This is a genomic window from Candidatus Devosia phytovorans, from assembly GCA_029202405.1.
GTDB classification, from domain to species: domain Bacteria; phylum Pseudomonadota; class Alphaproteobacteria; order Rhizobiales; family Devosiaceae; genus Devosia; species Devosia phytovorans.
Map to the genome: position 1 here is coordinate 2097715 of CP119312.1, position 57671 is coordinate 2155385.

Genomic DNA, 57671 nt, shown 5'->3' on the forward strand with positions numbered 1-57671 from the left:
GCGGTTTTGGCATTGGAAGAGATTGGCAAACACCATTTTCTGACGCTCAACCGAATGGCCGACCTATCGGATGGATCAATCGAGCCGTTCAGCGACAAACAGCATACCGACCACCAGAAGAAGCTTTTTTGGTGCTTCTTTGGCGGGATGCTGACGGCCCAATCGGTTGATCCCGCTGCAATCAGGGACGCCGAAAAGCTGGCGGAGACATTACACAGCAAACGCGTGGCAGGTCTTTACGTGGACGTGACCGCCAAAGCCGTTAGCGTCCCCAGCGACAACGTGTCTGCCGATGACGCTCAAGGACTCTTGGACTTGGCAAGAGCCCGGCAGGCGCTCGCCCGATCTCAGACTTTGCGGGAGCATTTCGAAGATTCGGAAGCGGAGCTACTTACTTGGTTCTTGAGGGCGAGCGGTAGGGCTGAGACCAGAGCGTTCATTTTCTCCAAGTCATCATTGGCCAAGCTTATCGAGCTCGATGACGTTCCAATCTGGACCGCTTGGCTGAAATCAGAGCTCGATGAACGAAAGCGGTCAGAGCATGAAGCCATAGCGCTAGAGCTAGCCAGAGTGTTGCCTAAGAAGGGTGAGAAACCGAAATGGAGAATTCGGTTCCGACTTTATTCGGTGACGCATTCAATAAGACCTGGGCCTCTGAAAACGTGGAACTCTGCGATGCAGGCGATCCAGCTTTCGCCAGTGGCGAAAAAGCCCGAGCTGATAGTCGATCTGACACTCCACGATAACGTGCCGGTAGCGGCTGTCTATGATTTCGGCTGGGCGCTGGCACGCCACTTCACGGTCGCTCTCAATCTCGCCACCCTTGGAACTTGGTGGTGGCGGTTCGCGGAAGATACGACCAAATGGTATGAAAGGATCGATGATCTGCAGAACCCCGCAATGCAGGTAGTTCTCGAAAAAGGCGAGGAGCCGTTGGATTGGGGCAAGGATAGGAAAGCGCTCAATGAAGACGATATGGCGCGGCTCATGGCAGTGTTAACCGCGCTTCCAATGCCAGCGTTTGGCCCAAGACCTGCTATGTTCTTTGACTATTATGCTGCAGGTCTAGAGGCGCTGGCCTCCAGCAGTGTTCATATGCCCAGAGCTGGGGATGCGCTGATTCACTTTGCTGCCGCAATGCGCATGCTTATGGGACAGCGAGGCGACTTGAAGCCTAACGATCCACTAGAGCCAGCTTTCACCAAATTTGTGGCAGCTCGAATGGGATCATTCGATGAACAGCCGGACATGACCGAAATTCTTCGCGCTTTGGATGCTGCGCAGAACGGCGGCGCACCGGTCAATGGTCCGATGCCCAAAATGACGTTTGCTGGGCTCATGAAAGCATTTGTCGACTGGTATTACATGGTCGCGATCCACCCGATTTCCTACAAGGATGTGAAGGATAAGTTCGCTCGACCGGACGCTTGAAATGACTTAATTGCCCAACAAGTAAACCCTGACTTATCTTTTTCCCGCTGAGGGCCGGGCGCGGTTGGGTGAACAAAGCGCAACATAAATCAGCGCTTACAGACAAAAATCTCAAAAGAAAAACCCACGCTAAGGGGAAATGGCATGGGTTTGTTCTCGAATATACCGGTTGACCTATAACCGTCTTCGAATCCGGATACGAGAACCCCATCAAATCGGAGAGCTTCCAATGAACATCCAGTCGACCGCCGCCGTCCTGTTGAGCCTGCTGGTCTGTGGTTCGGCTCAGGCCAAGAGTAAAGCCGTTGATGCGGCGTTCGAGCGGACGGAGCCGGCTGCTGCGGTCATGACATTGACCGAAGAGGGCGAGGACTGGCGGGTTACTTTCCGGGCTGGCGGCATTCCCAATGGGGACGCGACGGCGGCGGATTGCGAGCTGGAGGCCGTCGGGTCGCAGGACCTGGATGACGTCATTGCGGCAAGCGTGGTGCCGTTCGAGGGTGAGCTCTATACGATCACTGCCGATGACATTGGCGCTGAAGCGCTGGTCATCGAGGTGCGTGTTGGTCCTGAAGGTGCCTTCGTCAGCGATAGCGGTGCCGCAGCCCGCTTCTGTGGCCTCGGATCAGACATCGATGGCTTCTATCAGCGCACCGAATTGCCAATGTAGGGGCTTAAGGGGTTCCTCCCCAAGCAGTCGATGCACTATCCCCGGTGAATATCCCGTCTTTTAAATTCGACTCCCGCACTTAATACTGCTTAGACTTGCGTATTGTCAGTCGTGGGGGCGCGGGATGTCACCGGTTACTGCCATTCGCCTGATCTTCTTTCTCGACGGATTGATCATCGCCAAGTGGTTGCCGCATCTGCCGGACATCCAGGCGGATCTGGACCTCGATGTCGGGCAGCTCGGGCTGGCGCTGGCCGCCCTGCCGCTCGGCATCATGTCGTCGCTGCCGCTGGTCGGCACGCTGGTCATCGCGCACTTTTCCGAGCGGACCGCCATCCGCATCAGCTTTTTCTGGCTGGCCCTGACGTCCATTCTTCCCGGCCTCGCCTGGGACCTGCCGAGCTTTGCGGTGGCTCTGTTCTTTTACGGGTCGGGCATTGCCGGGGTGGAAGTGGCCATGAACGCCACCGCCGATGCCGTCGAAAGCCGCGTCGGCCGGCGGATCATGTCGAGCTGTCATGGGCTGTGGAGCGTGGGCAATCTCACCGGTGCGGCGCTGGGCAGCCTGGCGCTGGCGCTGCAGCTCGATGCCAGTATCACCCTCACCGCAACGGCCCCCCTCCTGCTGGTGCTGGCCTATGTCTCGACTGCAAATCTTGGCCAGAGTCCTATATCTTCGGCGCCGGGGCCGGCCTTGGCCCTGCCCGATGTGCCGCTGCTGGTGCTGTGCCTGCTGCCCTTCTGCGCCTGCGTGCTGGAAGGCGCCATGGCAGACTGGGCCGCAGTCTATCTGCGCAGCGAGCATGGCGCCAAGGCGGCGCTGACAGGCGCGGGTTTCGGTGTCTTTGCCGCCATCATGGCGGCAACGCGGCTGGCTGGCGACCGGCTGGTCGATCGTCTGGGACCGGTCTTTATCGCACGCTGCTGCGGCATTTCGGGCGTGCTGGGCCTATTGATGCTCTGGCTCGCCCCCGGCGTCTGGGCGGCCCTGCTCGGATTTGCGCTGATGGGCCTTGCCGCCTCGCTGATCTTCCCGATTTCGGTAACGGCCGCGGCGCATCAGCCCGGCCGCTCCGCCGCCATGAACATCGCATCGCTGTCGCTGATCTGCTTTTCCGGCTATGTCATCGGCCCGCCGGTCGTCGGCTTCATTGCCGACCAGGTCGGGCTGCGCGACGCGCTCGCCTGCCTTGTCCCCTTTGCCCTCGGCGTCGTCCTGCTCGCGCCCCGGCTGCAGTCCAGGACCAGTGCCACTGTAGCCTGATGGCTGCGCGGACTTCCCCACATCTCCCCCAAACGGGCTTGCCACGTCCGAGCAGATTTGTCAGACATATGTCATTTGGAGAGCAGAGGGGTCTGTTTTCCGAAGCGCCGGGCAAACCACGGCAAGAGCAAGACGTCGGGGGCGGCCATGGCCGGCGCCGGCATGCAGGGAATGTCATCGCTCGTTTTGATGGAGGGAAATCTATGAACTTCGTGCATCGCATGGTTGGACCGCTGGCGCTGGCCACGGCACTGACGCTTCCGGTCGTGGCGCAGACCACGATCGTGGCACCGACCGGTTCGACCGCCGGCACCTATATGGACTATATGAAGACGGTCTATGATCGCGGCACCGGGTCCGAACTGCTGCAGGTGCCGATCGCCACCTTCGACAAGGAATTCGAGCTGACGCCGATGGCGGCCGAGAGCTGGTCGCAGTCCGAAGATGGCCTGACCTGGACCTTCAAGCTGCGCGAGGGCCTGGTCTGGTCCGATGGCGAGCCGCTGACCGCCGAAGACTATGTCTTTGCCCTGCAGCGCGCTGCCACCAGCGGCTATGACTTTGCCTGGTACTGGGATTTCGCCGGCGGCATCAAAGGCTGGAAGGAAGTCACCGAAGGCACGGCAGAGGCCGATACGCTGGGCCTTGTGGCCGTGGATGATCTGACCATCGAAGTCACCACCAATGCGCCAAAACCCTATTTCCCCTCGGTCACCAGCCTCTGGTACCCCGTGCCCAAGCACAAGGTGGACGAGCTGGGCGACGATTGGGCGCTCAATGTCGAGTCGATCGTCTCCTCCGGCCCGTTCTCGATCGAGAGCTGGGAAAAATCCAACAACTCGGTGGTCCTGACCAAGTCGGAAACCTATACCGGCCCCTGGCAGCCAATGGTCGATCGTCTCGAGCTCGACCCGACGCTCAACGCCCCTGAAGTCGGTCTCCCGGCCTTCCTTGCCGGCGATGCCGACTATTCCTTCCTCAACACCGGCCAGGTGCCAGTCGCAACGCAGCGCTTCCCTGATGGTATCCGCCAGAATGCGGTGTTTGCCACCTCCTACATCGCCTATGACCTCGACGCGCCGCCGTTCAACGACGTCAATGTGCGCCGCGCCTTCTACTATGCCGTGGATCGCGCCGAGCTGACCTCGACCGTCCTCAAGGACATTGCCATCCCGGCCGGCTCGATCCTGCCACCGGGCTATCCTGGCTACAATGAAGAGATCGCGGCGGAAGCCGTGTTCGATCCGGACAAGGCCAAGCAGTTCCTGGCCGATGCCGGCTACCCCAATGGCGAGGGCTTCCCGGCGATCGAAGTCTGGATCCGCGAGGAAGGCGGCTATAACTCCGCCATCGTCCCGCCCATGGCGCAGTATCTGCAGGCCGAGTTCAAGGAAGTGCTCGGGATCGACATGGCCATCCGCATCCTGCCCGGGCCGGAGTGGATGGACGGCATGCGCGGCAAGAAGAACAACATCTTCATCGCCCCCTATGAATACGACTATCTCGATGCGTCCAACTTCTACGGCATCTTCTACAATGGCGGGCGCCACAATTACTTCGTGCCCGAATATGACGAGCTGGTCGCCAAGGCCGACTCCGAATCCGATCCCGAGGTGCGCAAGGATCTTTATGGGCAGGCCGAGCAGGTCATGATCGACCAGGGCCTGATCGTGCCGCTGGTGCATCCGATCACCACTGCAGTGATCTCCGATGCGCTGGGTGGCGACGCCTCGACGCCCAATGCGCTGGGCTTCACCCCGCTCGACCGGCTGGGCCACTACTTCTTCACCCACCTGACGAAGAACTGATCCAGCGTTTCATCTGTGCCTCCCGGTTCGCCGGGAGGCATTTCAGGGGCCAGACTATATGCCACTTGTCGAGATCGAAGACCTCAAGGTCACCTTCCGCCATTATGGCGGGTCCGTCGAGGCCGTTCGCAGCATCAGCTTCAGCCTCGAGGAGGGGGAAAGCCTCGGCATCGTCGGCGAAAGCGGCTCCGGTAAATCGGTCAGCTGCAGCGCCCTGCTCCGCCTGCTGCCGGCCACGGCGGAAGTTCAGGCCAAGGCCATGCGGCTCGATGGTGTGGATGTGCTGAAGGCTAACAAGGAAGACCTGGCTCGGCTGCGCGGCCGGGCCGCGGCGATGATCTTCCAGGATCCGATGACGGCCTTTGATCCGGTCTTCACCATAGGCCACCAGATTGTCGAAACCATTCAGGCGCATCGCAAGCTTTCCAAAAAGGACGCTCGGATCGAGGCCGAGCAATTGCTGCTGCGCGTCGAGATCAAGAATGCGCGCGACGTGCTCGACTATTATCCGCATCAGCTGTCCGGAGGCATGCTGCAGCGGGCGATGATCGCCATGGCGCTGTCCTGCCGGCCCAAGGTGCTGATTGCCGACGAGCCCACCACGGCGCTCGATGTCACCATCCAGGCGCAGATCCTCCAGCTCATCAAAAAGGTGCAGGCCGAATTCGGCATGGCGCTGATCATGATCACCCATGACCTCGGCGTCATAGCCGAAACCGTCGATCGCGTGCTGGTCATGTATCAGGGTGCAGTGATGGAACAGGGCCCGGTGCAGCAGATCTTCGATGCGCCGCAGCATGCCTATACCAAGCAGTTGCTCGCGAGCCTGCACGCCAGTTTCGAACCGTCGCGCGGCGACGACGAGGCAACACCGGCGCTGGAACTGCGTGGGCTGGCCAAGGCCTATCGCATTCGTCGCCGGCGCGGCTTTCGCACCGACTATTCCGATTTCCATGCGGTGCGCGAGGTCAATATCGCCCTGCCCCGTAACCGGATCGTTGCCATTGTCGGCGAGAGCGGTTCGGGCAAGACGACCACGGGCATGATGGCCATGCGCCTGACCGACGCCAGCCGCGGGCAGATCCTGCTGCATGGCACCGATATTTCCGAGCTTTCGCCCGAAGCGCTGAAGCCCTGGCGCAAGCAGATGCAGATCATCTTTCAGGACAGCTATTCGGCGCTCGATCCGATGATGACCCTGGTGCAGATCATCGCCGAGCCACTGCATATCCACAAGATCGGCACGCCCAGGGAGCAAGAGGCCAAGGCGCTCGACTGGCTCACCCGGGTCGGCCTCAATGCCAGCTTTGCCAGCCGCTATCCGCATGAATTGTCGGGCGGCCAGCGCCAGCGCGTCGCCATCGCCCGTGCCCTCGTGCTCGAGCCCAGCGTCCTCGTCGCCGACGAACCCACCTCGGCCCTCGACGTGACCGTCAAGGCGCAGATCATCGGCCTGCTGAAAAAACTCCAGGCGGAACTGGGCCTCTCCATGCTGTTCATCAGCCATGACCTGTCGACCGTCAAATCGCTGACCGACAGCGTCGTCGTCATGTATCGCGGCCGCGTGGTCGAGGAGGCGCCGACCGCGCGCATCTTTGCCGAGCCGCAGCATCCCTATACCCGAGCCCTGCTCGATGCCGTTCCTGCCACCAACCCACGCGACAAGCGCGCGCGCACTTTCCTCACCGGCGAGGAGATCGACGCCGCGACGCCCCGTTTCACCGTGATCCAGACCGGATCGGCACCGCATGCCGAACCGAGACTGGTCACCATCGCCCCCGGCCATCGCGTCGAAGCCATCGTCACGACCTGAGGAGAAACGGATGCTCGGTTACATCATTCGCCGCCTGCTCTCGGTCGCCGTGACCTTTATCGTGGTCTCGCTGATCATCTTCTTTGTCATGCATGCCATTCCCGGCGGGCCGTTCGACGCCAATGAAATGCCGGTGTCACAGGCCGTGCGCGACAAGATGATGGCCCAGCTCGGCCTCGATCAGCCGGTCTATGTGCAATATCTCAACTACATGGCTGGCGTGCTGCGCCTCGATTTCGGCGTGCCTTATCAGAGCCCCGGGGAAACCGTGCTCGGCCTGCTCTCCCGGGCCTGGGTGCCAAGCCTCGTCCTTGGTGGCCTGGGCGTGCTGATCGGCGCGCCACTTGGCATTCTGCTGGGCATGGCGGCGGCGCTCAACCGCAACAGCTGGATCGACTATGTCGCCTCGGCGCTGTCGACCATCGGGCTGACCATTCCCGTCTTCATCACCTCCATGCTCTTGATCCTGGTGTTTGCCGTCTGGCTCAACTGGCTGCCCGCCAGCGGCTGGGGCAAGCCCGAGCGCTGGATCCTGCCCATCGTCTGCTATGCGCTGATCCCGCTGGCGACCTATGCCCGCTACACGCGTTCGGCCATGCTCGACACGATGAGCCGGCAATTCGTCACCGTGCTGCGCGCCAAGGGCCTAAGCGAGCGCCGCATCATCTTCCAGCATGTGCTGCGCAATTCAGCCATTCCGCTGGTCACGGTCTTCCTGCCCATGTTCATCGGGACGGCGACCGGCTCGATCTTCGTCGAAGCCATGTTCCGCATTCCGGGCCTCGGCTCCTATTTCGTCTCCTCCATCCAGCAGCGCGACTATCCGCTCGAAATGGCGCTGATGCTGATGATCACCTTCATGTATTGCATCGCCTATCTGCTCGCCGACGTCGTCTACGCCCTGATCAATCCCCGTATCCGCGTCGGAGGCGCCGAATGACCGATATAGCCGCCGCACCCCCGATCATCCGCCAGCGCAGCCCGCTCTGGTTCGCCTGGCAGCGCTTCCTCGGCAACAAGGCCGCCGTCGGCGGAGGTCTCGTCCTCGGCATCCTGATCCTGATGGCAATCCTGGCGCCGCTGATCACCCGCCACCCGCCCGAAGCCCAGTTGTTCCTTACGGAGGCTTTGGCCTTCCCGTCGGAGCAGCACTGGTTCGGCATCGACAATCTCGGACGCGATTTCTTCAGCCGCATCGTTTACGGCGCGCAGATTTCGCTCTCCATCGGCTTCATCGCCGCCGGCTTCTCGGTGCTGATCGGCATTCCGCTCGGTGCGCTGGCCGGCTATTTCGGCGGCAGGACCGACTGGTTCATCATGCGGGTGATCGAACTTTTCTCGGTCGTCCCGCCGCTGCTGGCGGCCCTACTGCTCGGCTCGATGACTCGTGGCGGCTATGTGATGATCGTCCTGATCGCCGCGCTCTTCGGCTGGGTTCAGGTGTGTCTTTTGGTGCGCGCGCAGGTGAAGGCCTTCCGCGAGAAGGAATTTGTCCGTGCGGCGCAGGCGCTGGGTGCCTCGCCCTGGTATATCATCCGCCGCCACCTCATTCCCAATTCGATCAGCCCGATCATCGTCGGCTTCGTGCTGGCCATTCCGCTGGCCATGATGCTCGAAGCCAGCCTCAGCTTCCTCGGTGTCGGCGTGCCACCGCCGACCCCAACCTGGGGCCAGATGGTGAATGAGGGCATCGACTTCATGTTCTTCTACTGGCATCTGGCCGTCTTTCCGACTGCTGCCCTCGCCATCACCGTTCTTGCCACATCCCTCTTCGGCGACGGGCTGCGCGATGCCCTCGATCCGACCCTGAAAGGCCGTTGACGTGTCCGACAATCTTGCCCGGCAATTCCTCCTTCGCGAGGATGTCGTCTTCCTCAACCATGGCTCGTTCGGCGCCTGCCCCAGCCCGGTGTTCGACGCCTATCAGGGCTTCCAGCGCGAACTCGAGAGCGAGCCGGTAGAATTCCTCGGCCGCCGCCTGACCGAAATGATGGCCGCGCCGCGCGTGGCACTGGCCGCCGAACTGGGCACGGCACAGGACAATATCGCCGCCGTCATCAATGCCACCAGCGGGCTCAACATTGTGGCGCGCTCGCTGCCGCTGAAGCCGGGCGATCAGATCCTCACTACCGATCACGAATATTCGGCGCTGGAAAAGACCTGGGCCTTCGTCTGCCGCCAGACCGGGGCCGAGGTGGTCGTCGTCAAGGTGCCCATGCCACTGACTTCGGAAGCCGCCTTCACCGAAGCGCTGGTCAATGGCATGACCGACCGCACGAAGGTGCTGTTCCTCAGCCACATCACCTCGCCCACGGCCCTGCTCTTCCCCATTGCTCCCGCCATTGCCGAGGCCCGTCGCCGTGGCATCTGGTCGGTGATCGATGGTGCGCATACGCCTGGCCATATCCCCTTGGCGCTGGACGAGCTGGGCGCCGATTTCTACTCGGGTAATTGCCATAAGTGGCTGATGACGCCCAAGGGCTCGGCCTTCCTCTACGCCCGGCCCGAGATGCAGGGCATGATCGACCCGCTGGTCATCAGCCACGGCTGGACCGCCGAGAGCAAGCAGCCCGACGCCAAGGGCGCCTTCGGCAATTCGCCCTTCATCGACGAGATTGAGGTGCAGGGCACGCGCGATCCATCTGCCTGGCTGGCCGTGCCAGAAGCCCTGCGCTTCCGTCGTGACAATGACTGGACCTCCGTCATCTCCCATTGCACCCAGCTGGCGCAGGATACGGCTCGCCGCCTTGGCGAGTTGACCGGCCTCGCGCCGCTGTCATCACCGGGGTTTTGCGCGCCACAGATGGTCGCCATGCCAATCCCGGAATGCGACACGGCGGAAATCCACAAGCTGCTGTTTGATCGCTATCGCATCGAGATCCCGGTGTTCAAATGGCAGGACCATTGCATCGCCCGGGTGTCGGTGCAGGGCTACAACTCCCGGCCGCAGATGGACCGGCTGATCGAAGCATTGAGCGAATTGCTGGAACTGGGTGCGCCGCAACGCGCACATGGCTGACAGCGAGGCCAGGATGTGGTGATTGGCGGCAGCCAATCGCCTGGAGGATGAGCATCGTGAGTCGGCAAGCCGCGCTGCGCTATCTTGAACCTTTGGAAAACCGCTCGCGCAATGTGGCGGTGCTGGATGCACTTGCCGAAATGGTAGAGCGGGCGGGCCTGCAGATCGGCGACCGCCTGCCGCCAGAAGTTTCGCTGGCAGAAACGCTGGGCGTCGGCCGCTCGACCATTCGCGAGGCGCTCAACCGCTGGGAGGGCCTGGGCATCATTCGCCGCCGGCGTGGCGATGGCACCTATCTTTCCGCCCGGGTGCAAACCTCGCGCGGCCTGGTCCCGACCATGGTGCGGATGGAAGGCGAGGCCCTGCTGCGCCTCATGGAGATCCGCCGGACGCTGGAAAATGACGTGGTGCGCAAGGCGGCAACCAAGGCGACGCGGGAGCAGCGCGCGGAAATAGCCCGTCTTTGCACCCTGCTTCTCATCGAGGTCGACGCGGGCCGTCCCTGGCGCAAAACCGACCATGCTTTCCACGGCGCCATCTACGACGCCTCGGGCAATCCCATGTATGGCCAGCTGCTGCGCAATCTCGACAATGCGCTGGAGCGCGGCGGCGCCTCGCCCTTTGCTGCCGACAATTTCGGCCTCGGCTCCTTCCCGATGCATCGCGACCTGGCCGACGCCATCCTGGCGGAAGACGTCGACGGGGCTGTGGCCGCGATCAATGCCATTCTCGACTCGGTGGAAACCGAGGTTCGCAACATCATCGCCGGCCGCGGCAAGGCCTGAACCTTCCCGCGGCTGGATGAGGGATCTAGTTCTCGGGCACGCCGGCCTCTGAGGCCAGTTGCCCCAGCTTGACCTGCACCAGCAGGCTCAGCTCGTCATAGACATTCCATTCGTCGACGATCTTGCCGCCCTTCCAGTGATAGTGGCTCATGCCCATCACCTGCACGCGCTTGCCGGTCGGATCGCCCAGTTCGCCCAGGATACCATAGCCGAGGTGATGGCCTTCCATCACCCAGCGCACGGCGACCTTGATGCCGCCCTCTTCGCAGGGGTTGGAAGCGACATGCTGGATTTCGTAGCTCGCATCGGGCAGCGAACCGATCAGGCCCAGATGCTGGTGGATGATGGCAGCGACGCCATAGAGCTCCTTCATCAGCGGACCATGGTACTGCGCGGTCGGTGCATAGTCCTGGGCGATGCGGCCGAACATGCGCTTGACGAAAACCTCGTGCAGCATCTCGATGGTCTGCGCTTCGATATCGTTATGCGCGAGGCTGAGGTCCGCCTTTTCGTTCGGGCGGGTCTGACCCAGGAAGCGGCGGTTCTCGCCGATATCGAGCGAGGTCAGCCCTGCGTCGAACTTCTGCCTGGCGGTGCGGGCGGCAAAATGGTTGGGATCAAGGCCGAGCTGCTTGATGATCGCCATCTGGTCGGCCACCACCCACTCGCGATAGATCATGTTGCGATGGATCATGCAGTCGGCAATGGTCCGCGACACGAAGGGTTTGCCGGTCGGCTGGCCGAGATGGCCATATTGGGTATGGCGGCCCGAGCCGGTCACCAGATGGCTGGTATAGAAGCCGTCCTTGTCATTGCCGTTCCAGATCACCTGCGTGCCCATGCCGCGACGCTCGGGGAAGCTCACGAGACGCTGGATCGTGTCGCGCACGACATCCTCGCGATTGTAGATCGTGCCGGTGGTGCCATAGAGCACGCAGTTATGCGTGTAATGGGTATAGATCAGCCCGATGTCGCGCTCGTCCCAGATCTTGTGGGTGCAGCGGATGATGTAGTCGACAATGTCGGTATAGATGTCGTCGAAGCCGTCGAGCGACTGGCTGCGCGGACGGTCGGTCGGGGCCAGATCAGGATAGTCGCGGCGCTCCACCTGAAGCACGCTTTCCTCCAATGCCACGGCGGAACTGCCCTTGGCCTTGGGATTGCTGGTGGTCTCGCTCATGATCGCTCCTCGTTGGTCTGCCGGAATGGCATCGGTTTGCTCCAGCCAGGCGCGCACATGACGCGCCACTGCGGCCGGATTTTCAAGCGGGGCGAAGTGTCCCGCCTTTGGAATGGTAAAAAATCGGGCGCCGGGGATGGCTTGCGCCACTTCCTCATGCGCCTCCAGCGGGCAGACCTGCTCGGCCTCCCCTGCCAGGATCAGTGTCGGCACGGCGATGGCGCCCAGTCGCGGCCGGCCGTCGGCGCGGTGGATCGCCACTTCCGACTGGCTTGCCAGCACATCCGGCCCGGCATCGCGCGCCATGGCCGTGATCAGCTCGCGTAGTGTCGCGTCACCAAGATTCTCCGGTGCCACGAGCTTTTCCCAGGCATCGCCAATATAGCCGTCCATGCCTTCAGTCCGCGCCTTGTCGACCGAAGCGCGGCGCTTGATGGCATTGGCGGCGGGATCAGGCCGCGGTGTCGTGTCGACCAGGGCGAGACGAGAAATCCGCCCGGGTGCCTGTGCCATCATTTCCAGCGCCACAATGCCGCCCAGCGAAAAACCCAGGAGCGCAAACCGCTCCGGTGCAGCCGCCAGGATGCGTTCGGCAAGCTCCGCCGTGGACCCCGCCCCTGTCATGTCGCCAACCAGTGTCACCGCCACGTCGAGCGCGTCCAACAGCGGCGCGAAGAGGCGTGCGTCGCAGGCCGTGCCGGGCAAGAGCAGCAGCGGCAGGGGCGCCGTTGCGGCACCCTCCTGAACTTTGGCAGCGGGGATCGTTTCGTTCATCAACCCAAGTCCGCCCCGACCATCGGGGCAGGCCTCGACCAATGGCCAAGACCGATTTCGTCAAAAAATTCTGGCAAAATTTGAATACGTATGCAAGATCAAAAACGACCCATTGGTGACGCTCGATGCTAGCAGTCTGCTAACGTATGGGCGCCATCTGCTACGCTCTCGGAGTGATCTGCGAATGACCCAGTCTGCCAATTCCCCCTTTCCCGGCGTCACCTATGTGAAGGCGCCCGAGCGTTCCTCTATCAGTGATAATGCGCCGGTCGAGACCCTGGTCAGCGAGATCATTGCCAATGTGCGCAAGAATGGCGACGCGGCCGTGCGCGAGTATTCCGCCAAGTTCGACAAGTCCGATATCGGGGTCTTCGAAGTCACTGCTGCGGAACGAGAATCCGCACTGGCAGGGCTCGATCCGCAGACCCGCAAGGATACTGAATTCGCCATCGCCAATGTGCGCAAATTCGCCGAAGCGCAGCTCGCCACCATCCTGCCGCTCGAAGTCGAGACCCTGCCCGGCGTGCACATGGGCCACCGCGTCATCCCGATCCAGCGCGTCGGTTGCTATGTCCCCGGCGGTCGCTATCCCCTTCTCAGCGCACCAATAATGACGATCGTCCCGGCCAAGGTCGCCGGCGTCGACGAGGTCATTGCCTGCCTGCCGCCCAATGCCCACAGGGCCATGATCGCCGGCTGCCATCTGTCTGGTGCTGACCGAATTTTCCGCATCGGCGGGGCCCAGGCCATCGCCGCCATGGCCTATGGCACCGAGAGCGTCCCCGCCGTCAACAAGATCGTCGGCCCCGGCAACGCCTTCGTCAACGAGGCCAAGCGCCAGGTCTTCGGCCCGGTCGGCATCGACCAACTTGCTGGCCCGTCTGAGATTTTTGTCGTTGCGGACTCCACTGGCGATGCCGAAATGATCGCGACCGACCTGCTCGCCCAGGCGGAACACGACATCCGCACCCGCGTTGGCCTCATCACCACGGACAAGGCGCTGGCCGAGGCTGTCGCCAAGGAAGTCGAAGCCCAGCTCGCAACCCTCTCCACGGCCACAACCGCCCGTGAGGCCTGGATAAATTACGGCGAGATCACCGTCTGTGACAGCGAGGAAGCAATGATCGGCTATTCCGACCTGATCGCCGCCGAGCACCTGCAGGTGCACACCGCAGACGCCAAGGGCTTTGCCAAAAAACTGAGGAACTACGGCAGCTTGTTCATCGGTGAACTGGCCAGCGTCGTCTATTCCGACAAATGCTCGGGCACCAACCACACCCTCCCCACCATGGGTGCCGGCGCCTATACCGGCGGCCTCTGGGTTGGCGCCTATGTGAAAATCGCGACGCATCAGTGGCTTGACGAAGACGGCGTCAAACAGGTCGCTCCGCCAGCCGCCCGCCAATCCGCCAGCGAAGGCCTCGAAGGCCACCGCCGGGCCGCCCAACTCCGGCTCGACCGCATGCAGGCCAAAGCCTAAAGAAAAGGCCGGCGAAAGCCGGCCTTTTTGTTTTCCATCAGATGTTTGACGTCAGCTGATCTTGTCCGCCTCGAGCCAGGCAGCGCGCAGTTTTTCCACTGTAAAGCCTGGCGCCCGGGCAGCCGTCAGGATCGGCACTTCCTTGCGCATGACCACGTCGATGGCCCAGGCCATGCGCTCTATGTGCTCGGCCGGAATGACCACGGCACCATGCCGGTCGGCATGGATGAGGTCGTCCGGCCGCACGGCCATTCCGAAGACTGTGACCGGGCAATCGAGCTCGGTCACATGCACGAAGGCATGGCTGGGCCCCACCGATCCGGCAATCACTTGGTAGCCTTCGTCGAGCATGCCAAGATCGCGCAGCACGCCATTGGTCACCGTGCCGGCAATGCCCAGACCCTTGTGCTGCGCCACCTGCATTTCGCCCCAGAAACCACCGATGGCATGAGGGAAATCGGTGTCCTCGATCACCACGACATGCGGCTCGTCACCGGCCGAGACATATTCGTAATATTGCATCCGCAGCGACCGTACCTCCGCCGCTGGCTTCTGCGCCGCCGAGGTGGCGCGGATCTTTGCCGTGCGGGCAAAACCGACGACGGGCGGCAGGCTCGGATCGGCGCAAACCACTGGCGTCTTTGTAAAACCCTCGGCCGTGCGCCCGCCCATTACATGCTCCAGCGCATTGCACACGGTCGGCGTATCCGCCTTGCGCAGAGCCTCCAGAACGTCTGGGGAAATGGTCGGCATTGAAAAATCCTCCTCAAACAAAGAGACCTCGCCCGGCAAGGGGCGAGGTCCGAAACGACTGGTGGGCCTATTCGGCCGCCTTGGCTTCGGCCCAGACGGGGGCGGCCGGAGCTGCGGCACCACGCACGACGAAGGCAATCGCATCGGCAGAGGCCGGATTGCGGAAACCATGGGCGAGGCCAACCGGCACGGTCAGCGTGTCGCCTGCCCCCAGGATCAGCGCACCGTCAGCCCAATTCACCTCCAGCGTGCCGGACTGCACGAAGATGACTTCCTGCTCCTGACGGGCATGCAGGGCGATGGTCGCGCCAGTTTCAAGCTTCAGCCGACGCAGCGCAAAATCGTGCTGCCAGTGGCCGATGATGGGGCCGGCCTTGAAGCCATCCTGGGCATCAACGTCGCCGATCAGCGCCGCTTCCTCAACTCCTTCGCCGGCCAGCGGCGAGTTCGGATTGCCATGCATCTGCACGGGCTTGAGGGCATATTTGGCCAGCTCCTCAATCGGTGGGGTGGCCAGTTCTTTCATCTTCGCCTCGTCAGGCGGCAGTTCCATTTCGGCACCTTCCGGCACTGTCTCACCGATCGTCGTATCGATCAGCTTGCCACCCTTGAGCAGCTTCAGCCCGAAATCCTCGGCCATCTTGAAGACGCTGGGCGCCCAAACGACCTTGCCCGGATCGTCATGTCCCAACACCACTGCGAGGAAACCGGTGCCCTCGTCGCGCTTTTCAAAGCCGCGGAACATATGCGTGGGGACGGTCGCCACGTCGCCCGGCTCGACGTCCAGATAGCCTTCATCCTTGTTGGCGCCAAAGACGAAGCGCCACTTGCCGGTGTGGACGAGGAAGGTCTCGGCGGTGAGGTGGCTATGCTGGCTATTGGTGCAGCCGAAGGGCTGGCGGGCGGCACCGAAGTTGAAGCCGTGAGCTTCGGGGATATGCACCACCTGCGCCTTGTTCTCGCTGACGCCGGGTCCGATGATGGTGAAATTCTCTTTCCGGTCCGAGCCTGGTGTGCGCGCGTCGATGAAGGCGTTGCGCAGGCCCTTGAGGTCGGCGTAGCGGACCAGCCGCTTTTCCATTTCAGCCTGAGTCCAGGTGCTTTGAGTCATGATAAAATCCTCTCTCCGGTAGCAGGATAACAGTTTTGCATTCGTATGCAACACAGGTCACAGAAGGGTTGAAATCCTGACGGGTCAGACATTTCGCTAGCTCTGGCTGGGTTTATAGATGCGACGACCGTCGATCTCGACGACGCCGACTTTGGGCAGGCGGGCGGAGCTGCGCACCACCAGGTCGCCGTTAAGAATGCGGTGTTCGGCCTCGATCTCGCCGCTGGCGATCTGGTCCATCAGGATATCGACGGTGGACTCGACCATGCGCTTGACCGGCTGGCTCATCGAGGTGATGCCGTAGGAGGTCCAGCGCGCCGGGCCCACATCGTCGTAGCCGATGATGGACAGATCGTCGGGGATACGCAGGCCGAATTCGTGCCGCGCAATATCCATCACCGCCACGGCCATGTGGTCGTTGGCGACGAAAAGCGCCTCGGGCCGGTCAGGCCGCGACAGCAGTTTGCGCGCCGCAGCCTCCGCCTCGGAGCGGGAGAAATTGCCCGTTTCGACCATCGGGGCGCCAAAGCCATGCGCCGCGAGACCTTCGACAAAGCCCTGGTGACGGTCGCGATTGGTCGATGAATTTTCGAGACCCGAAATATAGCCGAAGCTCCTGTGCCCGCCAGCCACCAGGAAATCGGCGACCCGCTTGCCACCCTCGCGGTTGCGCGTGGTGACGCTGGAAACCGCATCGCGTTCGGTGGTGCGGTTGAACAGCACGACCGGAATTCCGGCCGTAGCGCATTCCTCGGACAGTTCAGACGAGAGCGAAGTGGAGGCGAGGATGATACCGTCCACGCGATACTGCATGAGCTGGTCGAAGACAGGGTCACTGTCTCGATCCATGAAGCCGGTGAACAGCAGCAGGTGGTAATTCTCGTCCGCCAGCGCCCGGCCCAGTTCTTCGAGCACGTCGGGATAGAAGAGATTTTCCAGATAGGCCATCACCACGGCGATGATGCGCGATCGATTGGTGATCAGCGATCGGGCGATGGCATTGGGGCGATAGCCCAGTTCCTTGGCTGACGCGAGCACCTTGGCCCGCGTCTTGGGGGCGATGGAGGCGCCTGGCGTGAAGCTGCGTGACACGGCCGACTGGGAAACGCCTGCATGGCGCGCCACTTCGGACGAGGTCACTCCGGGCTTTTTTACTCCGCTGTCCATCCGCCATCCACCAACAGCGCCGTGCCCGTGACGAGGGCCGCAGCCTCGGATGCCAGAAAGACGACTGGCCCCATGATATCCTCCACCCGGCCCAGTCGCCCCAGCTTGATCTTGGACAAAACCCAGGAGCGGAAATCGGGATCGCTCAGGTTTTTTGCCGTCAGCTCGGTTTCGATAAAGGTCGGGCACACAGTATTGACGCGAATATTGCTGGCCCCAAGCTCGATGGCCATGGCCTTTGTCAGGCCTTCAACAGCATGTTTGCTTGCCGAATAGACGGCGCGATTTGGACCGCCAACATGTCCCATCTGTGACGAGACGTTGATGATCGAGCCGCCCTGCCCTGCTGCCCGCAATTTGCCGACCACCGCCTGCGACACGAAGATGGTGGAGGCGAGGTTGAGCTGCATCACGGCCTGGTAGTCCGGCTCGGTGATGCCGTGGATCGCACTATGCCGCGCCGTCCCGGCCGAATTGACCAGGATGTGGAAGGGTTCACTTTCCTCGACGAACTGCCGCACAGCCGAAAAATCGGTGATATCGATGGCCACGCCTTCGGCAGAGAGCCCGGCTTCGGCCATTGCATGTACCACGGCCTCGATATCAGCAGCCGTACGCGCCGCCACCGTGACCAGGGCGCCAGCTTCAGCCAGCGCCACCGATGCCCCCAGCCCGATCCCGCGCGTGCCACCGGTCACGAGGGCACGTTTTCCATCGAGACGAAAGCTGGGCGTGCGGGGCAAATCCATCTTACTCGGCAGCCTTGGTGAGCGGTGAAGCCGCAGTACCATAGGGCACATTGCGACCGCCATAGCGACGGACCCGGATATTGGCCTGTTCGGCATGGCCAACAAAGCCTTCGAGCATCGACAAGCGCGAACCATAGGCGCCGATCGTGGCCGAAGCCTCGTCACTGGTGACGGTCTGCCAGGTGCAGGTCTTGAGGAATTTGCCGACCCAGAGGCCGCCGGTGTAGCGGGCCGCCTTCATGGTGGGAAGTGTGTGATTGGTGCCGATCACCTTATCGCCATAGGCAACATTGGTGCGCGGCCCGAGGAACAGGGCGCCATAATTGCGCATGGCATCGCGATACCACATGTCCCGATCGGTCATGACCTGCACATGCTCGAAGGCAATGCGATTGGCTTCGGCCAGCATTTCCTCGTGGCTTTCACAGACGATGACCTCACCGAAATCGGCCCAGGACTGCCGCGCAATGTCGGCAGTCGGCAGGATGGTGAGGATGCGTTCGATCTCGGCCATGGTTTCGCGAGCGAGTTTTTCCGAATTGGTCAGCAGGATGGCCGGGCTAGTGGGCCCATGCTCGGCCTGGCCCAAAAGATCGGTGGCACAGATCTCGCCGTCGACCGTTTCGTCGGCAATGATCAGCGTTTCCGTCGGACCAGCAAAGAGATCAATGCCGACACGACCATAGAGCTGGCGCTTGGCCTCGGCGACGAAGGCATTACCCGGACCCACGAGCATATCGACCGGATCAATGGTTTCGGTGCCGATCGCCATGGCGGCGATGGCCTGGATGCCGCCGAGCACATAGATTTCATCCGCACCCGCCATGGCCTGGGCCGCGACGATGGCCGGTGCGGGCTTGCCATTGAAGGGCGGTGCGCAGGTGATGACGCGCGGACAACCAGCGACCTTTGCAGTCAGCACGGACATATGGGCGGAGGCCAGCAAGGGATACTTGCCACCGGGCACATAGCAGCCCACGGAGCTGATCGGCACATGCTTGTGACCAAGCGTTACGCCGGGAAGCGTTTCGACGGCGAGATCGAGCATGGTGTCACGCTGCTTCTGCGCGAAATTGCGGACCTGGTTCTGGGCAAATTCGATGTCATGCAGATCCTGATCGGTCAGTTGGGCCATGCAGGCGTCGATCTCCTGCTGACTGAGCCGGAAATCCTTACGATCCCATTTGTCGAACTTGATGCTGAGTTCGCGGACGGCCTCGTCGCCGCGCTTCTCGACATCGGCGAGGATAGTCTCGACCGTCGCGCGCACCTGACGATCCGCCTCTGCCCGCTCCTCAACATCCTTACCGCGCTTCAGCCAGACCGGCATGGCAGCCTCCCCTCTTGTTCTGCGTTGGTGCATGTTACTGCATACGTATGCAATACTGCAAGTGTGTGACGCTGATCAGCTCACTTTTGGTTGGATCACAAGGGCCACGGCGGATGCTGCAGGGTCACGTCACTGGCCTGCTCGAAGGCGTGTCCGACCTGCAGAACCCGCACCTCGTCATTGTGCCGTCCGACTACCTGCATACCGATCGGCAAGCCCTTGTCGAAGCCGATCGGCAGCGCCAGGGCTGGGTGACCAGTAAGGTTGAAGCCGATGGTCCGCATCGGCGTCCAGACCGCTTCTTTTTCGAAGGGCGCCGCCTCCAATGCCGTCGTCAGGGCACCCGCCGTGACGATGACGTCACAAGTTGTCAGGAATTGATCGAGGTCGCGCGTGAAGTCGGCGGCTATGCGCTTTGCCCGAGCAAGCTCTTCTTCCGTAACAGCAAAGCCTGCGGCCAGACTGAGATAGGCGCGCCGCCCATAGGCCTCGGGATGCGCTCGCAAATCCTCGGCGTGGAAGTCAAAGCTTTCCTTGTGCAGTACTGCCGCCGCCGCGATTTCGACGGTCCGATATTCCGGGAGTTCGATTTCAGTCACAACGGCGCCGAGCTGGCTCAGTCGAGACATTGCGTCATCCATTGACGCCAAGACCGCGGGCATGACCTGTGCGTCATTGGCAAACCAATTACGGGCATAGCCGATCCGCAGCCCACGGATAGGTTCGCCCAAAAGGCGCGTCGATGCGTCTGCACCGGACCGGCCAGCGATGATGTCATAAGTCAGTGCAGCCTCGGCCACGGTGCGGCTCATGGGACCGACGTGATCCATGCTCGGCGACATGGTCAGCGCACCGTCTTTCGGTACGGATCCGTAGGTCGGTTTGAACCCGACGATGCCGCAGTAAAAGGCGGGGCCGCGAACCGAGCCGCCGGTGTCGGTGCCGATGGTCGTACGCAGCAGACCGCCTGCAGCGGCAACCGCACAACCGGATGACGATCCACCGGTAATATGCGCCAAGTTCCAGGGATTGCGGGCCGGTGGAAACAATCCGCTCTTGTCGGGGCCGACTGTCCCCCATTCATAGGTCGCCAGCTTGCCCATGATGATGGCACCGGCCGCGCGCAATCGGCGGACGATTTCAGCGTCGGCCTCTGCCCTCGCGTCAGCGCGTCCCGGCGCATTGGCTGTGGTTGGCAAGCCCGCGACGTCGATCATGTCCTTTATGCCAACGGGAATGCCATGCAGAGGACCGCGGTCGGTTCCGGCTGCAAGTTCTTCGTCGGCCTTGGCGGCGTCGGCGAGCGCCTGCTCTGCCGCCACGATATAGAAGGCCATGTAGGCAGCATCGCGCTCGACTATGCGCCGCAGTGTCGCCTGGATGAGCCCGACGGAAGACAGTCGGCCATCGCGCAGCCGCCGTCCCTGCTCGGCAATGTCGAGATCGAGAATATCGTCCGCATCCGCGACAGGGGTCGGCGCAGCCAGGCCATCGCTCATCCATGCAGCAAGGCCATAGAGCCCATCTGCCTCAACTTCTGTCAGGCTGAGGCCGGCCGCTTCGGCACGGTCACGGAAATAGGCTTGCCTTGCGGGCTTGTCGGCACTGACCATGTTCAGGCGATCCGGGCACCGGTGGAATGGTCGAAGAGATGGCAGGCCGACGACGGGATGGCGATCCGTACTGTCTCGCCAATCTCGGCGCGATAATCCTTGCCGACCTTGATCGACACCAGCTCGCCGCCGACGCGCATGGAGATCATCGTGGCTTCACCCAGCAGTTCCACCGTATAGATCGGCGCTTCGATCTGCCCGCCGGTTTCGGCCAGAGTTGCATCTTCCGCACGGAAACCCAGGGTCACCGGCCCCCTGGCCGACATTGCGAGGCCCTCGACACGTATACCTTCACCGGAAAAGGTGCCACTCTCGATCGTGCCCTTGATTAGGTTCATGGCCGGGGAGCCGATAAAGCTCGCGACGAAAGTATTGGCCGGACGATCGTAGATTTCCATCGGCGTGCCGACCTGCTGCACCAGGCCCTTGTTCATGACCACAACGCGGTCGGCCAGTGTCATGGCCTCGATCTGGTCATGCGTCACATAGATCGTTGTGCGCTTGAGCGTGTGATGCAGGTTCTTGATCTGGGCGCGGGTCGAGACGCGCAGCTTGGCATCCAGATTAGACAGTGGCTCGTCCATCAGAAAGGCGTTGGGTTCGCGCACAATGGCTCGGGCCAGGGCGACGCGCTGGCGCTGGCCACCCGAAAGGGCCGCCGGGCGGCGCTGCAGGAAATCGTCGAGCTCCACCATCTTGCTCGCCGCCATGACGCGCTCATGGTGCTGCTCCTGCGGCACCTTCCGCACCTTGAGCGGAAAGCGGATATTCTCGTAGACCGTCATGTTCGGATAGAGCCCATAGCTCTGGAACACCATGGAGATGTCGCGATCCTTGGGCTCGAGCTTGTTGACCAGCCGGTCGCCGATCCAGATCTCGCCCTCGGTAGTGTCTTCGAGGCCCGCGATCATGCGCATGGTCGTTGTCTTGCCGCAGCCGGAGGGGCCGAGAAGTACGAGGAATTCCTGGTCGGCGATGTCGAGGTTGAAATTGTCCACGCCGACAAAATTGGCCCAGCGCTTGGAAACGTTCTTGAGGCGGATCTGAGCCATGGGTCTAGCCTTTCACTGCGCCGGCGGTCAGGCCGCTGACGATCTGGCGTTGGAAGAAGAGCACGAGGATGAACAGCGGCACGGTCGCCGAGACGACTGCGGCTACGGCAAACATGACATTGCCCTGTTCCTGCACCGAACCGAGGAAGCTCGAAATTTTCGGAACCATGGTCTGGTTGTCGGCGCTCAGCAGCATCGAGGTGACGGCAAAGTCATTGTAGGCAAGAAGGAAGCTGAACAGGCCCGTCGTCACCACGCCTGGCCACATCACCGGAATGATGACGCGGCGGAAGGCCTCGAAGCGCGAGCAACCGTCGACCATGGCGCTTTCGTCGAGATCTTTGGGGATGGACAGGAAGAAGGAATGCAGCATCCACAGCGTGAACGGCTGGTTGATCGCCACCAGCACGATGATCGAGGTGGGTAGCACACCCCAGATATTGAGCTGGAAGAAGGGCAAGAGATACCCGGAAACCAGCGTGATATGCGGCATGGCGCGGAAGACGAGTGCGATGATCAGGATCCAGAAGGCATAGCGCTGGCCCGAGCGCGCGAGCGCGTAGCCACCCAGTGTGCCCAGCGTCAGCGAGATCACCGTCACCGAAACCGTGACGATCGCCGTATTGCCCACAGCGCGCCAGAATTCCTTGGTCACCCAGGCCCCATAGTAGCCGCTGCCGGTGAAGGAGCTGCCATCATTCTGGATCTGCGTATTGGTACCAAAAATTGCATTCCACCAACTCTGCCGCGAGAAGAAATCTGGTTCCACCTTGAACGATCCCCAGACGGTCCAGATGAACGGAAATGCGGCAAGGACCACCCAGAGGACAATGAAGCCATAGATCAGGACATTGAGCGGCAGCGGACGCTTTTGCGAAACAGTGGCATCGGACATATCAGACCACCTTGTGGTTGAATTCGCGCCAGGTGCGGAGCAGCACCGGCATGAGAAGGATGATGACGCCGACGATGGTCAGCACCGAGGTAGCGCCGGCCGAGCCGAACAGTTGCGCGTCGCCGGACAGGTCGTTGAAGATCATCCAGCTCAGCGAGGTCGCATTGGCTTCGGCCGAAAATCCGACGATGGGCTCAAAGACGCGGAAGTTATCCATCAGTTGCACCAGTGCGACAAAGGTCGCGAGCGGGGCAAGATGGGGGATGATGACGTAGCGGATGCGCTCCCAGCGGCTGGCGCCGTCGATCATTGCCGATTCCAGCGTATCGCCCGGCACGGTCTGCAAGCCCGCGTAAAAGACCACGAAGCTGAAGGGGGCATTGGTCCAGACGCCGTAGAACAGCAGCGACAGCCAGGTCAGCATGGGCGACTGCCGTAACGACAAGGTCGGGTCGTTCATCAGGTAGCGCAGGCTGGCGCCGATGATGCCGTTGGGCTGGATCATCCAATAGAGGATCAGCGAACCGACAAGCGGCGTGATGATCATGGGCAGAAGCGAGAAGAAGATCACCGGCCCCTTGGTGACTTTGGGCAGTGTGTTGACGGCGAGTGCGATGGCAAAGCCCAACGCCATGGCAAGCGGCGTGACAACGAAGCAGAACACCAGCGTGAAGCTCAGGGCCTTGTAGAAAGGCAGGTTATAGATGCGGGTGACGATATCGCCGAAGCCATTGTTGTTGGCGAGGATGGCGCCGATTTCGTTGACCGCCAGATGCCCGCGATTGAGGTAGGTACCAAATCCATTGAACCGCCCCATGGGCTGTTCGGCGCGCAGCTCGGCCATGGCAGCGGTATCGACACGAGTCTCCGTGGTGCAACCGCCAAACGGTTGGCAGCTTTCCACTTCGACCAGGATGCGGCCGTGTTCGACATGAAAGCTCTGCACCACTACCGAGACGATCGGCAAGGCAATGAACAGGACCATCGCAATCAGCGAGGGCAGGATGAAGGCAAAGAATGTCTTGTGCGGCATGCAATGCCTCCTCGGAAGCTGAGCTGGCGAGTATTGGCCGACGTCAGCCCGTCTGTTCGGGACTTCAGCCGGCATTCCCCTCCGCGGGGAGAAATCAGGGAGGAGCACAGGCTACGACATCGCAGCATCCAGCGCTCCTCCCAACCGCCCCTATCGGAAGGAAATTTCGTCTGGCAGGCGTGACGCGTCAGCGTCGCGACAGACCCTAGAGGTAGCCGCCTTCCTTAGCGGCGGTATCATAGGCGGCTTTTACATCGCTCAGTGCCTGAGCGGCATCTTCCGTGCCGGCCATGTATTCCGCCAGCTCGGACGAGAGCGCTGTGTGCAACAGGCCCATATAGGGCTGCATCGGATAGGCACGGGCACCGGCGTTGGCCGTGGCGATCACGCCAACCGCATTCGGGCCGGGCTCGTAACCCTCGACCAGCCAGGTCGCAACGGTCGGGTTGGCAGCAACCATTTCTGGGCTGATGCCATGCACCATGGCCTGAAAGGACGCCGCTGCGTCTTCATCGGAAATGTTCTTGGCGATGGTGAAGCCATCCCACCACAGGGCCACAGCCGGAGTGGTGCCGCCAGCAATGGTCGGTGCGCCAGCCATCACGGTGTTTTCGACAACGCCTTCTGCCGCGCCGTCACCCTTGAGCATGTCACCGGCCAGCGAACCCCACTGCACCATCATTGCAACCTTGCCAGCCTTGTATTCGGCCTGGATGCCATTGGCGTCGAAGGTCAGATAGTCAGGATCCATATAGGTCGTCAGCGCCTTCATGGTCTCGAGCGTCTTGAGGCCATTTTCGTTGTCGATGGCCAGTTCGGCCGAGCCCGGCGCGAAGAACTCGCCGCCCGTGCCGAGATAGGTGTTGACGAATTCGGCGGCCAGATCCCAGCCCGGCTTGTCCGAAGCAGCCAGTGGAGTGGCAATCACGCCATCGGCCTTGAGCTTGTCGGCCGCAACGAGGATGTCTTCATAGGACTTGGGCTCGGCAATACCGGCCTCATCGAGCAGGTCCTTGCGGTAGAAGAGATGCTGCGCATTGCCCATGAAAGCGACGGCCATCACCTTGCCGTCGATCTTGATGAGCTGGTTGGGCTGAAGCGACTGGCCATACTGGGCAACCAGATCATCCAGCGGACGGATCAGGTCGGCGTTCAGCAGCGGCACGATGGAATTGTTGGCGACCACGGCCACGGTATATTCGGCGGGATTGATCGAGAGCGCGGGAACCTGGAGGTTCTTGTGCTCGGCATTGGCGTTTGCCGTCACTGTCACGCCGTCCCCTGCGCATTCCTCGGCAGTCGAATTGACGAGACGCAGGGCCTCGAAATCATTGCTCAGGATGCGAACCGAACCGGCTTCGATCCCGCATTCGGCATAGGCTGCACCTGCCCCGAGGGCCACGGCCATCGTCGAAACGGCCAGCATAAGAATGGGCTTCATATCGTTCTCCTGACGTTGCGGCACCTGGTGCCTGCGCTTTGTGCTGGCCAACAGCCAACCGCACTCCCCTGCGATAATTGCATACGTATGCACCCCTTTTGCATTCGTATGCAATTGCTAACTAAACACAACCATTTCTGGTCCGCAATAGGCCAAATGCAGATGGTCCACGGCTGATGCCTCGCGCCATGGAGGGCTCACTGCATCGCCTCATCAATATGGGCTAAGATACGAAGGCTGTTGTAATTACAACGACTTTCACAATGCCCTTGCCTTGGGACGAGGCGCTTGAGACGTACCTGGTTATCGGCATAATTGGCTTACACCCAAGTGTGACGCGCCGGCCTCCAGAGAGGCTTTATCGAACGCCGAGGAGCGCGCCCTGATTGCGCGCTCTTAACCAGTGGTGCTGAAATCATGCACGCTGCAGGCATGGCCCTATGGGAGCTCGCCTATGGCGTTCGACGCATGCCGAGCCAACCATGCGCGCTGGCGAATGAGCGGAACCTTCCTTCGGCCCAATTGTAGATGCGGGACGACAGGATGCCGAAACCGATGGCGCCGAAGAAGGCCAGCCAGGGCATCGGGCCGTGGAACAGTCGGATGACCAGCGACTTGATCTGGCCATGGCTGAGATACATGAACATCGAGGAGCCAGCGATTTCGGCAATCACGGTCTTCACCGTCGATGGTACGGTGATCTCGGGCCAGAACAGCAGCAGTGCAGAGGCACCGATGATGTAGGCGCTGGCCGAAGTGAACCAGTGATGCATTACGACGGCCACAGCCACGATCGCCATGGCCACGATCCGACTGCGCAGGTCACGTGCGCTGGCCATGAGCATGCCGCAGCCGACGGTCCAAAGATACCAGATCGGCGTGCGATGATAGAGGTACATGGTGTCCCACACCCGCTCGACCAATGCGCTGAGTATTATCGACAGGACGATCAACGTCGTGCAGGCAACCATGGGCTGCTTGCGCAGGAAATCCCTGACTGCGGGGAAGGCGAGCAAGGCCGCCACCACCAGCAGGAGCTGCATGTAGATTTCAGAAAAGTAGAAATAGTAGACCTGATATTCGCCCGGATCGAACCAGTTTGAGATCAGCAACAGCGGCTTTACCTCGAGCGTTCTGGCCAGCAACTGCATGATTGCGAGGACCAGGAATGTGGGTATGGCAATGCGGATGACGCTGCTGAACAGGGTCCCCAGCTTTCCGGTCCGACTGATCTCGGGCCACTGGAAGCGCATGACGCTGTAGCCGCAGAGCATGAACAGGAAATAGGCTGCGCCCCAATTGCTGCTGTAGACGAAGGTGTCGAGGTGTAGCGCGACAATGCAGATCATGAAAAAGGCGCGGGTCAATGTCGCCGACTCCAGCGTGCGCCAGGAGGCCCTCCCGCCAACCTTTGCCACAGAAGTCCCCAGACCATCCATGTGTGCTTGCAGTTGGCTGACCGTTCGCGATTCCCAGCCGCTGGGCAGCGCGCCAAAGCGATCCTCGAAGCCGAGCGAGAACTGGATATAACTCAGCGAGTCTCCGCCCATGGTTTCGAAGCTGTCTTGCTGGCCGATGCTGCGTCCCGGGAAGAAATCCCGGAAGAAGGCGGCAACATCTTTTGCCTCAGGCGCCGTCTCCGGAGCGGTCGCAACACTTTCCTTCGCAGCATTCTGCTGAACAAATTCTTCTGTCAGGATGCGGCGCAGCGGCTTGCCGTTTGGCGTACGCGGGATGGATGGCATGATCCGGACATGGAGCGCATCACCCGCCTGCAGCCCAAGCTCCTTCAGCGCCTCGGACGATGCGGAGAACAGGCGGTCAATGGCAAGGTCGGCCGATTCCGCAACGACAAGCACCCCCTCGCCCCGCAGCGGATCCGGCACTTTTGAAACGACAATATTGGCGCCCTGCCCCAGGCGCTTGGTGATCCTGGCTTCCAGGACATCGGGATTGATCTTGACGCCACCGACATTGATCTGGTCGTCGGCGCGACCATCAAAATAGAGGTATCCATCCTTGAAATGCCCGAGATCGCTGGTCTGTAACCAGCCCTCGACATCAGAGAGGCTCACCAGCTGATCGCTGTTAAGACGCCAGCGGGCCACATGCGGGCCGCGGATGCGGATCTTGCCCTCATCGGAGATGCCGACTTCGGTCGCGCCGACAGGCTTGCCGACGGAATCCAGCACGTCATCCGGAGCATCGGAAATGGTCAGGAAGGTGCTGCGCGAGGCTTCGGTCAGACCATAATGCTGTACGATGCGGGCATTGGGAAAGAGGTCGCGGATGCTGCGCTTTTCAGCGCCGGACATATATTGCGAGCCGATTTCGAGCCAGCGAAGCTTGCGACCGGCATCGCCGATCACACCCGGGGTCTTGAGCACGATCCGCAGCAGCGTCGGCACGGCGGACAGGGAATTGACCTCGTCAGACCGAAGCATGCGGGCCAGTTCGAGCGGATCGAAGCCGTGTGGAGGCAAGTAGGCGCGGCCGCCCGCGGCGCTGACGGCACGGATGCGGCCGATGCCGAAGCTATAGGTCACGGGCACGCCGACATATTCGCGGACTTCGGACGTCAGCTCCATCTGGCTGATGATGCGGTCGGCGGCATCGGCAAGATTGGCGTAAGTCAGAACGATGCCTTTGGGCTTGCCTTCTGTCCCGGAGGTGTAGGTGACCTGCGCCGGGCGGTCATCGCGGATCAGGGCGTGATGGTCGGTGAACCAGCCGGTCTCGTCCTTGGGTACGATGCAGCGATCGATTTCGATCCCGGTCAGCGATTGCGCGAAAGCTTCGTCGGGAACATTGACCAGGGGCTGGCGCGCTTCATTCTGCGCAAAAACATTCTCGATGTAAGACACCGAATTCCGCGTGACGAGCGCGGTAGCCGTTAACTTCCGATTGTGCACCCTGGACACTCCCCGAGGCCGCTATTTCAGCCGCTGGAAGTGGATATAGCACGCAGCTGAAATACAGCCCAAGCACAGCCGTAGATAAATCCACGCCGATGCTTAATTGTGATCGCTACCGAGAACACATCTCAAATTGACAGAACTAGCTCCCCCCATAAGTTTGAAATGCTTGAGGCATCCTGCGTATCTCGGGGTGTATTCTGAGAAGCTTCAGCGACGGAATGAAATACTGGAAAAATAATGTGATCGGGACCCGCCATTGTCGGCAGTGTAATGGCGTTCGATACCATCCTTCAACAATGGCGCACCTGATTATGGGGTTCGCGGGAAGACCACCGTCTGCCGCAAGCCACCGTCAGGACTGTTGCAGATCGATAGGCGACCGCCGTAGCGCTCGATGATTTCGGCGGCGAGGGCAAGGCCAAGTCCGGCTCCAGGAATGGTTTGCAGCCGTCCCGGCTCGGCCCTGAAGAAGGGCTCAAAGACGCGTTCGATGAGATCTTCCGGAATGCCCGGACCCTTGTCGCGGATGATCAGGGACACTTCGTCCGTAGACGCAATGAGCTCGGCGCTGCCGCCCTTGCCGTGCGTTGCGGCATTGATCAGCAGGTTGCGAATGGCGCGCCGGGTAGCCAGAGGCGGCAGCGCCAAAGTGATCCGGTCGAGGTGTGCCACGGTAAGGTCGTGCCCATGCTCGGCGAGATCTTCCACCTCGTCGCGCAGCAGTTGGTCCAGCGACAACGGTTCGACAAGCGCGTCGGTCACCTCTTCGCGGACGAGGCCGATGGCGCTGTCTGCAATGCGTTCAAGTTCATCGACATCCCTCAGCCAGGCGGCGCGATCGTCGTCGTCGAGGAATTCGGCGCGCAATCGCATGCGCGTCATGGGAGTCCGGAAGTCATGTCCGGCGGCGGCGACCAGACGCATGCGGCTTTCCATGGCGCCGCGCAGGCGCGAGGACAGCCGGTTCAGCATGCGCGCCGTCTCGATGGTTTCGTGACTGCCCGTTTCTGGAAGCGGCGGCAGCACGCCATCCGGCCCGATGGTGACCAATGCCTGTTCCAGCACGGCAAAGGGCCGGGTGACGCGATAGGACATTATAAGCGAGACGAGGATCACGCCAACAACGATCAAACCCATCCAGGCGCCCATGATAAGCCAGAAATCGATGGGTGGCAGGGTGTCATGAGGGAAGTCGATGGCGATGTATTCGCCTGCCATCTGCAACACGGCAACCGGCGTGTCGGCGGTCTTGTCATGATAGACCGCGACCGGGACGCTGATGTCATCGGACTGCAGGCGGCTCGTGATGGCCCGCGTCAGGTCTTCGACAGGCTCCCCCAGGCGAGCGACCTGATCCGCGGTCAGATGCGGGAAGGAACCCGGGCCGATATTGGCGGCTCCGTAGAGCGCGCGGATCTGGAACGCCACTGGCCCCGCCATGCGGTCGGGCGCGGGATAGGAGATGGCGACGAAGGTCACAAGGCTCGCCACCGCCACGACCAGGCAGATGGCGCCGATCAGGATGCCGGCAATGCGGATCTGCAGCCGGGTCAACGTGAAGCCTCGACGCGTTCAACCCGCATGGAAAGCTGATAGCCGCCATTGCGGACGGTCTTGACGATGTCGTCGTGTCCGGCCTCACGAAACTTGCGGCGGATGCGGCTGATGAGAACGTCGATGGAGCGATCCACCACCGCGGCCTCGCGACCCTGGGTGAGGTCGAGCAATTGCTCGCGAGAGAGAATACGGCCGGGGCGATCCAGCAAAACCTGCAGCAGCTGGAATTCGGCACCCGTCAGGTCGATGGCGTCGCCGGTGAGACCCGTCACCGTGCGTGAGGTCGGGTCCGCAACGTAGCCGGCGAAGCTGTAGCATTCGCGCGGGCCGACTGCCGGGGCAATATCCCCTGCCCGTCGCAACACGGCACGGATACGCGCTACCAGCTCCCGCGGACTGAAGGGTTTCCCCAGATAATCATCGGCGCCCAATTCAAGCCCGACGATGCGGTCCACCTCTTCCTTGAGAGCCGTGACCAGGATGATGCTGATACGCGCGTCGCGATTGCGCAGGCTACGACAGATATCGAGGCCCGATCCATCCGGCAGCATGACATCAAGGATGACGAGGTCGAACTGGCCAGCGGCCATGCGCTCATCGAATTCGGCACGGCTCCCGGCTGCAGCCGTGCGAAAGCCCTGCTCGGTCAAAAAGCGACTGAGCAGACGCCGGATTTCGGGGTCGTCGTCGACCACCAGAATGTTTGCCACCATGATTGGCCTCCTCGGTCTTACATAACGCACCGGCCAGACACGTCCAGCGGCCACATATTGCGCAACATTGCTGACAAGCGACGAGCAATGTTCGGAAACAAATTTGTCCGGCGTTGACACATTCGGCAAAGGATCGTTGTCGACCAGCAAACTGGCGCCATCAAACAAGAAAATCAAAATATCCAGAAGCACTCCGTCAACCGGCTCCGGACATCATGCAAAAGCTCGCGCTCACTCTCGCCATGCTCATGGCAACCACTGCTCCATCCTTCGCACAATTTCCCGGCGGCGCTGCCGCGACTGGGCCGATTGAAGTCGGCGTTATTACGCTCCAGCCCGAGTCAACGCCGATCACTACGGTCCTGCCCGGACGGGTAATCGCTTCGGCGACGGCCGATGTTCGCCCGCAGGTCGGGGGCGTCGTGACTGAGGTGCAGGTGCGGGAGGGTCAGCGTGTCGAGGCCGGCGCGGTGATCGCCAAGGTCGACCCGGCAACCTACGAGGCCGACGTGGCAGTGGCCGAGGCTGCTTTGGTAAGCGCTCAGGCTCAGGTTCCGACAGCGCAAGCGACAGTCGAGCGCTACCAGACCCTCAACGCTTCCGGCGGTATCAGCCGGGCTGAGCTCGATACGGCGCTTGTCACGCTGGCCCAGGCGCAGGCGGCAGTTACCAGCGCCGAGGCACAGTTGCGCGTGGCCAACCTGACACTGGAACGATCCACCATAACGGCGCCTATCAGCGGCGTTCTTGGCACGATCAACGTGCAGGTCGGGTCATTGCTGACGGCCAGCCAGACAGAGGCACTGACGACGATCCGGCAGGTCGACCCGGTGGATATCACGCTCGTCGAAAGCAGTGCCAACCTGCTGTCTGCCCGCCAATCATCGCGCGACCGGCAGCCGCCATCTGACACCGCAGAGCCCCCACGTCTCGCGGTGACGCTGACGCTTGAGGATGGCTCTTCCTATGATCAGGAGGGCAGCGTTTCCAGCATGGACATGGTGGTCAGCGAGACGACCGGCACCTTCACGCTGCAGGCCAGCATGCCCAACCCGGATCGCGTGCTGCTGCCCGGCATGTTCGTGCGCGCCACGATCAGCTTTGGCGATCAGGACGGTATTTTCCTCGTGCCCCAACGCGCGGTGACCTTCAACGAAGATGGCCTGCCCACGGCGTATTTCGTTGGTGCGGATAAAACCGTGGAACAGCACGTGCTGGCCGCCAGCCGGGTCGTCAACAATGCCTGGGTGGTAACCGACGGGATCACCGCCGGCGACCAGCTTATAGTCGACGGGTTGCAGAAGATCGAGGTGGGCACGGCCATCAGCCCGCTGGAAGTGACCATGGAAGCCAACGGCGTCATCTATCAGGAGGCGCCAGCAGTACCGTCGGAAGGCGCAGCGCCTGCAGAGGGAGCCAACTGATGTCGGCTGTTGATAACCAGGCCGCGCCCGGCGCCGCCCTGCCCAGTCGCCGCTCGCTGGCCAGCTTTTTCATCGCCCGTCCAGTGTTTGCCATCGTGCTGGCCATCGTGACCTCACTGGCTGGTGCAGTCGGCATCTATTCCCTGCCCATTTCGCAATATCCGGAAATCGCGCCGACCACGATCCGCATCGGCGCCACCTATAGCGGCGCAAGCGCAGAGGCCGTCGAAAACTCGGTGACCACCGTCATCGAGTCCGCCATGACCGGGTTCACCGACCTGCTTTACATGGAGAGCACGTCCAGCACCGGCTCGGCTAATGTCACACTGACATTCGGCAGTTCCATCGATCCCGACATCGCCCAGGTGCAGGTGCACAACAAGCTGGCGCTGGTGGAAAGCCGGCTTCCCGATGCCGTGCAGCAATCGGGCCTGACGGTAAACCGCTCCGGCAGCTCCATCCTGATGATCGGCAATATCATCTCCAATGACAGTCGCTTCAGCTCCCAGGAGCTTGCCGACATCATGAGTTCAACCGTCGAACCCGTGATCGAGCAAGTCGAGGGTGTCGGTGGCATGCAGTCCTTTGGTTCAGGCTATGCCATGCGGATCTGGCTCGATCCGCTCTCGCTGGCCCAGTTCAACCTGACGCCAAGCGATGTGAGCTCCGCCATTCAGCAGCAGAATGTGCAGGTTTCGGTCGGTACGCTCGGCGCCTCGCCAACCACAGACGGGCAACAACTGCGCGCCACCATCACGGCGCAGACCCAGCTGCAGACAGTGGAGGAATTCGAAAACATCATCCTGGTCTCTGCCGGAGACGGCGCAAAGGTCCGCCTCGGCGACGTGGCACGGGTCGAACTGGGCCTGGAATCCTATGGTCAGGAATCGACCTACAACGGTGTGCCGGCAGCGGGATTTGGTGTGCAATTGTCCAGTGGCGCCAATGCAATCAGCACGGCTGAGGGCGTACATGCGGCGATGGATGGGCTCGAAAACGCCCTGCCCGATGGCGTGGAAGTCGTCTATTCCTACGAAACGACACCCTTCGTCGAACTCTCGATCGAGAAGGTGATCCATACGCTGATCGAAGCGATTGTTCTGGTCTTCGTCGTGCTGCTGGTGTTCCTGCAGAATTGGCGCGCAACCCTGATCCCGATGATCGCCGTGCCCGTCGTCATGCTCGGCACATTCGGCATTCTCGCGGCGCTGGGCTATTCGATCAATACGCTCACCATGTTTGCCATGGTGCTGGCCATCGGCCTGCTGGTCGACGACGCCATCGTGGTGGTGGAAAATGTCGAACGCATCATGGGCGAAGAACATCTGTCGGCCCGTGAGGCGACAGAAAAGTCCATGGGCGAGATCACCGGCGCCGTCATCGGCATCGCTGCGGTGCTGACTGCCGTCTTCATCCCCATGGCCTTCTTCTCGGGTTCTGTTGGCGTAATCTACCGCCAGTTCTCGGTGACCATCGCTTCGGCCATGATCCTGTCGGCGGTGGTCGCGCTCGTGCTTACGCCCGCACTTTGTGTGCTGATGCTCAAGCCACATGACCCCGAACGCCCGCGACGCTTCAATCTTTTTGGCTGGTTCAACACGGGCTTTGGCAAGCTGACTGGCGGCTATGTCAGTTCGGTCGGTTACCTCGTCGTTCGTCCGCTGCGTGTGCTTGTGCTGTTTGTCGCCCTGCTGGGGGGAGCCTATTGGCTCTATACCCAGTTGCCGAGCTCCTTCATTCCCGAAGAAGACCAGGGCGTGCTGATGACGATGATCAGTCTGCCTGAGGGCGCCAATGCCGCCCGCACCCAAGCAGTTATGGATATTGTCGAGAACTACTATCTTACCGAGGAGGCCGATGCGGTCGAAAGCGTCTTCATGACACTGGGCTTCGGTTTTAGCGGCAGTGGCGAGAACAGCGCCATGGGCTTCGTGCGGCTCAAGGATTTCAGCGAGCGCACCGATGCCAGCCTGTCGGCTTCGGCAGTGGCACAACGGGCGCTGGTCTATTTCAACCAGATCCGCGATGCGCAGGTGTTTGCCCTGGCGCCGCCGGCCATCCAGGGTCTTGGACAGTCCAATGGCTTTGAGATGGTGTTGCTCGACCAGTCCAATGCCGGTTCGGACGCCTTGGGCGAGGCCAGCAATGATCTGGCGGACTTGGCCGAGCAGACCAGCGAAGTGACCAATATTCGTGGCAATTCCGGGGATCTCGACAGCCAGCTCAAGGTGGTGATCGACCAGGAGCGCGCCGGTGCCTTGGGCATCGACCTGTCTGCGGCCAATGCGGTGCTGAGCACGGCTTTCTCGGGCAGCAATGTCAACGACTTCATCTATGAGGGCGAGATCAAGCCGGTGATCGTGCAGGGCGATGCGCAATATCGCATGCAGCCACAGGACATCAAAAGCTGGTTCGCCAAGAACAATGATGGCGAGATGGTTCCCTTCTCCTCGTTTGCCACGACGGAATGGATCCAAGGCTCGGCTTCCCTGTCGCGCTTCAACGGCACGCCGTCGATTTCGATCAGCGGGTCCAATGCCACCGGCGTGTCGTCGGGCGCTGCCATGGACAAAATGGAAGCACTGGTTGCCGAGATGGATGGCGGCTACGGTACGGCCTGGTCGGGCCTGTCCTATCAGGAGCGCCTGTCTGGTTCGCAGGCCCTCCTGCTCTATGCCGTCTCGATCCTTGTGGTGTTCCTCTGCCTTGCCGCTCTCTACGAAAGCTGGCTGATCCCCATTTCGGTGATCCTGGCCGTGCCGGTCGGCGTGGCTGGCGCCCTGCTCGCCGCCTATGTGTTTGGCCAATCCAACGACGTCTATTTCAAGGTTGGCCTGCTGACGACAATGGGGCTCACGGCGAAGAACGCGATCCTGATTGTGGAATTCGCACGCGATCTCAAGAACCAGGGCATGTCGGTAATCGACGCCATCATGGGTGCAGCGCGCCTGCGTCTACGGCCCATCGTCATGACCTCGCTCGCTTTCCTGCTTGGCGTCATGCCGCTGGCCACCGCCAGTGGCGCCGGGTCGGGCGCCCAGAATGCCATCGGCATCGGCGTGATGGGCGGCACAATGGCCGGCACCGTGCTCGGCCTCTTCTTCGTTCCGGTCTTCTTCGTCCTCATTGGCAGGGCGTGGCGGGAGGCCTGAACGATCGGACCGGGGCGGGTTTGAGCGCTCCACCCCGGTCCAACCATTCACCGCCATCTAGACGGCTGGACGGTCTGGAAAAAATGGTCTCGCTGACCGGACGGGCCACTGCATTTTTGACCGGCAAACTCTCATGATTGGCGAAGCATTGTGCCGGTGTCCAGGCGGCGCTGGTGCCAGCTGAATGCTTCCTCGAGCAGGTGTGGGGTATGGCCACCGCGCTGGCAGGCACGTTTGAAATAATCGCCACTCTGGTCCCGATAGAGCGGGTGAACGCAGTTGTCGATGATGGCGCGGGCGCGTTCGCGCGGCGCCAGTTCCCGCAGGTCGGCAAGGCCGCATTCGGTGACGATGATGTCGACGTCATGCTCGGTATGGTCGACATGGCTGACCATTGGCACGATGGAAGAAATGGCACCTTGCTTGGCCAATGACTTGGTGACGAAGATGGACAGGTAGGCATTGCGGGCGAAATCGCCGGAGCCACCGATGCCGTTCATCATATGCGTGCCGTTGACATGGGTCGAATTGACGTTGCCGTAGATGTCGACCTCCAGCGCCGTGTTGATGGCGATAATGCCAAGGCGGCGAACGACTTCGGGATGATTGCTCATCTCCTGCGGGCGCAGCACCAGGCGGTCCTTGTACTGAGCGAGCCGTGGAAAGACGCGGGCGGCACAAGCGGCGCCGAGCGTGATCGACGAGGCGGAGGCAAAGACCAGCTTGCCGGCATCGAAGAGGTCAAATGTCGAGTCCTGCAGCACTTCGGAATACATCTTGAGATGGTGGAATGGCCCGTCCGCGAGGCCGGCAAGAACGGCGTTGGCAATGGAGCCTATGCCAGCCTGCAGGGGCTGGAGGGTCATGTCGAGACGGCCCTTGGCCACCTCCCCTTCCAAAAAAGCGATCAGCCGACCGGCGATGGCAGCAGTATCGGCATCAGGCGGCTCGACGCTGGAGGCGCTGTCCTCGGTGTGGGTGATGACAATGGCTTCGATCTTGTCCGGGTCGATCGAGACATAGGGGAAGCCGATGCGGCTCTCGCAGGACACGATCGGGATGGGTGAGCGGGTGGGTCGTTTGGAGGGGAAATAGACGTCGTGCAGCCCTTCCAGTTCGAGCGGCTGGGACAGGTTGATCTCGACGATTATCTTCTTGGCAAGAACGGAGAAACTGGCTGAATTACCGACCGATGTGGTGGGTACGATGCCGCCCAACTCGGTGATGGCGGCAGCCTCGACGATGGCGTAATCGAGTGGCCCGAGCTGGCCAGAGCGGATGTGCTCGACGGTCTCGCTCAGGTGCTGGTCGATGAACATGACCTCGCCGCGATTGATGGCGGCGCGCAGGGTGGCATCTGCCTGAAACGGCATGCGGCGGGCCAGGATGCCGGCTTCGGTGAGGATGCGGTCGACGTCGTGGCCCAGCGAGGCGCCGGTGATCAGGGTGATCCTGAACGGGTCGGTAGCGGCTCGTTCGGCCATGGCGAGGGGGACGGCCTTGGCGTCGCCGGCCTTGGTGAAGCCGCTCATGCCGACGACCATGCCGTCGGCCAGGCGATCTGCCGCTTGGCGAGGGGTCATGATCCGTTCGAGCAATTCGGGACGGCGGATTCTCCTGGCCAGCTCATTTTTGTCAAGCATTGCAATACCTTGGTCGGCGTTTCGTGGTCCATTTTGGGCGAATGGCGTGCGATTTCCTTGACTTGGGTCAATCGATTCCGCCTTCGCCCGAGCTAGTGATCGTCTGTCCCCGGCACGATCAGGAGCGAGAATGAGCGGTGATCTGCAGTATGAGGATGAACCTCGCTCCTGTCGCCAGTGCAGCGTCCGGCATCATGGAATTTGTGGCGCGCTGAATGGGCAACAGCTGACCTTGCTGTCCCGGAATACGCGGCATAGCCGGCATGAGCCAGGCGCCGAGCTGTTCGGGGACGAGACGGAAATTACCAGCTACGCCAATGTGATAAGCGGCGTCATCAAGCTGATGAAGGTGCTTGAGGATGGCCGCCAGCAGGTGGTCGGGCTGAAATTTGCCAATGATTTCATCGGGCGGATCCATGCCCGGTCGAATGCGATGTCGGCCGAGGCGGCGTCGGAGGTGGAGCTTTGCCTGGTGCCGCGGCAAATTATTGAGACGCTGCTGGAGGATAGCCGTCAGTTGGAGCGGCATTTGATGAAGGAAGCGCTGCGCGAGCTGGACGAGGCGCGGGAATGGATGGTGACGCTGGGGCGGAAGTCGGCGGCGGAGCGGGTTGCCAGTTTCCTCTATCTTATTGCCCTGCATCAAAATCCTGATCTTGGGCCGGCGCAGAATGCGATCGAATATGACCTGCCGCTGACCCGCAGCGACATGGCGGATTTTCTGGGACTGTCGATCGAGACGGTGTCGCGGCAGCTGACGGAATTGCGGCGGCTGGAGGTGGTTGTCATCCGCAACAAACGCCATGTGATCATCCCCGATACGGGGCGGCTACGGCGCCGAAGCGGTTGATGAGGCTCAAGAAAAATTCATCATACAAATCATTAACTTGTATGATCACACGGCCCTGGAATAGCGTGCCGGACCCAACTGCAGGTAGGCGTCCAAGCATGCTGCAAGACTTCTGACAAAGCTCCGGCGATTTTCCGGCACGTCCAGCCGTTGCCCATGAATCACGGCGATGTGGTTGGGGTCGTCGGCCACGGCCGCGATGGCGTCGTCGATGACCGGCTCTGCGTCCGCACCGAACTTGTTGCGCAGGTCGTCGAAGTCGAGCGCGAAATCGCAGAGCAGTCTTTCGATGGCATAGGCACGAACGCGATCGTCATCGGTGAGAGCAACACCCTTCTCGACAGCGCCGCGACCGTCGAGCGCGCGACGCATGTATTCGTGGGTCGAGACGACATTCTGGATATAGCCCTGGGGCAGACGACCGATGGCGGAGGCACCGAGGCCGATGAGGGCGGCGTGGCTGTCGACGGTATAGCCCTGGAAGTTGCGGTGCAGTCTGCCAGTGCGGCTGGCGTGGGCGAGGCTGTCGTGTGGCAGGGCGAAATGGTCGAAGCCGATACGCTCATAGCCCTGGGCGACGAGTTCGGCGGCGGCGGCCTGGCTCTGGCGGAAGCGCTCGAGCGCATCGGGCAGCGAAGCCACGTCGATCATGCCCTGGTGTTTCTTCATCCAGGGGACGTGGGCGTAGCCGAACAGGGCGATGCGCTCGGGGCGCAGGGAAGCGACTTGGCGGGCGGTGTTGACGGCCCCTTCGAGCGTCTGGTGCGGCAGGCCGTAGAGCATGTCGATGTTGAGCGAGGTGACGCCCACCGCGCGCACGGATTGTACGACATGGCGGGTCTGTTCGAAGGTCTGGATGCGGTTGATGGCCTGCTGCACCCTGGGATCGAAATCCTGCACGCCGATGCTGGCGCGGTTGAGACCGGCGGCGGCCCAGGCGGCATATTTGTGGTCGCTCATGTCATTGGGGTCGAGCTCGACGCTGAAGGTCACCTGCTCGGCGAAGTTGAAGGCCTCGTGCAGCATTTCGGTGGTGCGGGCGATATCTTGCGCCGACATGAGCGAGGGCGAGCCACCGCCCCAATGGACCGCGGTGACCGGGCGGTTACCGACGGCGGCGCCGATGGTGCGGATCTCGGCAGCCATGGCTTCGAGATAGACGGTGATCGGGGAGTAGCGGTTGGTCTGCTTGGTGTGGCAGCCGCAGAACCAGCAGAGCCGATCGCAGAAAGGCAGATGGAGATAAAGGGAAACCTCAGCATCTTCAGCTAGTTCGCCCAGCCAGGTCAGATATTGATTCTGGCCGATGCCGGTGTGGAAATGGGGTGCGGTGGGATAGCTGGTATAGCGTGGGACCGGCCTGGTCAGCTTAATGGCAATATCTTCACTCATGGCGCGCATCCCGGATTTCGATCATTCCATCTAGGATGATCGGCCGGGAAGAACTTTGACCCCGATCAAATGTCAGGGCTTGTCGTCATCGAGCAGGATGCGCTGGGCGGCGCCTTCGATGTCGTCGTATTGCCCTGCCCGCACGGCCCAGAAGAAGCCGGCAAGCGCCAGACCGCCGAGGCCCATGGCCGACAGGATCAGAACGACAAGACCACTCATTTTGCCAATCTACTTAGTTGGGGCCCCGGCGCGAGACGGAGGCGCAGGGCGTTGAGAACGACGATCAGGGAAGAGGAGGACATGGCGATGGCCGCCAGCAGGGGCGTCATGTAGCCAAGCGCCGCCAGTGGCAGCATGACGACGTTGTAGAGCACCGACAGCGCCAGGTTCTGCCGCACCAGGGCGTCGGCCCGACGGGCCAGCCACAGGGCGAAGGGTATGCCGGCCAGACGGTCGTTGGTCAGGACGAAATCGGCGGCGGCGCGGCCGACGTCGGCTGCAGCCGCGGGGGCGAAGGACACATCGGCGGCGCGCAGGGCAATGGCGTCATTGATCCCGTCGCCCACCATGGCCACTGCGCCCTGTTCGCGCAGTTCGGCAATGGCATCGCTCTTGGCCTGGGGCGAGAGGGCAAAGCGGGCGGCGATATTGCCCAGGCGGGCCGCTACGCGCTGGACGCTGCCGCGCCGGTCGCCTGAGAGCAGCACGAGGCCGACCTGCTGGGACTTGAGCCGGGCAATGGTCTGGGGGGCGTCAGGCCGCAGGTCATCTGCGAAATCGAAGGCCGCCACGGGCGCCCCGTCCTGGGCGAGCCAGACCCGGCTCCCCTCGCCTGCCCCATCATCCTCGGCACCACAGAAGCCGGCGCTGCCGAGGCGCCAGAAGGATGTGCCGATGCGGGCCTCGACACCCGATCCGGGGACCTCGTGGCAATCGGCGTGGAGTTCACCCGCTGCCGAAGCGGCCAGCGCTTTCGAGAGGGGATGAGTGCTGGCGGCACCGATGACGGCCGCGACCTGCAGCAGGTCGGGGTTGCCGAAGGACTGACCGACCAGAATGGGCCTGCCCGTGGTCAGTGTGCCGGTCTTGTCGAAGGCCACGGTGCGGACGGTGGCAAGACGCTCGAGGGCCGCGCCGTCCTTCATCAGCACGCCCCTGAAAAAGAGGCGGCCGGCGGCCACGACATGGACAATCGGCACAGCCAGGGCCAAGGCGCAGGGACAGGTGACGATGAGCACGGCAACGGCATTGATCAGCGAGAGGCGCCAGCCGGCGCCAAGGAAGAGCCAGATCAGGAAGGTGAGCAGCGCCGCGAGATGGATCATGGGCGCATAGAGATCGGCGGCACGGTCAGCGATGCGGCGATAGCGGGTGCGCGTGGTCTCGACTGCTTCCATGAGCGCCGCGGTGCGGGAAAGATAGGAGTCCGCAGCGGGCTTTGCGGCAAGAACCTTGAGCGGACGATCAAGCACCATTGCGCCCGCAGGCAGTTGTTCGCCGGGCAGAGTTTCGTGCGGCATGGATTCGCCATTGACCAGCGACAGGTCGACCGCTCCTGCCTGGGACAGAACCTGACAATCGACCGGCGCGCGGTCACCGGAACGCAGCAAAAGGCACATGCCGGGCTCAATCTCGTCGAGGCGAACAAAGGCCAGCGTGCCGTCGTCGAGGAGGCGCTGAGCCCCGCGCGGCGCGAGGCGCGCCAGGTTGGATGCGGCATGGCGCGCCTGACCGCGCATGACATGATCCAGCGTCCGGCCGATCAGCAGGAAGAACAGCAGCATGGTCGAGGCGTCGAAATAGGCATGCTCGCCACCGAGCCGCGTTTCGAGCAGGCTGATGGCCGTGGTGGCGATCAGGGCGATGGCGATCGGCACATCCATATTGGCACGCCAGACGCGCAGGGCAGACCAGGCCGGACGGAAGAAGGGGCGACCGGCATAGGCGACGGCGGGCACGGCGACGAGTGCCGAGATCCAGTAGAAGAGGGTTCGCGCCTCACCCTCGACGCCGGTCCAGATCGCCTCGGAGAAGAACATGACATGGAGCGTGGCGAAGCCGGAGACTACGAGACTGTAGACAAGCTCGCGCAGCACCGGATCGCGGTCGTCGAGATCCTGGGGATCAATCGGATGGTTGCGATAACCGCTTCTGACCACGGCATCGGGAAAGGCCACAAAGTCGGCCTCGCGGTCGAAATCGATCTGGACGCGCCGCTTGCCGAGATTGACGCGGGCAAGGCGCACACCCGGCAGAGCGTTCAGCGCGCCTTCGATGGCCTGGATACAAGTGGCGCAGTAGGCGTCGGGGACGGCGAGATTGAGCCGGCGGGCGCCATCGGGCCCGGCCTGGATGAATTCGAGCAGCTCCCCCTGCGCGGTCGCCGGGGTCATGGCACGCTGATCCGCGTTTCCCGCTCGATGGCGCCGAGCGCCGTGTCGGCCGTGGTTACGGTGATATCCCAAACCCCGGAGGTCAGTCCGACGGGCCCACGATAGGCATCGCCACTTCTGGCGAGAGGCACGGCAACGTCGTCATGGCCGCCGACCGGGCGACGGACAAAGGCAGAGACGCCATCCAGATCCAGCGGTCCCTCGCCGTCACGCAGCAGGACGACGAGCTGCCCATCCTTATAGCCGACGTGCATGGTCCAGCCCGCTTCGTTCTGGGCATGGGCGGCATCGGCCTTGACCTGGAATTCCTGACTGGCGACGTAGCTGTTGGCAACGACGAGGCCGGTCCAGGTGCGGGCCGAGGAGACGGCCATGAAGACGTTGACAGCGATGATCACGCCGAAAAAGGCGCAGGTGACCAGCAGCATGTGCTTGCCGGTGAATTCGCGGGGGCGGGTCGTGTGCATCGTCATTTCTCCGGGGCTTCGAACCTGACGCCTGCCTCTGCGGACATGGCGTGGTCGGCGCTGGTGATCACCATGGTGAAGTCGGTCTGTTCGGGGAGGTCGCGCGCCGTGGACCGGACATAGACCCGCAGCGGCAGGACAAGGTCGGGCTCGACGCTGACTTCGAGCTGGGTCTTGCCCTGATCGGCGAGGCCCGGGCCGGACAGCGTGGCGCCATCCAGGCCTTCGATCGAGAGCACGAGATCATGGGACTCGTTGGTCATGTTGAGGACCTTGACGTCGAAGCCGTTCTGGATCGAGCCGTCGGCCAGCATGACAAAGAGCGGATTGCGATCGTGCAGCACGTTGAGGCCGATGGAGGGCCGCATGGAGAGCGCCACCAGCATGGCGACGCCGATGGCTGCCCAGGCGAAGAAATAGATCAGGGTGCGCAGGCTGAGGACCGACTGCCAGCGCGTGTGGCGCAGGGTGGGCAGGAATTGGCCCGCGGCGTCGCGGATGCGTGACGGCTGGATACGGCCCCTGTCGTCCTGCGCCAGTGCCACGTTGGAGGTGTAGTCGCTGAGGGTGGCGTAGGAGATGAGCCCGCGCTCGCGGCCAAGCTTGTCCATGACGCCGTCACAGGCATCGATGCAGAGGGCGCAGGTTATGCATTCGAGCTGCTGGCCATCGCGGATATCGATGCCCATGGGGCAGACGGCGACACAGGCCTTGCAGTCGATGCAGTCGCCGACGGGCTTCTGGGCGGCATTGGCCTTTTTCGCGGCCTTGCCGCGCGGTTCGCCGCGCCAGTCATTGTAGGTTACGGTCAGGGAATGTTCGTCGAGCATGGCCGCCTGGATGCGGGGCCAGGGGCACATATAGGTGCAGACTTGTTCGCGCATCAGGCCGCCGAAGGTGTAGGTGGTGGCGGTGAGGATGGCGACGGTGAAATAGGCGACGGCGGGGGCCTTGAGGGTAAAAAAGTCGACAAGGAGCGATGGCGCGTCGGCGAAATAGAAGATCCAGGCGCCGCCGGTGGCGAGACCGATCAGCAACCAGACAGAATGCTTGGTGACGCGCCGGGCAAGCTTGCCGGCGGACCATGGCGCCGCATCGAGCCTGATGCGGGCGTTGCGGTCGCCCTCGATCAACTGTTCCACCGCGATGAAGAGATCGACCCAGACGGTTTGTGGGCAGGCATAGCCGCACCAGGCGCGGCCGACGGTCGAGGTGATAAGGAAGAGCCCGACCCCGGCCATGACCAGCAGACCGGCAACATAGTAGAATTCGTGCGGCCAGATTTCGATGAAGAAGAAGTAGAAGCGCTGCTTGGCCAGATCGAGCAGCACGGCCTGATCGGGCGCAAAGGGGCCGCGGTCCCATTTGAGCCAGGGCGTGACATAGTAGATCGACAGGGTGACGAGCATCAGCAGCCACTTGAAGCGCCGAAACCAACCCGAAGCCCGCTTGGGAAAAATCTTCTTTCGCGCTTCGTACAGCGCGGCCTGGCGATGGCCTGCGGAGTTCACGGCCTCAACGTCGTGCGTTTCGGGGAGCCTGGTGTTGTCGATGATGATCATGCTGCTGCCTCTTGGCCGCAAACTGGCCCTGGGGGCGGTCCAACCCATTGATCTGGGTCAATCGGAAAGTGATTAAGGGGACGCCGAGGCGTCCCCTGTGCCTGTGCCGGATGCATGCCGGCGGCGGACCTGTTGCGCAGACCGGCTACTGCCCGCCACCGAGGCCGTGCACATAGACGGCCAGCTGCTTGATGGTGACGTCGTCGAGCTTTTCCGACCAGGCCTGCATGACGCCGTGCCTGGGCTGGTTGATCTGTTCGGTGATGGCAGCAAGCGAGCCTTCGTAGAGCCAGAGCTGATCGGCAAGGCTGGGGCCACCGACTTCGGCCATGCCGATGCCGCGCTCGCCGTGGCAGGAGGCGCAATTGTCGGCAAAGAGCGTCTCTGCCTCCGGCGAGGTGACGCCGCCCTCCATGCCGGAGAGACTGGCCACATAGGCGGCGAGCAGCCTGATCGAGTCGCGGTCGAGCAGTTCGTCAGTGCCGAAATTGGGCATGAAGTTGTAGCGCGTGTCCGGGTCGGTGGGGGAGCGGACGCCGTGGGCGATGGTGGCGTAGATGTCGTCGATCGAGCCGCCCCAGATCCAGGAGTCGTCGTTGAGATTGGGATAGCCGGCGCTGCCCTGGGCACCGGTGCCGTGGCATTGCGAGCAGTTGACCTTGAAGGCCGAGGCGCCGCCAGCGGTGGCAAAGCGGGTCAGGTCCGCGTCCGCCAGGATGTCGGCCATGGGCGTTTCGGCGATGGCCCTGAGGATGGGAGCATTGCTCTCGGTGACCGAAGCCATGGTCTGGGCGAAGTCGGCGCGGCTGGAATAGCCGAGCACGCCGCCGGTCGCCTGGGAGACCAGGGGCCAGGCCGGGTAGAGTACCGTATAGCCGAGCGCCCAGACGATGCAGGCGTAAAAGGTCCAGAGCCACCAGCGCGGCAGCGGATTGTTGAGCTCCTTGATGCCGTCCCATTCGTGGCCGGTGGTTTCGACGCCGCTGAGGTCATCGCGGTCCCTGACGTGGGCGATGCCCGTATTGTCCTGCGTGCTCATCTTGGGCCATTTCCTTCGTCGTTCTGGAGAGGAATGCGGGCGGCGTCTTTTGCCTGTTCACGCGCACCGGGTCGCAGCAGGAAACCAGCGACCAGGATGAAGATGCCGAAGAGGTAGACGAGACCCCAGGAGTCGGCGAAATGCCGCATGACGGTGTAGTCCATGGCGGGGCTCCTACCTCAGGTTGTCTTCGGGCTTGTAGGTGTCGAAATCGACCAGCGTGCCGAGCATCTGGAGATAGGCCACGAGGGCATCCATCTCGGTGATGCGGGTGGGATCGCCGTCGAAATCGCCGACCACCGCCTTGGGATAGCGGGCGAGCACGCCGGAGGTGTCGGCATCGGGGGTGGCCTGGGCGACGAGGTCGAGCGCGGCCTGGTCGATCATCTCCTGGTCGTAGGGGACGCCGACGATGGCATTGGCATTGAGGGCCGCGCCGATGGTGTCGTAGTCGAGCGTGGCCTTCGCCAGGAAGGAATAGCTCGGCATGATCGACTCGGGGACGACCGAGCGCGGGTCGGTGAGGTGCTGGACCTGCCATTCGTTGGAATAGCGGCCACCGACGCGGGCGAGATCGGGCCCGGTGCGTTTGGAACCCCATTGGAAGGGGTGGTCGTACATGGACTCGGCGGCCAGCGAGTAGTTGCCATAGCGCTCCACCTCGTCGCGGAAGGGGCGGATCATCTGGCTGTGGCAGACGTAGCAGCCCTCGCGGATATAGATGTCGCGGCCGGCCAGCTCGAGGGGCGAGTATGGGCGCATGCCCTCCACCGTCTCGATGGTGTTCTGGAAGTAGAACAGGGGCGTGATCTCGACGATGCCGCCGATGCAGACGACGATCAGCGAGCCCACCAGCAGCAGGGAGGCGTTGCGTTCGATGACGCCATGCTTGTCTAGGATGGACAAGGTGGTAACTCCTATTGGGCGGGTTGAAGCTGGGGCGACACGGGCATCGGGCGCTCGGCGCGGAGCTTGCCCGCGACGGTCATCCAGATGTTGAAGGCCATGACCAGACCGCCGGCGAGATACATCAGGCCGCCGAAGGTGCGCATGATGTAGTAGGGCTGAAGCGCTGCCACGGTCTCGGCGAAGGAATAGACCAGGAAGCCCTGGCTATCGTATTCGCGCCACATCAGGCCCTGCATGATGCCCGAGACCCACATGGAGGCGGCGTAGATGACGATGCCCAGGGTCGCGAGCCAGAAGTGCCAGTTGACCATGCGCAGCGAATAGAGCCGCTGGCGGCTCCAGAGGCGCGGCACCATGAAATAGATGGCGCCAAAGCTGATCATGCCGACCCAGCCCAAAGCACCCGAATGCACGTGGCCGATGGTCCAGTCGGTATAGTGGCTGAGGCCATTGACCGACTTGATGGACATGACGGGGCCTTCGAAGGTCGACATGCCGTAAAAGGCGACGGCGATGACCATCAAGCGGATGATGGGATCGGTGCGCAGCTTGTCCCAGGCACCACGCAGCGTGAGCAGGCCGTTGATCATGCCGCCCCAGCTGGGCATCCAGAGCACGATGGAGAACACCATGCCCAGGGTCTGGGCCCAATCGGGGAGCGCGGTATAGTGCAGGTGGTGCGGGCCGGCCCAGATGTAGAGGAAGATCAGGGCCCAGAAGTGGATGATCGACAGGCGGTAGGAATAGACCGGGCGCTCGGCCTGCTTGGGCAGGAAGTAGTACATCATGCCCAGGAAGCCGGCAGTGAGGAAGAAGCCCACCGCGTTGTGGCCATACCACCATTGGGTCAACGCATCCTGCACGCCCGAGAAGAGAGAGAAGCTGCGCGAGCCGAAGGGTGATACCGGGACGGCTAGATTGTTGACCACATGCAGCAGGGCAATGGTGACGATGAAGGCCAGGTAGAACCAGTTGGCCACGTAGATATGGGGTTCCTTGCGCCTGAGCAGCGTGCCGAGGAAGACGAGGAGGTAACAGACCCAGACAATGGTCAGCCAGATGTCGACATACCATTCGGGCTCGGCATATTCGCGGCCCTGGGTGATGCCCAGCAGGTAGCCGGTGGCGGCCAGGACGATGAACAGCTGGTAGCCCCAGAAGACGAACCAGGCGAGATCACCGCCGAAGAGGCGGGCCCGGCAGGTGCGCTGGACGACGTAGAAACTGGTGGTCATGAGCGCCGTGCCGCCGAAGGCAAAGACCACCGCACTGGTGTGCAGCGGGCGCAGGCGGCCGAAGTTCAGCCAGGGACCGAAATTGAGTTCGGGAAAGGCGAGCTGGGTGGCGACGATGACGCCGACCAGAAAGCCGACGACGCCCCAGAACACCGTCAGAAGGGAACCGATGCGGATCGGCCCATCCATGTACTCGGTGGCCGATTCAGGCGCTGCCGGCTGCGGCAGCCGCATGGCGGTGATGGTCGCCAGCCCGAGCACGACGCTCAGAATTCCCATGTGGATGCGGAAAGCATCGTCCACCGCCAGCCCCGCGAGCATGACGGCGCCGAGGGTTCCGACACCCAATCCTATTACCCAACCTATGTATCTCACATCGCCCCCTATCCGGTTCCGCCGACGCATTGGGCGGGTCGGCAATTCGGGGCTTACCTTCACGCGGCCGCATTCACTTTGACTTTTGTCAATGTGCCGAGGCTGCGTGCGAATAAGTGTGGACGCGCTGGTGAGGCGGAGGTGGACAATGCTGGATATTGTGAGTGGGTCATCGCTCCGCGACGTCATGGCGGGACATGCCGAGCAGATCAGACTGTGCCAGACGCTCGAAAGCATTGCCGACAGCCTGCCCAGGGAAATCGACGTCGCCCTGTGCCGGGACGCGGCCAGCGCCATCCTGCCGATCATGACCCGCGTGGTGCAAAGCGAGCAGGAAGCGCTGACGCAGGAGCTCGCCGAGCGCGGTCCGAGCCGCATGATCGACCTGACCGCGACCGTCAGCCGTATCCTCCGCGAGAATGCGGAAGACCTCAGCTATGCCGAGGAGTTGCAGGAGACCCTGCGCGAACTGGCCGAGGGATCGCGCAGCGTTTCGACCGATGCGCTGGGCTATATGCTGCGCAGCTTTTTTGAATCGCGCCGGCGCCGGATCGCGCTGGAGCGCGAAATCCTGACGGCCCTGGCCGCGCCGGACAGATGATCCCGTCACCGATCATCTGGGGATTGCTGCTGGGCTTGGGATCGAGCCTGCATTGTGCCGGCATGTGCGGGCCGATCAGCTGTTCCCTGCTGATGCTGGGTGGCGATGATCGCGATCGGAAACAGCTTGCCCTGCGGATCGGCACCATGCAGGCGGGGCGCATCCTTTCCTATGTGCTGCTCGGCGCTGTGGTTGGCCTGTTCGGTGCAGGCCTGCAAGCCAGGCTCGAAATGGCCAGCGTGCATATGGCGCTGCAATGGGTAGCCGGGGCGGTCGTACTCTGGCTGGGGTTGTCGACGGCCGGGTTCGTGCCGTCGCTGGCGCTAGCGGACCGGTTGACCATGCCGCTGGCGAGCGGGCTGGCGGGTGTTCGTGCGGCGCTTTCGGGTGGCGGCGTGGAACTGGCGCTGATCTCGGGCCTGGTCTGGGGCATCACACCCTGCGCCATGGTCTATGCGGCGCTGTTCAATTCGCTGGTCACCGGCAATGTGGCCGACGGCATGCTGCTGATGCTGGCCTTTGGGCTGGGCACGCTTCCCGCCGTGGTGCTGTCGACGCTGACGCTGATCGGAGCGCGCGCGCGCCGCAGCCGACCGGGCCGGCAGGCGGCGGGGGTCTTCATGATCGTCGCCGGTGCATTGGCGCTGGCGCTGACCGTGCCGGGCAGCCCGCTCTGTATCACGCAATAGACGGCGCGCACCGGGAAACTCTCAATCCGATTCAGAGACGGTCGCCAACGTCATGAAATAACACTACTATCCGGCACGCCTCATTCAAGACGTGCCATGCCGACTCGCCAGCTAAACCGATATCAGCCCGAAATCATCGCCCTCGCCGTTGCCGCCTGCGCGCTGGCGGCAGGCTTTGCCGTGCGCCTGATGCTCAACGAATTGCTGGGTGCCTCGGCGGCAGGACTGCTGTTCATGCCGGCCATTGTCGTGGCCGTGGTGCTGGGTGGCGTCATACCCGGACTGATCACCACGCTGGCCACCCTGCCCCTGTCCTATGTATTTGCCAGCCAGGGCCCCTCCCCGATGGCCGCACAGACCGACCTGGCGCTGCTGCTGCTGATCGGGGTGATGTTCTCTTGGCTGGGCGCTGCGTGGCGGCGCGAGCGCGAGCGCTCCAAGGCCAGCGGCAGCCGGGTGATGCAGCGGGAAGCGCATCTGCAATCGATCCTCGACACCGTGCCGGACGCCACCATCGTGATCGATCCCAATGGACTGATCGAATCCTTCAACCTGGCGGCGGTGCGCCAGTTCGGCTATCGGCCGGAAGACGTGGTGGGCAAGAATATAAGCATGCTGATGCCGACGCCCTATCGCGAGCAGCACGACAATTACATCCATCGCTATCTCGACACCGGGGAGAAGCGGATCATCGGCATCGACCGCGTCGTCGTGGGGCTGCGCAAGGATGGCTCGACCTTTCCGATGCAGCTGGCCGTGGGCGAGACCAAATCCGGTGACCGCCGCTATTTCACCGGCTTCATCCGCGACCTGACCGAACGCGAAGAGCATGCGGCACAGCTGCAGGTGGCGCAGACGGAGCTGGCGCGCCTGGCGCGGTTGAACGAGCTGGGCGAAATGGCCAGCACGCTGGCGCATGAACTCAACCAGCCGCTCTCGGCGATCGCCAATTATGTGCAGGGCTCCAAGCGGCTGCTGCTCAAGATCGAAGACCAGCATGCAGGCATGCTGCGCGAAGCGCTGGACGAAACGGCGCGGCAGGCGCTGCGCGCCGGCGACATCATTCGCCATCTGCGCGAATTCGTGACGCGCGGCGACACGGAAAAGCGGCCGCATGACGTCAAGAAACTGGTGGAAGAAGCTGGCGCGCTGGCCCTCGTCGGCTCGCGCGAGCGGGGGATCAAGTCCAACTTCATCTATGAAGACGATGTGAGCCTGATCCTTGCCGACAAGGTGCAGATCCAGCAGGTGCTGATCAACCTGCTGCGCAACGCCATCGAGGCGATGAAAGACAGCGAGCCGAAACTGCTCGAGGTGCGCCTCAGCAAGCTGGACCATGACATGTTGAAGGTGACGGTTTCTGATACCGGACCCGGCATCGCCGAGGAAGTGGCGCCGCAACTGTTCCAGCCGTTCAATACCAGCAAGCCGGGCGGCATGGGGATCGGCCTGTCCATCTCCAAACGCATAATCGAGGCCCATGGCGGCGAGATCCACGTCGAACGCAGCCCATCGGGCGGCGCCATGTTCATTTTCACGCTGCCGCTGATGACGGAGATTTCCGATGAGTAGTGCTGATGTCGTCGTGCATATCGTCGACGACGAGGAGGCCGTGCGCAATTCGCTGGCTTTCCTGTTGGCAACAAGCGGCTTTGCGACACGCATCCACGAGTCGGCCACCGCCTTCCTCCAGGTGGCGCCGGGCATAAGGAATGGCTGCCTGATCACCGACCTGCGCATGCCTGATATCGACGGGGTGGAGTTGCTGCGGCGGCTGCGCGACAGCAATGCCATGCTGCCGGCCATCGTGATTTCGGGCCATGGTGACGTGCAGATGGCCGTCGAGGCGATGAAGAATGGCGCGCTGGATTTCATCGAGAAGCCGTTCAGCGACGATGTGATGATTGCCGCAATTGAACGGGCGGTGGCGCAGGCCGACTCGCAGTCGCAGAACGATGTTGCCACGCAGGCGATCCTGCAGCGGCTGGGCTCGCTCAGCGAGCGGGAGAGCCAGGTTCTCAAGGGCGTGGTGGACGGGTTGCCCAACAAGGTCATCGCCTATGAGCTGGGACTGAGCCCGCGCACCGTGGAAGTCTATCGCGCCGGCCTGATGGGCAAGATGAATGCGGGGAGCCTGTCGGAGCTGGTGCGCATGGTGTTGAGCGTCAAATGGCAGCCGGCCAGCTGAACTTTCCCAGAGTTGACGCAGGGCAATTCTTCTCTGTCGAAGAGGCGTATGAGCCATGGCAGCGCTGGCCATTCCGGCCGCGGGAGATGGCTCGATGGATTCCGGCCGCGTCCACGTTGTGGCGCCTGACGACGATCTGCGCAGGTCCGTGACATTCGCGCTGAAAGCCTATGGCTATTCGGTCACCGCGGGGTCCAGCCTGCCGGGCGACGGCAGCACCTTTTTCGATTGCGTGCTGGTGGATGAGCGGGTGTTGAGAGGCAGGGCGCGCGAGCTGCTGCATGCGGACACACGGCCAGTGCTGGTCATCGCCTACAGGCCCGAGCTCTGGACCAATGCCAGGATTGATGGTGTCATCGCCATGCCGCTGACGGGGGACGCCGTGATCCGGGCGGTGGAGGCTGCGCTGGGCAAGGCTGCGGCAGCCGCTAAGTAGAGTCCCTAGGAGGCCAACCGGAATTTCGGCGCCGGATGGCAAGTGACAGATTGGCCCTCGACGACACAGGGGCCACCAAATGCTGATCCAGACAAAATTCCGCAATCACAACGGGGCAGAAGAGGGCATTCTCGCCTTTTCGCAGCCGAGCGCCGTGAGCCTCTATGATGCCGGCGCCACGATTTATGGCCAAGGCGATCCGACGGGCCAGCTCTATATGGTCGAGTTCGGCACGGTGCGGCTCTGCCGCGTTTCGGCCGATGGTCGCCGCCAGATCAGCGCCTTCTATTTTGCCGGCGAGGTGTTCGGTTTTGAATCGGGTGACCAGCGGCACTTTTATGCCGAGGCCGTGGACAGTGCCGGCATCCGCGTGCTGCGCCCCAACCAGAACGAGCAGTTCAATCGGTCGATGCTCAAGGTGGCGCTGGATAGCCTGGTGCGGGCACAGGAACATCTGATGGTGCTGGGCCGCCAGAACAGCATGGAAAAGGTCGCAGCCTTCCTGCTTGACCTGGCCGAACGGCAGAAGACGGACCGGGTCGTCGACCTGTCGATGCAGCGCGCCGATATTGCCGACTATCTGGGCCTGTCGCTGGAAACAGTCAGCCGCATTCTGACCAGGCTCAAATGTGCCGGGACGATCCGCATTCCGCATGTGAAGCATATCGAGCTGGTGGATTTCGAAGAGCTGGACTATCTGCGCGGCTGAGGCGCAGGGCGGCGCGATCTGGGCAAGCACTTGCCCAATGAAGACGGCCGGCCCGCGCTGAGTACGGTCCGGCCGTCGGCTCCCAAGAGGCCCCAAAGGAGCCAGGTGACTATGGGGTCTTGCGGGGCAAAATGAATTGATGCGGATCAATTCGGTGTTGCTGGACGGCGAAATCGACAGGCGCGGCCTGCGACATTTCGGCCAAGTTTGATGCGTGTCAAAGAGCGGGCCCTGCCCCGGCAGCACAAAGGCCAGACGAGACGCGAATGGATCGCCTCTCGCCTGAGGACACAATAATGAACGCGCTTATCAAGGCTACGCTGGCCACGATGCTGCTGGCCGTTGCCGCGCCGGCCCATGCTGCCGACCATGAAATCCTGATGCTGAACAAGGGCGCCGCGGGTGCCATGGTGTTCGAACCGGCCGGGTTGCGGATTGCGCCCGGTGACACAGTGACCTTCGTTCCGACCGACAAGGGGCACAATGTGGAAAGCATCAAGGAGGTGCTGCCCGAGGGCGCCGAAGCCTTCAAGGGCGGCATGGGCAAGGAAGTGGTGGTGACCTTTACCCAGGAAGGCCTCTACGGCATCAAATGCCTGCCGCATTTCGGCATGGGCATGGTGGCGGCCATCGTGGTGGGTGACGGTGCGCCGACCAATCTGGCGCAAACCGAAACGGTGAAGCTGCCCGGCAAGGCCAAGGACCGGTTTGCTGCAGCGCTGGTGGACGCTGGTCTCTGATCTGGATCAGAGCTGTTTCGGACCCCGGGGCCGGCGTCCCGGGTCCGGTTGATTACATCAGAAATGCTGATAGACATCATGATCACCTGAATTTGCCGGATATGACCCGCCACATGAGCCGAAACTTTCTTGTCGTCGATCCCGAAGAGGGCATTGAGGTTCTCAGGGCGCTGGCGTCGCCGGTGCGGGCCAGAATTCTCAAGCTGTTGCATGTCGATGGGGCGATGAATGGCAATGACATTGCCGAGGCGCTTGGGCTGCCGCAGTCGACGGTGTCGACCAATATCCAGGTGCTGGAGGGTGCCGGGCTGATCCGGACCGAGACGCAGAAGGCGCGCAAGGGCAATCAGAAAATCTGTCACTCGACCTTCGACGAAGTGCTGGTGATGTTCAAGGCGGACAGCAAGCCCCTGCCCGATACGATCGAGGTGGCGATGCCGCTGGGGCTTTATACCAGCTGGGAGGTCTCGGCGCCGTGCGGGCTGTGCTCGGTGGACGGGATCATCGGGCTGCTGGATGTGCCGGGGACATTCCTTGATCCCGACCGGATGAAGGCGGGGCTGATCTGGTTCACGCGCGGCTATGTGGAATATCAGTTCCCCAACAATGCCAAGCTCAGCCAGAGCCGGATCGAGGCCATGGAATTTTCCATGGAGCTGAGTTCGGAAGTGCCGGGGACCTCGGCGGACTGGCCGAGCGATATCACCTTATCGGTGAATGGCACGGAGATCGGCACCTGGATGTCGCCGGGCGATTTTGGTGACAAGCGCGGGGTTTACACCCCCGATTGGTGGCTGCTGAAGGGTAGCCAATATGGCAAGCTCAAGAGCTGGCGAGTGACCGGGGACGGCACCTATGTCGATGGCGTGAAGATCTCGCCGGTGTCTTTGGCCGATATCGATCTGGAAAGCTGGAACTCGATCCGGCTGCGTGTCGGCGTGAAGGATGATGCCAAGCATCCCGGCGGGATCAATATTTTCGGCCGCGGTTTTGGCAATTATGACCAGGATATCGTCATGCGCCTGCAAACGGCGCGCTGACTGCAAATTATCATATTTTTGTGCTGCAGTGGTCTTGCGGGTAAGGAGCGAACTCGGCTACAAATACGATAACTGATATATATCAGATAATCGGGTTTATAAAAGGGAGGACGCGCCGTGAAGGCTAAAGTCATCGCGCACAAGGATTTTACGATCAGCAAGATCGACGATCGAGTGTATGGGGCATTTCTCGAACATCTCGGCCGCGCCATCTACGAGGGTATTTACGAGCCGGACCACCCGAGCGCCGACAAGGACGGCATGCGCGGGGACGTGATCCAGCTGGTCAAGGACCTCAATGTACCTGTGGTTCGCTACCCCGGGGGAAACTTTGTTTCGGCCTATGACTGGGAAGACGGCATCGGGCCGCGCGAAGACCGCCCGACCCGGCTGGATCTGGCCTGGCATACGTCGGAAAGCAATCAGGTCGGCATTCATGAATTTGCCGACTGGTGTGCCACCGTCGGTACCGAGATGATGCTGGCGGTGAACCTGGGTTCGCGCGGCGTCGATGATGCGCGCAATTTCCTCGAATATGTGAACCATCCAGGCGGCAGCTATTACAGCGACCTGCGCATTGCCAATGGCCGCAAGGAGCCGTGGAATGTGAAAATGTGGTGTCTTGGCAACGAGATGGACGGACCCTGGCAGGTCGGCCACAAGGACGCCGACGAATATGGCAAGCTGGCCGCCAATACCGCCCGCGCCATGCGCATGTTCGATAGTTCGCTCGAGCTGATCGTCTGCGGCTCGTCGAATTCGGACATGAAGAGCTATCCCGACTGGGAGCGCATCGTGCTCGAGCATACCTATGACCATGTCGACTATATCAGCCTGCACATGTACTTCTTCAATCCGGAGAAGGAGACGGCCAACTACCTGACAATGGCCGAAAAACTCGACACCTACATCGAGACCGTGGCCTCGACGATCAAGCAGGTGAAGGCCAAGAAGCGCAGCAAGCGTGACGTCTATATCTCGTTCGACGAGTGGAACGTCTGGTATCACTCCAAGGAGCAGGACAAGGCGCTGCTCGCCGGCAACTCAGGCTGGCCGCATGCGCCGGGCCTGCTGGAAGACATCTATAATTTTGAAGACGTACTGATGGTTGGGTTGATCCTCAACACCTTCATCCGCCGTTCGGATGTGGTGAAGATCGCCGCCATTGCGCAGCTGGTCAATGTGATCGCGCCGATCATGACGGAAAAGGGCGGTCCGGCCTGGGCGCAGACCATCTATTACCCCTATTATTTCGCCTCGATCTTTGGCCGCGGCACGGCGCTGGACCTCAAGGTCGATACCCCGACCTATGATGGCAAGTATGGCCAGAACGCCGGTTATGTCGACGTATCAGGCGTTTACAACGAGGACGAAGGCACAATCAGCTTCTTCCTGGTCAACCGTCATGGCACGGAAGCCGCCGATGTTTCGCTAAGCCTGCAGGGCTTTGGCGCTGGCACGGTGATCGACCATCAGGTGATGACGCATCCGAACCTTGAGGCTACCAATACGGCCAGCAAGCAGGATGAAGTGAAGCCGCGCAAGGGCGACGGCGCTGCGATTGCCGATGGCAATCTGAGCGTGTCACTGCCGCCCTACTCGTATCAGATGGTGCGCGTGAAGGTCGGCTGAGGCTGACACACCAGATCCGATCCGGCGTCGCATTCGGGTCGAATTGGCTAGCAGACTGTCAGCATCGAGCGTGACGTCTGGTGGATATTGGTGAAGTTTTGGGGGTGCATCCGCGAAGGGTGCACCCCTTCTTTTGTATCAGGATTTTGGATTTACAGCAGCCCTCACCCGCGCCAGCAGGATGGTCGGGGCGTCCCTGTAACTGGTCTGGGCGTATTCGGTGTAGCCGAGCCTGGTGGCCAGTTTCAGCGAGGGCGTGTTGTCGGGGGCGATCAGGCAGACGGTGCGGGGCATGGTCTGGTCGACCCACGCGAGCACGGCGGTGAGGGCTTCGTGGGCGAGGCCCTGGCCGTGGAATTGGGGGAGCATAGCCCAGCCGGCTTCGGGAGTGTCGCCGATGGGTGGAGCAATGTCGCGGTGGAAATCGGCGAGGCCGAATTCGCCGACAATTTCGCCGGTGTCGCGGGTTTCAGCGAGGAAATAGCCGTAGCCCATGAGTTGCCAGTGGCCGGCATAGGTCAGGATGCGGCGCCAGACCTCTTCGGGGGTGCTGGGTCGGGTGCCGATGAAGCGGGTGACGGCGGGGTTTGACCAGAGGGTGCAGCAGGCGGGGAAGTCGGCGGCGGTGTGGGCGCGGAGGGTCAGGCGGGGGGTGGTGAGTGTTGGTGTCATGATGGTCCCTGCCCTTTCAAAATTGCAATCGTGCGCGCTGCCCTACGAACATCCCCGGTGTCATCCCGGCCTTGAGCCGGGATCCATCTTGAGATGCTCGACCTGCCGCCAGGTGGTTGCGTTGAACAGATCTACCTTGCGGCTGTGGCAGGACCTCGGGATGGGTCCCGGCTCAAGGCCGGGATGACATCGAGTTTTTGGTTCGTGCAGCGCTTATTCCTGACCTGCAGCCACGGCCGTTCTTGGCATTTCGGAGAAGATTTCGGCTTTGCCGTTGCGGAGGATGACGATTTCTTCCAGCCGCAGGCCGAACTGGCCCTGGAGGTAGATGCCGGGTTCGATGGAGAAGACCATGCCTTCGTCGAGGACCACGTCGGAGGTGGCGGTGATATAGGGCGTTTCGTGGATGTCGATGCCGAGGCCATGGCCGGTGCGGTGGAGGAAGTTGGGGCCATAGCCGGCGGCAGTGATGACGTCGCGGGCGGCCTTGTCGACGTCGCTGGCCAGCGCGCCAGGCTTGGCGGCGGCGATGGCGGCTTCCACGGCGCGGTCGATGATGGAGTGGATCTGGCCGTAGGCCTCGGGGGCCGAGCCGAAATAGCCCATGCGGGTCATGTCGGAGGGATAGCCGTCGAGGCGGCAGCCGGTGTCGATCATGACGGCATCGCCGGATTTGAGCGGGGTCGTGCCGGTGTGGTGATGCGGGAAGGCGCCGTTGGGGCCGAAGCAGACCGAGCAGAATTCGAGGGTGGCGCCATTGGCCTTGTAGAAGTCTCCAATGAAGGCGGCGACGTCGAGTTCAGTCATGCCGGGCTTGAGGGCGGCGAAGGCGGCGGTGACGGCGCGGTCGTTGAGCAGGTGCGCGGCCTTGATGCGCTGGTATTCGCTGTCGTCCTTGCGGGAGCGCAGATAGCCGACTGTGTCCTGGGTGAAGCGGCGTTTTGCGCCCGGCAGGGCATCGAGGACCAGCAGGGCGAAATCGGCGCGCATGGTCTCGTCGAGGACGATGGAGGGAGACGTGCGGGTGATGCCGGTGGCGGTGAGGATATCGTCCAAAGCGGCATTGGGGCCGTCGGCGTCGGTCCAGGGGAAGAAGGGGAGATCGGTGTGCTGGCGGGCGCTATCGACATTGAGCGCGGGCATGAGGAAGCCGGCGAAGGTCTGGGAGACCATGAGCATGACCGGGCGCTCGTCGCCATGGGGCGAGAGATCGGCGAGATAGACCATGTGGCTTGAGGGGCCGATGACGACGAGGTCGGTGGCGGTGGCCGACATGCGGGCGCGGAGGTTGGCGAGGCGGGTGGTGAGGGTGGTCATGGTGTGGCTCGGATAGTTGGTTTGGTGGGATGGCAACATCTCTCCACACCCGCGGTGTCACCCCGGCCTTGAGCCGGGGCCTATCTCGAGATTTTGTCGCTGCCGCAAGGTGGTCGTGATCGTCACAAAGACCTTGCGGCAGGACCTCGATCTCGGGATGGGTCCCGGCTCAAGGCCGGGATGACACCGAGTGTGTGGAGAGACCGTGCGCTCGAATTAGCCCGAAAGATCCACCAACCGCCCGCCCCGGTTTGGGGAGCTTGGCCAGGAGGTCCCTGCCCCGCTCGATGACTTGATGTCTCGCGGCCCGGCCCTAAGGCTGGGTGGGTGGCTGGTGGATCGGTTTCGACCTAACGAAATGTGAAGCCGGGCACGAGGGAGGAGTCCGGCTTCGGATTGCGACGGCGGCTTGGAGACCGCCGGCGCAATTTCATGAAGGAGAAGAGTACCCCCTCCTAACCTCCCCCTGAATAGGGGGAGGGATCATATCGAGTTCAGGGAGCGTCTGGGCCATTCGGGCATAGCCCTCATGGCCTTCTCACCTAAAATCGCTCCACCGGAGCGATTTTGCCCTGCGGGCCAGTTCGAAGATCTCGGGATGGGTCCCGGCTCAAGGCCGGGATGACACCGAGTTTGGGGAGGGCGCGAGG

At 62.1% G+C, this 57671-nt stretch carries 48 protein-coding genes (1 of these 48 running past the window's edge); 22 read left to right on the plus strand and 26 right to left on the minus strand.

From position 1 onward, the window contains the following. The 9 genes from P0Y65_10455 to P0Y65_10495 all read left to right on the plus strand — a co-directional run. On the plus strand, positions 1-1431 hold the 3' portion of the coding sequence (locus tag P0Y65_10455; protein ID WEK06635.1) for an AbiV family abortive infection protein. The gene continues 120 nt to the left of window position 1, outside the view; 1431 of the gene's 1551 nt are visible here — the last part of the coding sequence; its start codon lies beyond the left edge, outside the window; its stop codon occupies positions 1429-1431. 229 nt (positions 1432-1660) lie between these two features. Then, a complete protein-coding gene (locus P0Y65_10460) occupies positions 1661-2101 on the plus strand; it encodes a hypothetical protein (GenBank protein WEK06636.1) in 441 nt (146 codons plus the stop codon). 124 nt (positions 2102-2225) lie between these two features. Further along, complete coding sequence (locus P0Y65_10465; protein ID WEK06637.1) at positions 2226-3365, plus strand: MFS transporter; 1140 nt, start codon at positions 2226-2228, stop codon at positions 3363-3365. A 203-nt stretch (positions 3366-3568) separates the two neighbouring features. After that, positions 3569-5173, plus strand: a complete 1605-nt coding sequence (locus tag P0Y65_10470) for a peptide ABC transporter substrate-binding protein (protein ID WEK06638.1) — start codon at positions 3569-3571, stop codon at positions 5171-5173. 58 nt (positions 5174-5231) lie between these two features. Further along, a complete protein-coding gene (locus P0Y65_10475) occupies positions 5232-6986 on the plus strand; it encodes an ABC transporter ATP-binding protein (protein ID WEK06639.1) in 1755 nt (584 codons plus the stop codon). 10 nt (positions 6987-6996) lie between these two features. Further along, positions 6997-7926 (plus strand): ABC transporter permease, encoded by a 930-nt coding sequence (locus tag P0Y65_10480; GenBank protein WEK06640.1) that lies wholly within the window; start codon positions 6997-6999, stop codon positions 7924-7926. Continuing rightward, positions 7923-8807, plus strand: coding sequence for an ABC transporter permease (locus tag P0Y65_10485; protein WEK06641.1), 885 nt, complete (start codon positions 7923-7925; stop codon positions 8805-8807). Before P0Y65_10480 ends, P0Y65_10485 begins: the two co-directional genes overlap by 4 nt. Position 8808: 1 nt before the next feature. Beyond that, positions 8809-10005, plus strand: a complete 1197-nt coding sequence (locus P0Y65_10490) for an aminotransferase class V-fold PLP-dependent enzyme (GenBank protein ID WEK06642.1) — start codon at positions 8809-8811, stop codon at positions 10003-10005. Positions 10006-10061: 56 nt separating this feature from the next. After that, positions 10062-10790 (plus strand): FadR/GntR family transcriptional regulator, encoded by a 729-nt coding sequence (locus P0Y65_10495; GenBank protein ID WEK06643.1) that lies wholly within the window; start codon positions 10062-10064, stop codon positions 10788-10790. Between the two features lie 25 nt (positions 10791-10815). Here the strand turns inward: P0Y65_10495 and P0Y65_10500 are convergent, their stop codons facing one another. Further along, positions 10816-12744 (minus strand): alpha/beta fold hydrolase, encoded by a 1929-nt coding sequence (locus P0Y65_10500; protein WEK06644.1) that lies wholly within the window; start codon positions 12742-12744, stop codon positions 10816-10818. A gap of 184 nt (positions 12745-12928) precedes the next feature. On the opposite strand from P0Y65_10500, the gene hisD (P0Y65_10505) reads away from it, so the two are divergent. Then, entirely contained in the window at positions 12929-14224 is a 1296-nt protein-coding gene (gene hisD / locus P0Y65_10505; protein WEK06645.1) for a histidinol dehydrogenase, read from the plus strand. 51 nt (positions 14225-14275) lie between these two features. On the opposite strand, the gene P0Y65_10510 is transcribed toward hisD (P0Y65_10505), so the two are convergent. The 13 genes from P0Y65_10510 to P0Y65_10570 all read right to left on the minus strand — a co-directional run bounded on the left by P0Y65_10510 (position 14276) and on the right by P0Y65_10570 (position 30556). Next, entirely contained in the window at positions 14276-14977 is a 702-nt protein-coding gene (locus P0Y65_10510) for an RraA family protein (protein WEK06646.1), read from the minus strand. A gap of 67 nt (positions 14978-15044) precedes the next feature. Then, a complete protein-coding gene (locus P0Y65_10515) occupies positions 15045-16088 on the minus strand; it encodes a cupin domain-containing protein (GenBank protein ID WEK06647.1) in 1044 nt (347 codons plus the stop codon). Positions 16089-16184: 96 nt separating this feature from the next. After that, positions 16185-17228 (minus strand): LacI family DNA-binding transcriptional regulator, encoded by a 1044-nt coding sequence (locus P0Y65_10520; protein ID WEK06648.1) that lies wholly within the window; start codon positions 17226-17228, stop codon positions 16185-16187. Between the two features lie 11 nt (positions 17229-17239). Then, complete coding sequence (locus P0Y65_10525) at positions 17240-18004, minus strand: SDR family oxidoreductase (GenBank protein ID WEK06649.1); 765 nt, start codon at positions 18002-18004, stop codon at positions 17240-17242. A gap of 1 nt (position 18005) precedes the next feature. Continuing rightward, the gene (gene hisD / locus P0Y65_10530; GenBank protein WEK06650.1) at positions 18006-19334 is read right to left on the minus strand and encodes a histidinol dehydrogenase; all 1329 of its coding nucleotides are present in this window, start codon (positions 19332-19334) and stop codon (positions 18006-18008) included. A gap of 95 nt (positions 19335-19429) precedes the next feature. Continuing rightward, positions 19430-20947 (minus strand): amidase, encoded by a 1518-nt coding sequence (locus P0Y65_10535; protein ID WEK06651.1) that lies wholly within the window; start codon positions 20945-20947, stop codon positions 19430-19432. Positions 20948-20949: 2 nt separating this feature from the next. After that, positions 20950-21999, minus strand: a complete 1050-nt coding sequence (ugpC, locus tag P0Y65_10540) for a sn-glycerol-3-phosphate ABC transporter ATP-binding protein UgpC (protein WEK06652.1) — start codon at positions 21997-21999, stop codon at positions 20950-20952. Positions 22000-22003: 4 nt separating this feature from the next. Next, on the minus strand, positions 22004-22894 hold the full coding sequence (locus P0Y65_10545) for a carbohydrate ABC transporter permease (protein ID WEK06653.1): 891 nt from the start codon (positions 22892-22894) through the stop codon (positions 22004-22006). Between the two features lies 1 nt (position 22895). Then, the gene (locus tag P0Y65_10550; protein WEK06654.1) at positions 22896-23927 is read right to left on the minus strand and encodes a sugar ABC transporter permease; all 1032 of its coding nucleotides are present in this window, start codon (positions 23925-23927) and stop codon (positions 22896-22898) included. 205 nt (positions 23928-24132) lie between these two features. After that, complete coding sequence (locus tag P0Y65_10555) at positions 24133-25368, minus strand: extracellular solute-binding protein (protein WEK06655.1); 1236 nt, start codon at positions 25366-25368, stop codon at positions 24133-24135. Positions 25369-25820: 452 nt separating this feature from the next. Continuing rightward, positions 25821-28232 carry an AMP-binding protein gene (locus P0Y65_10560; protein ID WEK06656.1) on the minus strand — a complete coding sequence of 804 codons (2412 nt, stop codon included), beginning with the start codon at positions 28230-28232 and terminating at the stop codon, positions 25821-25823. A gap of 363 nt (positions 28233-28595) precedes the next feature. Then, positions 28596-29840: an ATP-binding protein gene (locus P0Y65_10565; protein ID WEK06657.1), complete on the minus strand. Its 1245-nt coding sequence runs from the start codon at positions 29838-29840 to the stop codon at positions 28596-28598. Next, entirely contained in the window at positions 29837-30556 is a 720-nt protein-coding gene (locus P0Y65_10570; protein WEK06658.1) for a response regulator transcription factor, read from the minus strand. Before P0Y65_10570 ends, P0Y65_10565 begins: the two co-directional genes overlap by 4 nt. A gap of 215 nt (positions 30557-30771) precedes the next feature. On the opposite strand from P0Y65_10570, the gene P0Y65_10575 reads away from it, so the two are divergent. Continuing rightward, positions 30772-31980, plus strand: a complete 1209-nt coding sequence (locus P0Y65_10575; GenBank protein ID WEK06659.1) for an efflux RND transporter periplasmic adaptor subunit — start codon at positions 30772-30774, stop codon at positions 31978-31980. A 56-nt stretch (positions 31981-32036) separates the two neighbouring features. After that, entirely contained in the window at positions 32037-35132 is a 3096-nt protein-coding gene (locus tag P0Y65_10580) for an efflux RND transporter permease subunit (GenBank protein WEK06778.1), read from the plus strand. Between the two features lie 131 nt (positions 35133-35263). Here the strand turns inward: P0Y65_10580 and P0Y65_10585 are convergent, their stop codons facing one another. Further along, the gene (locus P0Y65_10585; protein WEK06660.1) at positions 35264-36775 is read right to left on the minus strand and encodes an acetyl-CoA hydrolase/transferase family protein; all 1512 of its coding nucleotides are present in this window, start codon (positions 36773-36775) and stop codon (positions 35264-35266) included. Positions 36776-36905: 130 nt separating this feature from the next. On the opposite strand from P0Y65_10585, the gene P0Y65_10590 reads away from it, so the two are divergent. After that, positions 36906-37625 carry a Crp/Fnr family transcriptional regulator gene (locus P0Y65_10590; GenBank protein ID WEK06661.1) on the plus strand — a complete coding sequence of 240 codons (720 nt, stop codon included), beginning with the start codon at positions 36906-36908 and terminating at the stop codon, positions 37623-37625. 45 nt (positions 37626-37670) lie between these two features. Here the strand turns inward: P0Y65_10590 and hemN are convergent, their stop codons facing one another. The 9 genes from hemN to ccoN form a co-directional block, all read right to left on the minus strand. Next, positions 37671-39017: an oxygen-independent coproporphyrinogen III oxidase gene (gene hemN, locus P0Y65_10595; protein ID WEK06662.1), complete on the minus strand. Its 1347-nt coding sequence runs from the start codon at positions 39015-39017 to the stop codon at positions 37671-37673. Between the two features lie 72 nt (positions 39018-39089). Next, positions 39090-39236, minus strand: coding sequence for a cbb3-type cytochrome oxidase assembly protein CcoS (gene ccoS / locus P0Y65_10600; GenBank protein WEK06663.1), 147 nt, complete (start codon positions 39234-39236; stop codon positions 39090-39092). Beyond that, on the minus strand, positions 39233-41410 hold the full coding sequence (locus tag P0Y65_10605) for a heavy metal translocating P-type ATPase (protein ID WEK06664.1): 2178 nt from the start codon (positions 41408-41410) through the stop codon (positions 39233-39235). The genes ccoS and P0Y65_10605 overlap by 4 nt, the downstream gene beginning before the upstream one ends. Then, entirely contained in the window at positions 41407-41877 is a 471-nt protein-coding gene (locus P0Y65_10610) for a FixH family protein (protein WEK06665.1), read from the minus strand. The genes P0Y65_10605 and P0Y65_10610 overlap by 4 nt, the downstream gene beginning before the upstream one ends. 2 nt (positions 41878-41879) lie before the next feature. After that, complete coding sequence (gene ccoG, locus P0Y65_10615; GenBank protein WEK06666.1) at positions 41880-43439, minus strand: cytochrome c oxidase accessory protein CcoG; 1560 nt, start codon at positions 43437-43439, stop codon at positions 41880-41882. Between the two features lie 145 nt (positions 43440-43584). After that, positions 43585-44478 (minus strand): cytochrome-c oxidase, cbb3-type subunit III, encoded by an 894-nt coding sequence (gene ccoP / locus P0Y65_10620; GenBank protein WEK06667.1) that lies wholly within the window; start codon positions 44476-44478, stop codon positions 43585-43587. Beyond that, positions 44475-44642 (minus strand): cbb3-type cytochrome c oxidase subunit 3, encoded by a 168-nt coding sequence (locus P0Y65_10625; protein WEK06668.1) that lies wholly within the window; start codon positions 44640-44642, stop codon positions 44475-44477. Before P0Y65_10625 ends, ccoP begins: the two co-directional genes overlap by 4 nt. Before the next feature lie 10 nt (positions 44643-44652). Then, positions 44653-45384 (minus strand): cytochrome-c oxidase, cbb3-type subunit II, encoded by a 732-nt coding sequence (ccoO, locus tag P0Y65_10630; GenBank protein WEK06669.1) that lies wholly within the window; start codon positions 45382-45384, stop codon positions 44653-44655. Between the two features lie 11 nt (positions 45385-45395). Then, positions 45396-46943: a cytochrome-c oxidase, cbb3-type subunit I gene (gene ccoN, locus P0Y65_10635; protein WEK06779.1), complete on the minus strand. Its 1548-nt coding sequence runs from the start codon at positions 46941-46943 to the stop codon at positions 45396-45398. A 202-nt stretch (positions 46944-47145) separates the two neighbouring features. Between ccoN and P0Y65_10640 the strand changes: the two genes are divergently transcribed. The 9 genes from P0Y65_10640 to P0Y65_10680 all read left to right on the plus strand — a co-directional run bounded on the left by P0Y65_10640 (position 47146) and on the right by P0Y65_10680 (position 55032). Beyond that, entirely contained in the window at positions 47146-47598 is a 453-nt protein-coding gene (locus P0Y65_10640) for a hemerythrin domain-containing protein (protein ID WEK06670.1), read from the plus strand. Continuing rightward, complete coding sequence (locus P0Y65_10645; GenBank protein ID WEK06671.1) at positions 47595-48287, plus strand: sulfite exporter TauE/SafE family protein; 693 nt, start codon at positions 47595-47597, stop codon at positions 48285-48287. The genes P0Y65_10640 and P0Y65_10645 overlap by 4 nt, the downstream gene beginning before the upstream one ends. Before the next feature lie 96 nt (positions 48288-48383). Next, positions 48384-49859 (plus strand): PAS domain S-box protein, encoded by a 1476-nt coding sequence (locus P0Y65_10650; GenBank protein WEK06672.1) that lies wholly within the window; start codon positions 48384-48386, stop codon positions 49857-49859. Next, positions 49852-50475, plus strand: coding sequence for a response regulator FixJ (gene fixJ / locus P0Y65_10655; GenBank protein WEK06673.1), 624 nt, complete (start codon positions 49852-49854; stop codon positions 50473-50475). Before P0Y65_10650 ends, fixJ begins: the two co-directional genes overlap by 8 nt. 55 nt (positions 50476-50530) lie before the next feature. Beyond that, a complete protein-coding gene (locus P0Y65_10660; protein ID WEK06674.1) occupies positions 50531-50911 on the plus strand; it encodes a hypothetical protein in 381 nt (126 codons plus the stop codon). A 79-nt stretch (positions 50912-50990) separates the two neighbouring features. Beyond that, on the plus strand, positions 50991-51620 hold the full coding sequence (locus P0Y65_10665) for a helix-turn-helix domain-containing protein (GenBank protein ID WEK06675.1): 630 nt from the start codon (positions 50991-50993) through the stop codon (positions 51618-51620). A gap of 329 nt (positions 51621-51949) precedes the next feature. Then, positions 51950-52360, plus strand: coding sequence for a pseudoazurin (locus P0Y65_10670; protein ID WEK06780.1), 411 nt, complete (start codon positions 51950-51952; stop codon positions 52358-52360). Between the two features lie 113 nt (positions 52361-52473). Next, complete coding sequence (locus P0Y65_10675) at positions 52474-53400, plus strand: helix-turn-helix domain-containing protein (GenBank protein ID WEK06676.1); 927 nt, start codon at positions 52474-52476, stop codon at positions 53398-53400. A 117-nt stretch (positions 53401-53517) separates the two neighbouring features. Further along, the gene (locus P0Y65_10680; protein ID WEK06677.1) at positions 53518-55032 is read left to right on the plus strand and encodes an alpha-N-arabinofuranosidase; all 1515 of its coding nucleotides are present in this window, start codon (positions 53518-53520) and stop codon (positions 55030-55032) included. A 138-nt stretch (positions 55033-55170) separates the two neighbouring features. Here P0Y65_10680 and P0Y65_10685 read toward each other — a convergent pair whose 3' ends face one another. Both P0Y65_10685 and P0Y65_10690 read right to left on the minus strand, forming a co-directional pair. After that, positions 55171-55704, minus strand: coding sequence for a GNAT family N-acetyltransferase (locus tag P0Y65_10685; protein WEK06678.1), 534 nt, complete (start codon positions 55702-55704; stop codon positions 55171-55173). Between the two features lie 213 nt (positions 55705-55917). Further along, entirely contained in the window at positions 55918-57021 is a 1104-nt protein-coding gene (locus P0Y65_10690) for a Xaa-Pro peptidase family protein (GenBank protein WEK06679.1), read from the minus strand. Positions 57022-57671 lie beyond the last annotated feature (650 nt).

Excerpts from the sequence above, each read along its gene's own strand:
- P0Y65_10460 (WEK06636.1), top strand. The coding sequence starts at position 1,661 with ATGAACATCCAGTCGACCGCCGCCGTCCTGTTGAGCCTGCTGGTCTGT.
- P0Y65_10465 (WEK06637.1), top strand. The coding sequence starts at position 2,226 with ATGTCACCGGTTACTGCCATTCGCCTGATCTTCTTTCTCGACGGATTG.
- P0Y65_10470 (WEK06638.1), top strand. The coding sequence starts at position 3,569 with ATGAACTTCGTGCATCGCATGGTTGGACCGCTGGCGCTGGCCACGGCA.
- P0Y65_10475 (WEK06639.1), top strand. The coding sequence starts at position 5,232 with ATGCCACTTGTCGAGATCGAAGACCTCAAGGTCACCTTCCGCCATTAT.
- P0Y65_10480 (WEK06640.1), top strand. The coding sequence starts at position 6,997 with ATGCTCGGTTACATCATTCGCCGCCTGCTCTCGGTCGCCGTGACCTTT.
- P0Y65_10485 (WEK06641.1), top strand. The coding sequence starts at position 7,923 with ATGACCGATATAGCCGCCGCACCCCCGATCATCCGCCAGCGCAGCCCG.
- P0Y65_10500 (WEK06644.1), bottom strand. The coding sequence starts at position 12,744 with ATGAACGAAACGATCCCCGCTGCCAAAGTTCAGGAGGGTGCCGCAACG.
- hisD (WEK06645.1), top strand. The coding sequence starts at position 12,929 with ATGACCCAGTCTGCCAATTCCCCCTTTCCCGGCGTCACCTATGTGAAG.
- P0Y65_10510 (WEK06646.1), bottom strand. The coding sequence starts at position 14,977 with ATGCCGACCATTTCCCCAGACGTTCTGGAGGCTCTGCGCAAGGCGGAT.
- P0Y65_10515 (WEK06647.1), bottom strand. The coding sequence starts at position 16,088 with ATGACTCAAAGCACCTGGACTCAGGCTGAAATGGAAAAGCGGCTGGTC.
- P0Y65_10525 (WEK06649.1), bottom strand. The coding sequence starts at position 18,004 with ATGGATTTGCCCCGCACGCCCAGCTTTCGTCTCGATGGAAAACGTGCC.
- hisD (WEK06650.1), bottom strand. The coding sequence starts at position 19,334 with ATGCCGGTCTGGCTGAAGCGCGGTAAGGATGTTGAGGAGCGGGCAGAG.
- P0Y65_10535 (WEK06651.1), bottom strand. The coding sequence starts at position 20,947 with ATGGTCAGTGCCGACAAGCCCGCAAGGCAAGCCTATTTCCGTGACCGT.
- ugpC (WEK06652.1), bottom strand. The coding sequence starts at position 21,999 with ATGGCTCAGATCCGCCTCAAGAACGTTTCCAAGCGCTGGGCCAATTTT.
- P0Y65_10545 (WEK06653.1), bottom strand. The coding sequence starts at position 22,894 with ATGTCCGATGCCACTGTTTCGCAAAAGCGTCCGCTGCCGCTCAATGTC.
- P0Y65_10550 (WEK06654.1), bottom strand. The coding sequence starts at position 23,927 with ATGCCGCACAAGACATTCTTTGCCTTCATCCTGCCCTCGCTGATTGCG.
- P0Y65_10555 (WEK06655.1), bottom strand. The coding sequence starts at position 25,368 with ATGAAGCCCATTCTTATGCTGGCCGTTTCGACGATGGCCGTGGCCCTC.
- P0Y65_10570 (WEK06658.1), bottom strand. The coding sequence starts at position 30,556 with ATGGTGGCAAACATTCTGGTGGTCGACGACGACCCCGAAATCCGGCGT.
- P0Y65_10575 (WEK06659.1), top strand. The coding sequence starts at position 30,772 with ATGCAAAAGCTCGCGCTCACTCTCGCCATGCTCATGGCAACCACTGCT.
- P0Y65_10585 (WEK06660.1), bottom strand. The coding sequence starts at position 36,775 with ATGCTTGACAAAAATGAGCTGGCCAGGAGAATCCGCCGTCCCGAATTG.
- P0Y65_10590 (WEK06661.1), top strand. The coding sequence starts at position 36,906 with ATGAGCGGTGATCTGCAGTATGAGGATGAACCTCGCTCCTGTCGCCAG.
- hemN (WEK06662.1), bottom strand. The coding sequence starts at position 39,017 with ATGAGTGAAGATATTGCCATTAAGCTGACCAGGCCGGTCCCACGCTAT.
- ccoS (WEK06663.1), bottom strand. The coding sequence starts at position 39,236 with ATGAGTGGTCTTGTCGTTCTGATCCTGTCGGCCATGGGCCTCGGCGGT.
- P0Y65_10605 (WEK06664.1), bottom strand. The coding sequence starts at position 41,410 with ATGACCCCGGCGACCGCGCAGGGGGAGCTGCTCGAATTCATCCAGGCC.
- P0Y65_10610 (WEK06665.1), bottom strand. The coding sequence starts at position 41,877 with ATGCACACGACCCGCCCCCGCGAATTCACCGGCAAGCACATGCTGCTG.
- ccoG (WEK06666.1), bottom strand. The coding sequence starts at position 43,439 with ATGATCATCATCGACAACACCAGGCTCCCCGAAACGCACGACGTTGAG.
- ccoP (WEK06667.1), bottom strand. The coding sequence starts at position 44,478 with ATGAGCACGCAGGACAATACGGGCATCGCCCACGTCAGGGACCGCGAT.
- P0Y65_10625 (WEK06668.1), bottom strand. The coding sequence starts at position 44,642 with ATGGACTACACCGTCATGCGGCATTTCGCCGACTCCTGGGGTCTCGTC.
- ccoN (WEK06779.1), bottom strand. The coding sequence starts at position 46,943 with ATGCTCGCGGGGCTGGCGGTGGACGATGCTTTCCGCATCCACATGGGA.
- P0Y65_10640 (WEK06670.1), top strand. The coding sequence starts at position 47,146 with ATGCTGGATATTGTGAGTGGGTCATCGCTCCGCGACGTCATGGCGGGA.
- P0Y65_10645 (WEK06671.1), top strand. The coding sequence starts at position 47,595 with ATGATCCCGTCACCGATCATCTGGGGATTGCTGCTGGGCTTGGGATCG.
- P0Y65_10650 (WEK06672.1), top strand. The coding sequence starts at position 48,384 with ATGCCGACTCGCCAGCTAAACCGATATCAGCCCGAAATCATCGCCCTC.
- fixJ (WEK06673.1), top strand. The coding sequence starts at position 49,852 with ATGAGTAGTGCTGATGTCGTCGTGCATATCGTCGACGACGAGGAGGCC.
- P0Y65_10660 (WEK06674.1), top strand. The coding sequence starts at position 50,531 with ATGGCAGCGCTGGCCATTCCGGCCGCGGGAGATGGCTCGATGGATTCC.
- P0Y65_10665 (WEK06675.1), top strand. The coding sequence starts at position 50,991 with ATGCTGATCCAGACAAAATTCCGCAATCACAACGGGGCAGAAGAGGGC.
- P0Y65_10670 (WEK06780.1), top strand. The coding sequence starts at position 51,950 with ATGCTGCTGGCCGTTGCCGCGCCGGCCCATGCTGCCGACCATGAAATC.
- P0Y65_10675 (WEK06676.1), top strand. The coding sequence starts at position 52,474 with ATGAGCCGAAACTTTCTTGTCGTCGATCCCGAAGAGGGCATTGAGGTT.
- P0Y65_10685 (WEK06678.1), bottom strand. The coding sequence starts at position 55,704 with ATGACACCAACACTCACCACCCCCCGCCTGACCCTCCGCGCCCACACC.
- P0Y65_10690 (WEK06679.1), bottom strand. The coding sequence starts at position 57,021 with ATGACCACCCTCACCACCCGCCTCGCCAACCTCCGCGCCCGCATGTCG.